The following is a 57,671-nucleotide window of genomic DNA, read 5'->3' as shown; positions in this document are numbered from 1 at the left end:
AAGTGAAGGGGAAAAACGTAGCTTTTGCGCCTTGAGAACACATTATTTTCGCATAAGAAAAATACGTTAATATGCTCCCTATCCGAGAAGAATCTCCGACCAAGAGACGTTTTTATCCCCTAAAACATAAAAATGTGGGTTAAGGAGCTCTTCTTTTGCGTTGTATTTCAATTGATTAAGCTGATTATCTAGAACAATTCCACCTGCCGCCTCAACCACGGCCTGTGCTGCCGCCGTATCCCACTCACAAGTTGGCGCTAATCTTGGGTATATATCAGCTTTGCCTTCGGCAACAAGGCACAGTTTTAACGAACTCCCCATACTTTTAGCATCCACTTCACCAAAGCGGCTGCAAAGTCGTTCGATCAATTGTTCGACAGCTTCCGCGCCGTGCCTACGACTGGCAACAATCTCGACGGGGTTTTCTGCACTGCCCCGCCCAGCTAACGGCCTCACAGATAGTAACTGCTCACTCCCTTCAGAAATCTGTTTCCATGCACCTTGCCCAGCTAATCCCATATAGGAAACATCCAAAACCGGAGCATAAACAACGCCCAGAACTGCTTTTTGCTCCTGAATTAGAGCGACGTTGATGGTGAACTCACCATTTCGGTTGATAAACTCTTTGGTTCCATCAAGGGGGTCAATGAGCCAATAGCATGACCACTGACTTCGAATAGAAAAGTCTGGATACTCAATTTCTTCTGACAGGATAGGTACGCCAGGAAGAATCCTCTCCAAACCTTCAACCAATACCGCATTAGAAGCCAGGTCGGCCTCAGTGACAGGAGACTGGTCAGCCTTGGTTGCAACATCCAACTCACCATTTGGCCGGTTGTATACGTGCAAAGCGGCCTTTCCGGCCGCCTTGCATAGTTCTGATACCTGAGTTAACAGGTTTCGGTTTAACTCTGGAATCACAGATTAATCCCATCTTCGTTGAACGTTTTCTTCAACCAGTCACGGGCCATGTAAAGCGCGGTAATTGTTCTCGATTCTGTCACATCCTCACGAGCAACCAGCTCATCTACATCCTCGATTTTAAATTTCTCGGTCAAAATTGGCTCAGGCTCATCCCCAACCAGCCACTCAGGATATAACCCCATCGCAATGACAATGGTCATAGTGTGTTGCATATAAGCAGGTGAGTTAGTGATCGTTTTAAGAATGTGCAAGTTACCAGCACCATAGCCGATTTCTTCTTTTAGCTCACGGTTGGCACCTTCAAGAATATCCTCCCCAGCATTCAACTTACCTTTAGGCAGGGTCAACTGGTAATCTTCCACACCAACACCGTATTCACGAATCATAACCACAGTATCTTCATCTATCATTGGTACGATCATTACGGCTGCAGGCTGTACATCTCCGACAAGTCGCTCGTAACGACGTTCTTCACCATTGTTAAAGCGAAGATCTACAGCTTCCACATGGAAATGGTCACTCTTAAAAATGGTTTCTGTCTTTAGAATTTCTGGTTTTACTGGCATGATCAGACCTATATTTTCACTTGGGCTATAAAGCAAGTATTAACAATGATTCACTGGGATTCCATAAATACCGTCTTATTAGATATGGACGGTACATTACTTGACCTACATTTTGACAATTACTTCTGGCTTACCCATTTGCCCAAGCGTTACGCAGAGGCCCATGGGCTCGATGAGGATCATGCCAAAATAGCACTCATGAACCAAATAGAGAAACATGAGGGCACCTTACAATGGTACTGCCTAGACCATTGGAGTGAACTAGTTCGGCTTGACATACCTCAACTAAAAAAAGAAATTGCACATAAAATCCAAACCCGACCTTATGCTGAGCAGTTTTTAATTCAGCTTCGTCGGCTTGGCAAAAAAGTTATTCTTATTACCAATGCTCACCCCAAGGGGCTGAATTTGAAACTCGACATAACCGAGATCGATCGGTGGTTAGATATTGTCGTTTCCTCTCACGAATTTCAAGCACCGAAAGAAGATAGTGTCTTTTGGGATATGCTACACCAAAGAGAAAGCTTTGACCCGGATACAACGCTCTTTATTGACGACACGCCGAGAGTACTGCGTAGCGCGCAAAAATATGGTATCAAGCATTTAGTGTGTATAATTCAACCAGATTCACAACAGCCTCCCAAAGAGCCTACTGGTGAATTTATCGACATTTGTCATTTTGATGAAATCATGCCGCAATAATCAGACCCACTATGTCAAAACAATCCACCCCCGAGCTTACCAAGGTTCGTATCGATAAGTGGCTATGGGCTGCTCGCTTTTTTAAAACCCGAAATATTGCCAAGCAGGCAATCGAAGGCGGGAAAGTACATGTTAATGGACAGCGGGCAAAAGCCAGTAAAGAAATAGAACTTGGAATGACGCTGACAATTCGTCGCGGATGGGACGAACTTGAAGTAACGGTGGAGGGCCTTTCCGAACAGCGACGCGGCGCTCCGGAAGCGCAAAAACTCTACAACGAAACTAACGACAGTATCGAAAAGCGCAAGCTTCATTCCGAACAAAGAAAAACACTGGGTATTCTGGATTTACGAACAGACACAAAACCGAATACCAAGCAAAGAAGACAAATTCACCGATTAAAACGAGAGTTATTTGAATAACACCACTATGAGTAGCAACGACACAATTTTACGTTTTTTATTCGATAAAACCGATATTCGGGGCGAGATAACGCTTCTGGAAAAAAGCTATCAGGAAGCCATTAGCCATCAGGATATCCCAGCACCCCTAAAACAACTGCTGGGCGAGTTTTTAGCCGCTACTGTATTAGTCAGCCAAACACTGAAATTCGATGGCATCCTCACCGTTCAGGCTCGAGGAAAAGGTCCTGTATCGCTCATTATGGCTGATGTTTCAAATCGTGGAGAAGTTCGGTGTATTTTGCAGCAGAATCCAGAACATGAATCCATAAACGATTATAACGACTTATCCTTACCTGATCTGATCGGCAAAGGTGCATTGTCGATTATTATTGAACCGGAGAAAGGCGAACGCTACCAGGGAATAGTCCCTCTCGAACACGACACGCTTGCAGAATGCTTATGCCACTACTTTGTTCAATCTGAGCAACTACCAACCCGGATGTGGCTTTTTTCCGACGGGAAGAAATGTGGCGGGTTGTTCCTTCAATGCCTTCCCGCACAAGTTATTCAAGACCATGAGCAACGTAATGAGCAATGGCAAACCGCTACACAACTTGCAGCGACAATAAAACAAGACGAGTTATTTGAGCTTAATCTGGAAGATTGCCTGTACCGATTATTTAATGAGTTCGAATGTCGAGTGTTCCCGGAAAAGACTTTAAAATTCCGTTGTAAATGCAGTGAAGAAAAGACACTTGATGCTGTTTATTCTTTGGGAGAACAGGACGCCCGCCAACTCATTGCAGAACAAGATGTGATCAATGTTGACTGCCAGTTTTGCGGAAGAAAATATATTGTATCCGAAACAATGATCGATCAGATATTTACCAGAAAATCAATTCACTAGTATATCCAGCCACCAACGAGTTTGGTGGCAGAGATAACATTAAAAACTGCTCGGACTACCCCAATTAATTACAACTAAATAATATGCAAATATGCATTTTCCAGAGCGGCAATGTCCGGTATGACCAACTCTTCCACACCAACTTTCACTTGCATTAAATCGACCGGGCGTTTCCGTATTTCGTCGTTTTCAATAATATCTTCTTTCCCAACACGAGACAGCCGTGGAATCCCTTGAGTTGGAATGGCAACAAACGGTAGCTTCTCGTTGATACCTGTGTTGTTTAGTACCGCAATACGCCCTTTAGGGTTCATAGGTGTGGATGCAGAACCATTGAGAACTTCATAGGATAAAACAGGTACCTTTGTGTTACGCCAGTCGAAATACCCGAGGAACCAATCGGGTGCATCCGGACGTTTTTCAAGAGGTTTATGAGACACCATTTCCGCCACGGTTACAGTAGGCAATAACAGATTGCAGTCCACAAGAGGAAGGATTAAACATGGAATATCTGTATCATGTTCCAATGCCGCAAGCTGGTCAGTCATGGTGTATTCTCTAATTTCTGATCTTCTGTTTTAATGTAGTAATTATGTCCATGCAGCAGTGAAAACTGTGCCGCAAGTTTTTCCGGTGTTCCCAAAAAGCTTACACACCCGGTATCAATAGCATGTTGTGGCATTGAATCAATGGTACAACTCTCCGGACTTTGCGCCCAAACCCGGCCGCCGATATTTTTTAAGAATCGACAACTTAGTGCGCCATCATCTCCCATTCCGGAGAAAATAATTGCACCGCTATTTTTTCCAAACCTTCTCGCAGTGCGCGCGATTACCTGATCAATGCTTGGATGAAACAGCCCCATCCACTTTTGTTTTACTGGATACAAAGTACCAATCTCACTGAACTCAATTTGATGTTCTGGAGATACCAGATAGATTTCCTGTTCCAAAATCGTTCTGGTTTTTTCACAATCCCGCAATTTCCACTGGGAATTTTTTGCAATTGTTCGAGTTAAGGACGCATGCATGGACCGATCAATATGCTGCACGTAGATAAACGCCGTTCCACGAATATCGGGTGGCAACAAACTGAGAAAATTCGATACAGCTTCCGGGCCGCCAGTAGATGCCGCCAGCACCCAGACTTCTTTGGCTTTTTGCTTAGTGTTTTCCTCCGGAGGCTCGTCATCTTCACGAATTTCGGTAGCGCAACGCTCAAGCTTGGCAACAAAGCGGCGAATTCTCTCTTCATTCTCCATCGAAGAGAAGCTTTCCACTTCGTCAAAAATGACTGGGATATCCAAATCGCCGAGAGATTCTACATAGGGATAACTGTCGTCGCTCGAGGGACCAATTCGAACCACCCAGGCGTCAACGGCTGGAATCTCTTCCGGCTCAGCAGAACCCACCTTCAATGCCACACCAACTTCATAGCCTGCATTGAGCACCAATGTTTTCAGGTCCTCAATTTGCACGCTGGTGTCGGCAATAAGCCCTAATTTCATGGAGTAGTAACTAGTCCATGTAGCTTATTTGGTACGTGCTTTTTTGAGAAGATCGTTGATGGACTCCAGCAACACATCTTCTTGATAAGGTTTACCCATATAATTATCCACTCCCAAGCTGAAGGCGTGATCTCTATGTTTATCGCCAGTACGAGAAGTAATCATAATTATAGGTAAATGTTTCCAACGTCGCGTGGTTCTGATGTTTTTTGCCACCTCAAAGCCGTCCATACGCGGCATTTCAATATCCAACAGCATGACATCGGGGATGGTATCCTGAAGAATCTGGATAGCATCGACACCGTCTTTCGCGGTAATCACATTGAAACCATTACGTTCCAGGAAGCGACTGGTTACCTTACGCACAGTCACGGAATCATCCACGACCATGACTGTAGAAACTTTTTCAACTTCACCTTGATGCGACAAATCATCCATTTTTGGCAACTGAGGTGTGGCACGTGCAATTTCTTCCCGAACGATAGCGTGAGTATCCAGGATAACAACAACACTACCATCCCCCATCACGGTTGCACCAGATAGCCCTTGCACCGCTGAAAACTGTTGCCCCAGGCTTTTCACTACAATTTCCCGGCTGCCTTGCAACGAGTCGACTTGTAGAGCCATTGTGTGCTCGGCTGAGCGCACCAACAGAACGGGAAGTGGCAGTGCCTGCCCTTCCAGTTTGGGCCGCGTAGTACTACCCAGAAGACTGCCGAGATAACGAACCTGATAATTTTCCCCAGCATATTCAAAACGGGCATTCGGGTCGTTGTAATAGTGCTCCAACTCAAATGGACTGACTCGCACAATACCTTCGATGGAGTTTAATGGTACCGCGTAGTTATCCGGCCCCAAGGTCACCATCAACGCGCGGTTAACCGACACGGTGAAAGGCAAACGGATAACAAACTCTGTGCCTTTACCCCACTCAGAATTGATTTTTACCGAACCACCCAACTGCTTAATTTCAGAGGTCACCACATCCATGCCCACACCCCGACCGGAAATGTGTGTGACATTTTCAGCAGTACTAAAGCCGGCATGGAGAATAAATTGTAATACCTCGTGATCGCTTAACCGGGCATCTGGAGCCATGAGACCACGCTCAACCGCTTTCTCCCGAACACGCTTGAGGTTAATACCCCGGCCATCATCAGCCAGGCGGATAATCACGTCACCACCTTCGCGGCCCAATGTTAGAACAATACGTCCAGATTCAGACTTACCTGAATCAATACGGTCTTCCGGCATTTCGATACCGTGATCCACCGCATTACGCAGCATATGCTCTAGGGGCGGTACCATGCGTTCCAATACGGAACGATCCAATTCACCTTCAACGTTATCTAATTCAAAGCTAACGTTTTTACCTAATTCAGACGCGACCTGACGAACTATTCGGCGCAAACGCGGCACCAAACGTGAGAATGGCACCATACGCGAGCGCATCAGACCTTCTTGCAAGGTGGTATTAATGCGCGACTGCTGCAACAAAACAGTTTCGGTGTCACGTACTTTATCTTCCAGCGTATTCTTCAAATCCACCAAGTCGGATGCGGACTCTGTCAGCGAACGCGACAACTGCTGCAACTGAGAGTACCGGTCCATTTCGAGTGGGTCGAACTCATCATGTGCCGCCATTTGCTCCTGACGGAATAGAACCTGAGCTTCTGTTTCGATATCGAGACGCCTTAACTGCTCTTGCAAACGCGCCAGAGTTGCATCCATTTCATCGAGCGAGAAGCTAAAATCACTAACCTGCTCTTCCAAACGACCACGACTGATCGATGTCTCACCAGCCAGGTTTACCAACTCTTCCAATAGTTCAGAGGAAACTTTAACAACCTCTTGCGGAGCGGCTTTTTTCGCAATGGCTGTAGCAGCCTGCTGCCCACCGCCGGAAGTTCTTGGCATACTGAAGCCAGTGTCTCCGCCGCCGCTTGGAGGGGGAGCCACTTCTTTGGCTTTCGGAGCAAAGGGCACAACAATGCCTTTGGAATCGGTATCTTCGCTTTTAACCTCTGGTTTTGCTTCTACGACAGCTGGTGCTTCAACCTGAACGCTTTCCGGAGCCTTAGGCTCAATAGGCTCAGGCTTACCATCAGGATTCGCTTCGGCATAAGCTGCACCGCTTTCCTGGAAGTCTCTTACTGCACGTACACCACCGAGAACCTGATCCTGGTAGCTGTGTACCTGAGAAAAGAATGCGTCATCCACAACATCAAGATTGGCCGCAATCAGAAAGCTTTCATATTCGTGGGTTAGTTCACCCAGGTTAGGTAATCCAGCTAAACGCGAACCACCTTTAAGTGTGTGCAGGCAACGTTTAATTTGATCGACAGCACCGTAGTCCGACCAGTTAGATTCCCATTGATGAATGGCTTCATCCAACTCTTCAACCAGCTCGTCGGCTTCCTCAAGGAAGACTTCCAGAATATCCGAGTCAAAATCTTCGCTGTGGGTATCGATGGTATCGAGCAGGCCAGCAAAACTCCCACCGCTGCCACTTTGCTCGACCAGCTCAGCAACCTGTTCTTCTACTTCACCCGCATCATCGGGGACAGGTATATGTGCTTGTTCTGTTTCTGTTTCTGTTTCTGTTTCTGTTTCTGTTTCTGTTTCTGTTTCTGTTTCTGTTTCTGTTTCTGTTTCTGTTTCTGTTTCTGTTTCTGTTTCTGTTTCTGTTTCTGCAACAGTGTCCGTTGTTTCTTCTGAAAGACTTTCTATATCCGCCGCGGAATCAGAAGGAAGCTCTACTTCAATTTCGTCTTCAAGCTCAAAGCTTTCAGCAAAACCTTCTTCCGAATCTTCATCCTCATCGACCAGTTCAATTTCGATTTCTTCTTCGGAATCGTATGCTTCTTCATTAAAGGCCTGAGGTTCATCAACCTCTATTGGCTCTACCACCAACTCTTCACTTAAAACAATATCTTCGTCTTCTGTGAAGCTGACAACAGTTTCATGCTCCTCGTCGGAGACAATACTCTCATCAATATATTCTTCTGCCGGAACGTCTTCCTGCTGAGCAGGTTCTCCGCGAAGTAAGAGCGACTCTAGTGCGGCTACAATATTTTCCGATGGCGGTGCCATAAGTTGGCCGGCAGCCACGGCATCAACCATATCCAACAGGGCTTCATGCGCTTCACGAGCAATTGCGTAATAGTCTTCATCGAAGCTCTGCTGTCGATTTTTCAGTTGAATATGCAACTTATTCAGGTCACTACTGATGCGTTCCATTGCCGGCAAGTTGGCTTGCTTGGCACCTTCTGTGAGTGCAGCCAATTCTTCAATCAGTTCTGGTAACTTATCTTTGCTCTCAGGAGTTGCCTTCCAATCATCAAGCAGCACATCAGCATCAAGCAGCAGTTCCATTTCTTCAGCCATGAAGATGGAGAGTAACCGGGGATCAACCTGTTTTTGTCCGTCCTTGATCGCTTCTTTCTGATGAATCAGGTGGCCTACAGATAGTTCACGTAACTCCGCACAACGCGCCAGGAATTGAGGCAAGCGAGGGATGTCAACCAGCTCTTTACGGTCGATTTGTTGAATACCCGCATTCACGTACTCAACACCGTCTTTTATGAGCTGCAAAATATCTGGCGTTAGTGATACCTGATAGGTCACTAACTCTTTTACAAATAATTCGAGCGGTTCAGCCACACCACCAATCGGTGTGATTTGCGCCATTTTGGCGCTGCCTTTAAGTGTATGCAGCGCGCGCTGTAATTCATTGGTAGGCGGTGAATAAATTGGCGCTTCCTGATCCTGATGCCGAATAAAATCCCTCACCGTTGTCAGGTGAGTTTTGGCTTCGGATGAGAAGATCTCTCTCAATAACTGCGCTTCATCTTCATCGCCATCGTCTTTATCCGCGTCAGTTACTTGTGTTGCAGCTGGTTCTGAAGACTGTACGACCAACTCTGGGAATTGGCCTTCCGACATGGCTTTACCCCAAGCCATGTATTGTTCTGTCAGTTCATGCTCAGGGTTAGGCTTGTTATGGGCAAATGCATCGATCAAAGTTGGCAATAGTTCCAACACCATTTTGATCAACTCAGCGTGCTTCGCGTCTGCCGTCACAGTGTTGTCAATTACACGATTAAGCATGTTTTCGACAGACCAGGCCAGCTCACCTATATCATGAGCATTCACCATGCGACCGCTGCCTTTTAATGTGTGGAAGGCTCGACGCACGACAGTCAGGGAATCCTGATCATCCATATTAGCCTGCCATTTAGGGAAATACTCATCGAGTGTTTCTCTAACTTCCCCGGCCTCTTCGATGAAGATTTCGACGATTTCGTCGTCTATTTCATCCTCTTCCTCGTCTTCATCGACATCGATACTTTCAACTGCAGGCTCAGGCTCCAGTGCAGAAGCAATAGACTCAGGAACGGATTCAGCATAGTCCTGAGATTCTTCTATTTCAGGTTCAGTAACCTCGTTTTCAGAAGCGACTACTTGCTCTTGAATATCATCTTCAGCAAGTGCCTGCTCAAGCTCTGGAGAAGCCTGCGCAACCACTTCTTCAATCGTTTGTTCAACGATAATTTCTTCTTCGACTGCTTGCTCTTCTTGAGTTCGTGTCGCTTCCGTCGTGCCAGCACTCACGCCTGGACCATAGCCCAGAATAGCTAAGCTTTGTTCCGCCACATCAAGCAGCGCATCGGCATCCTCTTCAAAATCATTGGCAAGCTGTTCTAAATAATATTCAACACTGGAAATTGCATCAGCCAAGGCATCTAGTGAAGACCACTCTGGATGTTCTTCCCCTTCAACCAGCTTTTCTCGAATATACCGATCACACTCACCGAGAATTTCTCCCGCTCTGGGTAACGGAATCATATCCAGGCCGCCACGAATATCGTGCAGCAACGAGCCAATATTCGATAGGTGGTCTTTATCCCATTTGGAAGAAATGTATTCAACGATGGCGTCTTTGGCTTTATCTAAACCACTTTGACATTCACGAATAACCGTTACTTTGGCCTGATCAATCTCGATCTCTCTTTCATCAAGATTATCCAAATCTTTGTTTTTACCAACAACACGCGAAATAGCTTCGAGTCGATGCTCTATTTCAACAAAGCGGCCAGCAACTTCCATTAATACATCTTCGTTTACCGACGCCGATGTACTCATCAATTCAAGTACTTCATTTTGTTGCAGTACTTGTTTACGCAGATCTCCGATTCCCAGTATTGCCAAGGTATCGGCTACTCGTTTTACAACAGGAAGGATTTCTTTTAATTCTTCAGCAGAATCATGACTAATTGCTTCTTCCAAAATTCTTTGAATGGAATAAAGCTCATCGCTTAAGGCCACGACCACAGAACGAACGGCCTCTGGATCCGGTGCCGACAAACCGTCTCGATCACGACCATCAGAGCCCGCAGAACCTTTAAGTAATGCAGAATCTAATTTGTAATCTTCTTTAACTTTTGCGATTTTTTCGCTGCCATCTTCCGCACCGGCAACGTAATACAACAAGTTTTTCAGCAGGGTTTCGCGCGGTTCGACATTTAGACTTTGCGGTGCTTTCTCCGCAAGTAGCCGTAACTCTCTGGCCAAATGTCGAAGTAAACCACGGACAGCAACACTTAATTCAATATCGTCGCGCACCAAGCCATCGATCATGGCACTGGCTACCGTCCAGGTGGGATAACTCTTTGTCCCTTGGGTTAATAATTCCAGACGGGAAAAAACTTTATCCAGATAACCGAGGTTTTCTTCAATGCCAATACCGCGTAACACACTGGCCGCAGCGAACTGGTACATCTCCCGCAATTTTTTAAGCACCTGCACCAGCTTTTCAGGATTGCTGGCGGCGGGATGCATCTTACCTTTAACGGTTTTTATTACCGAAAGATCGGGAGAAAATAAATTGGTTTCCGTTAATAAACTTTGTTTACGAACCGCACGCAAGTCATTCAGGAGTGGTAGAACAATTCCCGGATGATCGTCTTTACTGGATTTTACGTGATCCAGATACAAGGGTAACTGGAGCAGCGAACGCATCAGTACTTCATGCGCTTCTGTCGCACTGGATACAGATTGATTCAATATTGCCTGAGCTAGTTGTTCCATTTCCTCGGCAAGAAGTGAGGCTCCGTGGAACTCCACCATTTGCAAGCTGCCGTGCACTTGATGGATATACGTTAGACAAAAACGTAGACGAGTCGAATCCTTTGGGTCTTCCACATAGGACTCAAGCGCCTGACGTGCATCCTTGAGGGTATCGTCTATTTCATTGACGACCCAATCCAAGGCTGCAAAGTTACGTTTTTCTCCCATAAGCCTATTTAACCCCTATCAAGACCAAGCTCATTTGTGTGTATAGGCCTGAACTTCATCAACAGCGACACGAGTAATATCTCTGTGCACCCAATCTACGACTTCACCAAGTCCAATCACAATAATGCCGCCTGGTTTTAGACGCTCGACAAAAGCATTCATGATTTCGTGACGCAACCAGCGACGGAAATAAATCAACAGGTTTTGGCAGAAAATCACATCCAGTTTTATGGTGGGCATTTCGCTGATGTTTAAGACATTGGCATGGTTAAAACACACTCGCTCTTTGAGCGCTCCACCTAACTGATAACGTCCATTTTCCAGCTGGCTAAAGTATCTCTGGCGATAGTGTGGCTCCATCATTTCCACTTTTCGCTGTGGATAAACACCGGTTTTGGCAATCGTTAATGCCGCCCTGCTGATATCCGAGGCAATAATTCCATAGTAGGGCTCTCGACGTGCAAACTCGTAACAGTCGTTTAATGTCATACCCAGAGAATAGGGTTCTTCGCCCGAAGAACAGCCAACACTCCAGACATCAAAAGAACCGTTGACGTCGTTATTATTTATTTTTTCCTGCAGATAATTTCGCACAAAATCAATGGAAGGTTTATGGCGAAAAAAACTGGTTTCTTTTACTACGAGGCGGTCGATTAATACCGACCATTCCATCAAGCCGTTTACCCCATCGATCACGCGATTGTAATACTGAGAATAATCGCTATGCCCAAGCTCGCGCATGCGCATGGAAACCTGGGTTTGTAAAAACACCCGCTGCTGATCACTGAGGCAAATGCCCGCGCGCTCTTCCAGTAACTTACTCCACTGATCAAACTGTTGATCGGTGAGGTCTGGAGCTGCTTGCAAAGACCAAATCATGAGTGAATAACCCGTCGGTTAATTATCGTTTGCTATCGTCATCAAACCCTTCGAGGGATACATCTTCTCCAAGGTCTTCAGGTAACGCATCATCAAGAGACAGATCAACCACCTCATCTTCCAGGGTGGTGTAATCCTCATCTATCCCGTAATCACCGGACTCGTCCACTTCCATATCCATATCAACCACGTCTTCTTCCGCGAGTTGAGCTGCATACTCTTCTTCCTGAATAAGGTCTTCTGTGGAAAATTCAGTCGTATCTGAAGACAGCTCTCTGTCTTCGCTATCCTCATCACCCATTTCATCAGGAAGCTTAAAGTCTTGTACCGAACCACGAAGTTCGGAAGCCATGTCGGACAGGTTACCAATCGCCGTTGCGGTGGCAGTTGTACCCGCAGAGGTTTGCGAGGTAATTTCCTGAATAACGTTCATCGTATTGGAGATGTGACCAGCGGATGAGGCTTGTTGACGTGCTGCGTTCGAAATGTTTTGAATCAATTCCGCAAGGTTAGCCGATACCGTTTCGATTTCTTCCAGAGCAACACCCGCGTCTTGTGCCAAGCGGGCTCCACGTACCACCTCAGAAGTGGTTTGCTCCATCGAGATTACCGCTTCGTTGGTGTCGTTCTGAATGGCTTTTACCAGAGATTCAATCTGCTTGGTTGCTGTTGCGGAACGTTCCGCAAGGCGTTGAACCTCATCCGCTACCACCGCGAAGCCTCGACCAGCGTCACCGGCCATAGATGCCTGGATCGCGGCGTTAAGTGCAAGAATATTTGTTTGGTCAGCAATGTCGTTAATCAGACTTACGATATCACCAATCTCCTGTGACGATTCACCCAGGCGTTTAATACGTTTCGAAGTATCCTGAATCTGTTCACGAATGGTATCCATCCCGTGGATGGTGTTTTGTACCACTTTTGCGCCGTTGTTCGCGATCGATACCGACCGCTCCGCAACACCCGCTGACTCAGCGGCGTTAGCCGATACCTGGTCAATAGTGACCGCCATTTCATTTACCGCAGCGGATGCCCCTGCAATTTCCTGCGCCTGGTGCTCAGATGCCTCAGCCAGGTGAAGTGCTGTCTGCTGTGTTTCTTTTGATGCCGACGCAACCCGTTCAGATGTTTCGTTAATCCGCGAAACCAGAACCCTGAGTTGGTCAACCGTATAGTTAATCGAGTCCGCAATCGCACCCGTAAAGTCTTCCGTTACCGTTGCTGTGGTGGTTAAGTCACCGTCTGCCAGGTCGGCCAGCTCATCAAGAAGTCGAAGAATCGCGTTTTGGTTTCGCTCATTGGTTTCCGCTGTTTCTTTCAAACGAGCATTCGTTGCCTGGTTTAATTGCCAACCAATCAGAATCAAACACAACAGACCGAATGCACCAACCCCAAGTAAAACTGTGTTGTTTACGCTCCGTTCGGATGGCAGAGCACTCACTTTGTCAGACAGGGAGGTTAAAGATTCAAGTAGTAGCGGAGAGTCATCAAGAATTTTGTTGGAAGCCTGGCGAGCTCGGAATAGAGATGGAGACGCCTCAAAGATTTCTCTCACCGAACCACTAACAAATTCAAAGAGTTCGCTGATTTCGTCCAAACTGGCATTGGCTTCAGGATCAGTTACTCGAGAAATACTCATGGCGACATCACCAGTTTTCATACCAGCCAGGACTTTTCCGAACAAGCTGGCATCGAGGTTAAACTGGTCTGCTGCGCGGTCAGCGTCAACACCACCACGAAGCATTTTGTCTACGTTTCGACCAATACGTTCCGCACGCCAGGACTGCATTTGTGCCACAGACACTTGGTCAGCAGGAGCCTCGTTTTCCAACAGAATTTCAACAATATTGTTATGTTCCGCCTGCAGTTCTGGAAGGGATTCATTCAGCGTAGTTGCAACGTCATGAAGAAATACAATCGTATCCTTGTTTTCAATAATGACCTTGGCGTTACTGGACACTTCGTTCCATACACCTTCAAACGCGCTGATTTCTTTCGACAGAATCAAACGGGTTTGATTGTCACTACTCTTCAACTGCTGCCAATAGGACTCCATGCTTGCCACAACTCGGCTGAGTTGAGTAAATGCTTCTTGGTCCCCCCCTGTCGCATCTCGCGTCAGTGCAGTCAGCTGGTACGAGGATGCCCTCAGGTTACCAATAGTCTGCAAATAGCTTTGGTCGCGAGCAGCATCTTTAAGTAGCTGATAAATGATCAGGGCTATCAAGACACCACAGCCGATCAAGGCAAGAATTAAAGATGCTAACACGGGGTTAGCTTTGACCCGAGCAATCAGGCCGACGGAATCACTCTTCATACGACGCTCCCAAGCGAATGTATGTATTGCCAGTTATAATTTTTTGCAATTGCCTATACGGCAAACATTTGGTTTTGAAAACTAAATTAATGAATTGGCTTTCGCCAATAGAACCCCAAAACAAGGCTCCAATTTCACTTACTTTATTTCACTCGCGCCCAATTCAGCAAATCTAATTCGTTAAACCGCTGCGGCGTTAGTAAAACGATCATCTTCAGCAAGGGTTTCCATGCGGAAAACCAACCATTGCTCCCCCTGCGCATTGGAGTATGAACCACGCACATAAGGGGCGATTGATTCAGGCAGCCCCTCAACAGACTCCCGAAAGCTATCTATATAAAAATGCTGCATACCGTAAGCCTGATCCACCACCAGGCCGCTGTATAACGTATCCGTTTCCAGCACCAGTACACGTCGTTGTTTTTTTTGTGATATTAACTTGCCACCCAAAAACTGCGGCAGATCGAACAACGCTAACAAACGTCCACGAACATTGGACAACCCTATAACCCAAGGCTGGACTCCAGGAAGACGTGTCGATTGAGGTAACTCCATAAGTTCTGCCACGATCCCCATGGGCGTGACAAACTTAAACCCCATAAAAGAAAAGCCTACACCACTCCATCTTGGCGCAGACTTCTGCTGTGCAGGAAGGCCTTTGGCCGATTGTTTACTTAGCGCTGCGAGACTCGCGAGTGCCTGATATGCCGCATCTTTTGACATCAATCCAACCGATTAACTACCTACGCCGACTTTTTTCATGGTGTCGAACAGTTCTTTTTCATCGATAGGTTTGGTCAAATAAGCTTTAGCCCCTTGACGCATCCCCCATACCCGATCCGTTTCTTGATCTTTGGTTGTCACGATGATGACGGGAATATGCGAAGTTTCGGTGGCTTTGGTTAGCTGTCTGGTAGCCTGAAAGCCGTTAAGCCCAGGCATCACAATATCCATTAACACCACATCGGGAAGCTCGGCCTTAGCCGTCGCTACACCTTCTTCACCATTCCCCGCAGTAATGACCGAATGGCCATTTTTTTCCAGCATGCTGGTCAACTTGTGGGTTTCCGTAGGTGAATCATCAACAATTAGTACTTTAGCCATGGTTCCCCCAGAAGAGCCTGGATTTTAAGTTGATTCAAAAATTAGCTTGCGTGCGCGACCTTAACATGTGCCTCAATCGCACCGATCAATTCTCCCTTGCTAAACGGTTTAGTCAAATATTGATCAGAACCTACAATTCGTCCTTTGGCCTTATCGAACAAGCCATCTTTACTGGATAGCATGATGACTGGTGTCGACTTGAATTCGCTGTTGTTTTTTATCAATGCACAGGTTTGATAACCATCCAACCTGGGCATCATGATGTCCACAAAAATAATATCAGGGCGCGTATCGGCAATTTTTGCCAACGCATCAAAACCGTCTGTAGCAGTGACCACGGTGCAACCCACTTTTTTCAATAGGGTTTCAGCCGTTCGACGAATAGTTTTACTGTCGTCGATAATCATCACTTTCAGGTGTTCTAAGTTCACGTCCATAAGAAGACCTTAACGTCGTTATCTATGACTCATAATAGCTGCAATAATGTGTTGTTACCGCACTTTAAGCCGATTACAGTAACTTTTAACACAGATTCGCAGTTTAATCTATAACTGCTTGAAAAAACGAGAAATCTCGTGATTTTGCCAAGTCGTTCAAAGGAGACTATTGCTTTCGCTTCTATGAATCCGTACCTTTTAGCATCGTCCAAAATCCAACTTTTTTCCAACAATTAATTTTTTCGGAGATTTTCTCTTGGACAAATCCAGTAACCCGATTGAAATTGGTGTAGTGATGGACCCTATCGAAGGAATCACGCACTACAAAGACACTACGCTTGCGCTTATGCTCGCTGCTCAAAAAAAAGGCTACCGACTTTACTATATGGAATTAAAAAGCCTATATCTTGATCAAGGAATCGCTTTCGCCAAAGGTAATTATATTAAAGTATTCGACGATGCAGAGTGTTGGTTTGAGAAAGAAGAAGAAAAGGTCATTAGATTAAGCACACTAAACGCGATTTTAATGCGTAAAGATCCGCCATTTGATAATCAATTTATCTATGCCACCTACATTCTTGAGCAGGCGGAAAAAGAGGGAAGCCTAATTATTAATCGCCCGCAAAGTTTACGTGACTGTAACGAAAAAGTGTTTGCCACCCACTTTCCTCAATGCTGTCCACCCGTCATTGTGAGCCAAGATCCTGAACGCTTAAAGAGCTTTCATAAAGAACACGGCGATGTCATATTTAAACCGCTCGACGGAATGGGAGGCAGTGGTATTTTTCGCTGTAAAAACGATGACCCCAATGTTAGCGTCATTCTCGAAACACTAACGAACCATGGCCAGGAATACATCATGGCGCAATCTTATATCCCGGACATCAGCAACGGCGATAAACGAATTTTAGTGGTCAATGGCGAACCGGTTCCCTATTGTCTGGCCAGAATTCCAGCAGAAGGAGAAACTCGGGGTAATATTGCCGCGGGTGGCCGAGGTGTTGCACAACCTCTATCCGATAGAGATCGCTGGATTGCCGAACAAGTCGCCCCCACATTGAAGGAGAAAGGGTTATTATTTGTCGGTCTGGATGTTATTGGCGACTACCTTACTGAGATCAATGTCACCAGCCCAACTTGTGCCCGCGAAATCGATAAGGCATATGGTACCGATATCGGCGGTTTATTAATGAACGCTATTGAAACTAAATTGCAATAATTAAAACACGAAACATGAACATTGAAGACGCTGTCAGCAGTAATGATCGATTAAGCTTTACCCTATTTATTGCGGCAGCAATTCACGCATTATTAGTGTTTGGTATCTCCTTCAAGATTGATAAAGGCAATACCATTGCGCCAACATTAAACATTACCTTAGCAACTCACAAATCTCAGGTTGAACCAGAAAAAGCGGATTTTCTGGCACAAATGAACCAAGAGGCAAGTGGTACAGCAGAAGAAGTCAAAGAGTTGTCAACCAAGAAGGTTGCCGAAATTGAAGACATCAGTATCCGCGACACATTTCAGGCTGCACACTTAAAAGAGTCCACACCTCAAACCGCAAGAAATCAATTATTGGCCACCATTCAAGACCAAAGCTTTGAAGTAAGTACCGATGAGCTTTCAGAAGAAGAGAAAGAAGAGGAAACCGACCCCGGTCATCAAGAAGAAGTCCCGTGGGTTAATCCAGAGATAGCAAGCCTGAGAGCCAAGCTCGATAAAATTAAACAAGATATGGCTAAGCAACCCCGAATTCGGAGACTCACTTCGGTTTCGACAAAAAAATCTTACGATGCTGAATACCTGTACAAGTGGTCACAAAAGATTGAAGCCATTGGCAATCAGAACTTCCCCGAAGAAGCCCTCCAAAAACAAATATTTGGCAACCTAAGGCTTTCCGTCACCATATACCCCAATGGTGCAGTAAAGAGCGTTGAAGTATTGCAGTCATCCGGTCACAGTATTCTGGATCGTGCAGCAGAACATATTGTGCGTCTAGCCAGCCCATTTGCGCCTTTCCCCAAAGAAATACGCTCCACCACAGACCAACTGGAAATCATCCGAACCTGGCGTTTTGAAATATCCGGCCTAAGCACCGGCAAGTAGTTTTTATTCAAAAAAAAGCGCAATGTATGCACCTAAATGCAATAAAAATATTTCACGATCAATAAAGTCAAATTTTCAGTAATTTGCCTTATCAAATGCTTGTTTTATCGGAAGCAGCCTTCATACTAAAAGTATGGGAACGCTGCAAAAAGAAGATATGAGTGCCACCGAAAGTTTACGCGATCATTTCCTGATCGCCATGCCATCGCTTGAGGGTTCAATATTCTCTCATTCGGTCACCTATTTGTGTGACCATAGCGAGCACGGCGCGATGGGCATCATTATTAATCAACCTATGGATATCACCATGGGCGATGTTTTCGATCAGCTTCAACTTTCCCGGCACAGCGCACATCGCAGCCAACCTGTTTTAGCCGGTGGCCCGGTCAATCTGGAACGCGGGTTTGTTCTTCACCGACAAAGCGGCCAATGGCAATCCACACTAAAAATTACCGACGAAATCTGTCTTACCGCATCCAAGGATATAGTGACCGCCATTTCCCGAGACGAAGGCCCCAAGAACGCTTTATTTGCTCTTGGTTACGCCGGCTGGGCACCCGGACAGCTTGAGTCAGAAATCGCGGAAAACAGCTGGTTAACCCTTCCCGCCGACAGTAATATTATTTTTGACGTACCCATTGAAGAGCGCTGGGCTGCGACGGCAAAACAGCTCGGTATCGATATGAATTTGATTTCCAGCATTGCTGGTCATGCCTAGTTAACTGGTACTAAATGCCCCCACCAAATATTACCAATGTTCTCGCTTTCGACTTTGGCACCAAGTCTATTGGTGTCGCCGTGGGCCAATCGCTGACAGGCTCAGGCGGCGAATTACCGCCCCTAAAAGCTGTTGACGGCATTCCCGACTGGCAGGAAATATACAGCCTGATACTGGAATGGCAACCAGACCTTGTCGTCGTTGGCTTACCGGTCAATATGGATGGCACAGAAATGGAAATGACCCGACGGGCCAGGAAATTCGGCAACCGGATCCACGGACGTTATGGCGTACCGATGGAGTTCTTCGATGAGCGCCTAACTACCAGGGAAGCAAAAGAAGAAGCCTTTCAACGTGGCCAGACGAGCAGCAACTACGCACGCAACCCGGTGGACTCAATTGCCGCACGTCTTATTTTAGAAAGCTGGTTTAGAAGTCAGCCCCAATAAACTCTTACTGAGCTACATGTCTGAAACCACATACTGAACCACACAAGAACCTGTCCCGTCATTGGTTCGTATCCACATAGGGTGTTTTGTTGTGTGAGCAGCTAAAATCAGCGCATAGGTGGCATTGTAGTTCGAATCAGCGGGATTCAACGCAATATAACCTTTAGATGTGGCATCACAAGTTAACTTGGACTCATCACCGGATGTGCTAATCAGCGTTCCACTACCAGGAGTTACTACAATTCTTGTAATAGTAACCCCAGTACAACCACTTGCGTCACAATCTGCAAATGCATTAATTGAGATAAAGGCGAGTATAAATAAAACTATTTTCATTCCATGTTCCTTGTTAAAAATCTTTTATTGTTCGATTGCCGATACCGATTAGCCTTTATACAGACAGGGCAGTATCAGCCGAAGAGGCCACGCATTCCCAGCCCAGCACTATAGTAACAAAGACATGAACTCTTATATTTCATTTAGCTCAAAAAAAACTAATAACCACCCCGCAGGAGGTGGTTTCAGATGAAGGGTGAAAGGCTAGAATAGACGTGTCCGATTACTTTCTTCGTCCTGAATACTTAATTCATCCGCCGCATTAGAGAGGTATTCCGCATCGGTTTCAGAACCGAGTTTAATCATCAAGCGCAGATCGTTTGGCGAGTCAGCATGAGCTAGTGCATCCTCGTAGGTAATTTCACCAGCGTCATATAATTCATACAATGCCTGATCGAAAGTCTGCATACCCTGCTCAGTGGATTTTTTCATCAACTCTTTCAGCTCGTGTACAGCGCCTTTTCGAATAATATCTGCCGCCAACGGCGTATTTAAAAACACCTCCAGACACGCTCGTCGCCCTTCTCCATCTGGAGTCGGAATAAGCTGCTGCGCCACAATAGCCTTCAGGTTCAGAGATAAATCCATCCACAATTGGGAATGTCGATCTGCCGGGAAGAAGTGGATAATACGATCTAATGCCTGGTTTGCATTGTTAGCATGCAACGTACATAAACATAGGTGACCAGTTTCAGCAAAAGCAATCGCATGGTCCATTGTTTCTCTGGTTCGCACCTCACCAATCAAAATTACGTCTGGAGCCTGCCGCAAAGTATTCTTCAGAGCCACCTCAAACGATTCGGTATCAATACCAACTTCCCGCTGGGTAATCACACAACCGTCGTGCTGATGAACAAATTCGATAGGGTCTTCAATGGAAATAATATGGCCTTTGGAGTTTTTGTTTCGGTGCCCAATCATCGACGCCAGGGAGGTTGATTTACCAGTACCCGTCGCCCCGACAAATATCACCAGACCACGCTTTACCATTGCCAACTCTTTAATAATCTCAGGCAATCCCAAGTCATCCACTTTCGGAATAGTGGTTTCGATACGCCTCAAAACCATTCCCGCCAGGTTTCGCTGATAAAACGCACTCGCCCGGAAACGCCCCACACCTCGCGCACTAATCGCAAAGTTCAACTCTTTGGTTTCCATAAATTCTTTGCGCTGCTTATCGTTCATCACACTCAAACAAATTTCACGTGATTTCTCCGGCGACAAAGGCGTAGTCGTGACAGGAACAATTTTTCCGTGCAATTTAATTGAAGGGGCGACACCCGCGGTAATAAATAAGTCGGACGCCTTTTTTTCCACCATTAAATTTAGTAAACGATCTAAATCCATCACAACTACCTACATTTTAGTTACGTACTTTATTGGCAGATAAAATACGTAAATGAATTTATTCAAAGTATTGATATATTCCGCATTAGCAAGAATACATCGAAGCCTATGCTTCCACTTATTTTTTGCGCAACACACTAAAACAAAACTAAAAGTTTTCGGGCATTTTGGCTTTTTCTTTGGCCACATCCCGATTAATAATTCGTCTTTCCACCAGATCGGCCAAGCATTGATCCATTGTCTGCATGCCAACTGAACCACCGGTCTGAATAGCAGAATACATTTGTGCCACTTTATCTTCCCGAATCAGGTTTCGAATTGCCGAGGTTCCGCGCATGATTTCGTGGGCAGCCACCCGGCCACCACCATTTTTCTTCATCAAAGTTTGCGAAACAACCGCCTCTAACGACTCCGACAACATGGAGCGCACCATGGCTTTTTCATTCGCAGGGAATACGTCCACCACACGGTCAATGGTTTTTGCTGCGGAGGTGGTATGCAGGGTACCGAATACCAAGTGACCGGTTTCTGCGGCCGTCAATGCCAATCGAATGGTCTCCAAGTCCCGCATCTCACCCACCAGAATAATATCCGGGTCTTCCCGCAGTGCGGATCGCAGAGCTTCAGCAAAGCCGTGGGTATCACGGTGAACCTCACGCTGGTTAACCAAACACTTTTTACTTTCGTGCACAAATTCGATCGGGTCTTCAATCGTTAGAACGTGGTGATACTTGTTTTCATTGATGTAATCGATCATCGCTGCCAGAGTCGTGGACTTACCCGAACCGGTCGGCCCGGTCACCAAAACCAACCCTCTAGGTACGGAGGACACATCGCGAAACACCTGCCCCATGCCCAGCTCTTCCATGGTCAATACTTTTGAAGGAATGGTACGAAACACCGCACCAGCACCACGGTTTTGGTTAAAGGCGTTCACCCTGAAACGCGCTACGCCGGGAACCTCAAAGGAAAAGTCCGTTTCGAGAAACTCTTCGAAATCCTTGCGCTGCTTGTCATTCATAATCTCATAAATCAAGGAATGCACTTGCTTGTGCTCCATCGGCGGCAGGTTGATCCTACGCACGTCCCCATCGACACGAATCATGGGAGGTAAGCCCGCTGATAAATGCAGGTCCGACGCACCTTGTTTTGCCGAGAATGCCAAGAGTTCAGTAATATCCATAGATTAACCTTTTTTATTTACAATCACGCCTGACCGCACTGAACCACAAGTACTCAGGCACTACATCAAAAATATTACCCACTAAGTATATGCACAACATGAGCAACAAACTAACCCAAGTTAAGAGCCGCATTCAACAGGCGGCGAAGTCGGCCAATAGAAATCCAGATGACATCACACTTTTAGCCGTCAGCAAAAAACAGAGTGTCGAAAAAGTACGCGAATTGATCCTACAAGGCCAACAGGACTTTGGCGAAAACTATTTGCAGGAGGCCATCGAAAAAATTGAGACATTAAATGACCAACAAGTACGATGGCATTTTATTGGCCCCATACAATCCAACAAAACACGATCTATTGCCACTCACTTTGATTGGGTTCACTCGGTGGATCGATTAAAAGTCGCGCAAAGGCTGAACGATCAACGCCCAGAACACTTACCCCCTTTAAAAATCTGTATTCAGGTCAATATAGATGGAGAAGACACTAAATCCGGTGTAAACCCAAGTGAAGTTGCTACTCTATGTCGAGAAATCGCCAAACTGGATAAGATAGAAATGCATGGATTAATGTGCATACCGGCCAAAGAAGGCACTGACGCATTTACTCGTATGCAGGCATTATTCAAAGCCGTTGGCGACGAGATCAGCCTTCACCATTGGGATACCCTGTCTATGGGAATGTCTGCAGATTTAGAAGAAGCCATAGACGCCGGTTCAACCATTGTTCGAGTAGGCACCGCCTTATTTGGTGAACGTAAGGTATAATCGCCGACCATCATTTCGCCCGTGCCACAGGAGGCCATTTTGACCGATTCAAATCATTCATCACCCACTCTTTCTGCTCAAACCCGAATTACCTTTATTGGCGCAGGTAATATGGCACGCAGCATTATTGGTGGCCTGATAAGTAACGGTCATCCCGGAAAAATGATCACAGCAACCAGTCCGTCCCAGGAAGAGCTGGATAAACTGGCCGAAGACTACAGTGTAAATACCAATACAGATAACAAGCAGGCGTTGGCGGATGCAGATGTTGTTGTACTGGCAGTCAAACCCCAGATTATGAAACCGGTTTGCTGCGAACTAGCCGAGGCCCTCCCAGAGCAAGCTCTGGTCATATCCATTGCAGCCGGTATCAGTGCAGCAAGCCTTGAAGCCTGGCTAAATACACCGCCATTAGTACGCTGTATGCCAAATACCCCCGCTCTTGTGCTTGAAGGTGCCAGCGGCCTGTACGCCAACAGCAAAGCCAGCGAAGAACAAAAACAACTCGCACACGCTATTCTGACGGCCGTTGGCGAAGTGACCTGGGTGGATACCGAAGCATTAATTGACAGTGTGACAGCCGTGTCTGGCAGTGGCCCGGCATATTTCTTCCTGATGATGGAAGCCATGATCGAAGCCGGCATTAAACAAGGTCTGGAAAGAGAAACCGCTGCAACACTTGCCATACAAACGGCCTTGGGCGCGGCAAAACTGGCCAAGCACAGTGATGTCGATGTCGCCGAACTGCGTCGCCGAGTCACCTCTCCCAAAGGCACAACCGAGCAGGCAATCAATAGCTTTGAAGCGAACGGTTTTCGCGATATGGTTGACCAGGCGATGCAGGCCTGCCGCACTCGAGCCGAAGAACTTGCTGAAGAATTAGGTGCTTAAACAACGCTATGACCACGATATCCGCTATTCTCATTTATCTTTTGCAGACACTCACAACGCTATTTCTATTATTTGTTATTTTGCGTTTTATGCTGCAAATCGCCAGAGCTGACTTTTACAACCCATTTTCACAGGCCGTCGTTAAAGTGACCAATCCGTTACTTATTCCAATGCGCAGGATTATTCCCGGCATATTTGGAATCGATATAGCGTCCATCATTTTGGCGCTGGTCATACAAGTGCTCTTTGGCACACTGTATTACTTCATTACTCAGAACGGCATTATGAACCCCGGCATTCTTCTTATATGGGGAATTATCGCCACACTCAATTACACCAGACTGATATGTATCGTTTGCCTTTTCATTGTGGTTATTTCCAGCTTCGTCGCCCCTTTTAGCCACCACCCTATACTCACGTTAGTGCGTCAGCTGATGCAACCACTCATCCAGCCCTTCCAACGAATAATCCCTCCCATGGGTGGCCTGGACTTCTCGGTCTTGTTCGTTTTTATCGCATTAGGCGTGGTTCAGATTATTCTTGTCAGCCTGGCGCAAACAACAGGATTAGACACCAAGGCTGTTGTGGGCTTCTTTTAAGCCATGCCCTCTCACTATCTATGGCAAGGTGATTCACTGATCTTGCATTGCCATCTGCAACCCAAGTCCTCACACGATGAGTTTTGTGGACTGCATGGTGACAGAATTAAGATCCGTATTACCGCGCCACCGATAGACGGAAAAGCCAATAGTCATTTACTAAAGTTTTTAAGTAAATCATTTGGTGTGGCGAAATCCCGGATTACTATTGTGTCCGGCGAGTTATCTCGCCAAAAAACTGTGAGCATTAGCAATCCAACAAAAGTTCCCGAAGGGGCGCTAGTTGAAACCAAATAATCATGATTCACCAATAGGAGCCGCGACCTGACAATGACGAAACCCAATGCAACAAACAGCTCGCCACCAGCCTATGAATCAGCGAGTTCCGTTGGCATAGTTACGCCAGAAGTCGTGCACTTCGATGAGCCTATTACACTTGCCAATGGCCGAATACTGAATGAATACCAGCTGGTGGTCGAAACCTACGGCAAGCTCAATGAAAAAGCTTCTAACGCAATTCTCATTTGTCATGCTCTATCCGGAAATCATCATGCAGCGGGTTATCACTCTCCCGAAGACAAAAGGCCCGGTTGGTGGGATGCTTATATTGGCCCAGGCAAACCCATAGACACCAACAAATTTTTTGTTGTTGCCGTCAACAATATTGGCGGATGCAGCGGCTCGACCGGTCCAACATCGATTAACCCAGAAACGGGCAAAGCCTGGGGGGCCGACTTTCCCAATCTGCGCGTTCGCGACTGGGTACACACACAGGCACGCCTGGCTGACAAACTGGGCATTCAAACCTGGGCAGCGGTTGTCGGTGGGAGCCTTGGCGGCATGCAAGCCATGCGTTGGTCACTGGAATACCCCGATCGAGTAAAACACTGCGTTGTCATCGCAGCAGCAATGAAGTTAACCGCACAAAATATCGCGTTTAACCAAACAGCCCGGCAGGCCATTTTATCGGATCCTAACTTTTTCGACGGCAACTACCTGGAAAAGGACACCATCCCTGCACACGGTTTATCCATTGCTCGAATGATCGGCCACATCACCTATTTATCCGACGATGGCATGGGCAAAAAATTTGGTCGTGAACTTCGATCAGGTACATTTGAACAAGGTGTGGAAGAACCGGTTGAATTCCAAATTGAATCTTACCTCCGCTATCAAGGCAGTAATTTTTCCAAATCCTTTGACGCAAATACCTATGTGTTGATGACCCGCGCACTGGATTATTTCGACCTCGCCAGAGAGTACGATGACGACCCGGCAAAAGCATTCAGCCATGCACAATGTAAGTTTCTGGTAGTGTCATTTACCTCCGACTGGCGTTTTGCGCCTGAACGCAGTCGGGAAATTGTTAACGCCCTAATCAAAGCCGATAAAGATGTTGTATATGCAGAAATCGAATCTTCTTATGGTCACGATGCATTTTTAATCCCCAATCAAATTCGATACTGGGACTTGTTTTCCAACTACATGCAAAAAATTTCGGTGGATTAAAAATGTCAGACAGTAATTTACGATTAGACCATCAAATCATTAGCCAATGGGTCAAGCCCAACTCTCGCGTACTCGACCTAGGATGCGGTGACGGAGAGCTATTGAAAGCACTGCATCAAAATAAACAAGCACATGGTTACGGAGTAGAAATCAATTCGGAAAACATCCTTCGCTGCATTGAGAATGATGTGAATGTAATCGAGCAAGACATCGACGAAGGTTTAAGTAATTTCGACGACCAAAGCTTCGACACCGTAATTATGTCGCAGGCTATTCAAACTATGATGCACCCCGACCGGGTTTTAATCGATATGCTCAGGGTGGGTCAGCAATGCATAGTCACCTTTCCCAACTTCGGACATTGGAAAGCCCGTTGGCATTTAGCCTTTCACGGGCAAATGCCCATTTCCGATCTACTGCCCTACGAATGGTACAACACGCCGAACATTCACTTTTGTACCTTCAAGGATTTCGAACACTTATGCACGGCACTTGATATTCAAGTACTGAATCGGGAAGTGGTTGCCACCAAATCCTTCGGCAGTTTCATGCAACATATTCACCCCAATTTATTTGGAGAAACCGCTTTATACCGGGTATGCAAAAAATGATGATCAAAAAAATAATAACGTTACTGATAGCATTAGGCTTACTGCATCACAGTGCATCCGCTCAAACTCCTGATCCTGGCTTCCAGCAGCACGGTCAATACACCGTTCATTACAGTATTTTTAGCAGTACATTTATTCTCCCTGACATTGCCAAAAGCTATAACTTGAAGCGCAGTAAAAATGAAGTACTGCTCAATATCATGGTTGCCAAAGGTGATCAGGCTGGCGGCGTGCCTGTGGCAATCGAAGGCACGGTAAAAAACATGCTGCAACAACAAAAGCCTTTAAAATTTATTACCATCGATGAAAAGGACACTGTGTACTATTTGGCTCCAATTCGAGTGAGCAATAAAGAAATTATGCACTTCACAATTTCGACCAAGCCAGAAGGGGCACAGACTCCGCTTATTACTCAATTCACCAAAACAGTGTATGCGGACAAATAATTTAGAGAGAGCAACATGCAAAAAATCATCTTGGCAAGCGGCAACCCAGGGAAATTAAAAGAATTTCAAATTTTACTGGCAGACTGTAATCTGGATGTTCGCCCGCAATCAGAATATGAAGTATCCGATGCTGACGAAATCGGTTTAACTTTTGTTGAAAACGCCATAATCAAAGCACGTCACGCATGCGAGGCAACTGGCCTTCCGGCAATAGCCGATGACTCTGGCATCGAGGTAGATGCATTAAAAGGTGCTCCCGGTATTTACTCTGCCCGATTTTCCGGCGAAGGCGCTACCGATGAAAAAAACAACCAGCGTTTGCTGTCACTGCTGGTCAACACACCAGAAGAAGAACGCAGTGCGCGCTATCAATGTGTGCTGGTCTATATGGAACACGCCAAAGATCCAACACCCATTATTTGTCAAGGCACCTGGGAAGGACGAATATTGGATACACCAGTAGGCGAAAACGGCTTTGGCTACGACCCACTTTTTTACGTACCGGAATATAAATGCAGTTCAGCAGAGCTGGACAAAAACCTGAAAAATAAAATCAGCCATAGAGCCAAAGCGATGCAAAAGCTCCTCGCTGTTTTACAAAACAAACAGACTCATGTCTAATCCAATATTGGCGGATTCGGCATTACCGCCTTTAGCTCTGTATATCCATATTCCCTGGTGTGTTAGAAAGTGCCCATATTGCGATTTTAACAGCCATAAAAAACCGGAACAGCTACCAGTAGAGGAGTACTGTTCCGCACTGATCAGGGATCTAAAAACAGAATCTGCTTTTGCTTTCAACCGAAAAATCAGTTCTATATTTTTTGGAGGCGGCACACCAAGTTTATTTCCGCCAAAAGCCATTGGCGAAATCATCGATGCAACTCAAAAGCATATCGGTATTGAAACCCATGCGGAAATCACTCTGGAAACCAACCCAGGTACAACAGAGTATTTCGATTTTGCAGAATTAAAAAAGACGGGGGTCAACAGAATATCTTTAGGCGTACAGAGTTTTCAAAACGAGCAACTCAAAGCGCTTGGCAGAATTCATGATCAAAGCCAGATATACACCGCCTATGAAAAAGCGCGGAAAGCAGGCATAGACAATATCAATATTGACCTTATGCACGGCTTGCCAGGCCAAACACCAGAGCTGGCTATTCAAGATATAGAGTGTGCAGTCGCCTTAGCGCCAGAACACCTTTCCTGGTACCAACTCACCATCGAACCCAATACGGAATTTTATTCCCGACCGCCACAGCTGCCAGAGGAAGATTACCTGGTGGATATTCAGGAGGCGGGACATAGCAAATTATCCGATGCCAATTATGTGCAGTATGAGATATCCGCCTACTCGCGCAAGGGTTATCAGTCGCAACACAATATCAATTACTGGCAATTTGGAGATTACATCGGCGTGGGTGCTGGAGCCCACGGCAAGCTCACTTTCCGCCATCCCGATCAGATAATCAGAACGCAGAAAACCCGCTTGCCCAAAGACTATTTAGGTAAAGAAACGAATAACCTATCAATCAAAAGTCAGATTGAAACAAATCAGTTACCCTTAGAATTTATGATGAACGGCCTCAGGTTAGTAAATGGCGTACCAATAAGCTATTGGCAAAGCCGGGCTCATGGTAACCTTAGCGAGCTGGAAACCTTAATTCAGCCTCTTATTAACAAAGGCTTGCTCGAATTTCATACAAATTCAGGCGACGTTGTTAATATTCGAGCAACAGAGCTGGGCAGGCACTATCTGAATACGGTTTTACAGGAATTTATTGCGGATTAAGTCCTTTTTCTTATACCAAATTTAAACAACACAACCACCTTTGTGCTGCTACACTGGTATAAGCCAAAGTATTATCTAAAGAAATAACAAACATAACCTGGCGACAGATGCCGCTTGTATGACCGAAAAGCCAACTAGAAGAAAGTCATCCATTTCCAGAAGACTCACCGTATCGATACTCGGGTTGGGTTTGTTTGCGGTTTTTATGTCGACCGCTCTACGTGGCTACTTTCATCATAGAGGCAATACTCAGCACTTAATCAAACATGTGGCACTGGTGGTTGATATCATCACCCCCACGCTGCAGGAAGATGCCAAGCAGGGAAAAAGCGATCTGGAAGGCACTCTCCGACACCTGATTCAACAACCCAAGATTATTTACGCTCAACTACTGAATTTAAGCACCACCAGCGATCTGAATATCACCGTGGAACGCGAGCACGATAAGTCCAGCTTCATGCCGGTATCCACCCATCAATATTTCAAAATTCCAACCAGCGTTGGCGTGCTCACTTTGCATATATATGCGGAAGAATCCAGCCTCGACACCGGGCTGGCACGCGTTCTGATAGAAGCCCTGTTTCGTGAAGGCGGCCTGGTAACCTGCCTCGTGTTTTTTATGATCTTTACCCTAAAAACACGTCTCTTTAACCATGTATCCCAAATCACCAATTTCGCCCGTAATCTTTCCCTTGAAAATCTTGGTGATAGTCTGGAAATTATTCGTCACCACGACAACGCAAAAAATTACGATGAACTGGATGAACTAGTCGACGCCCTGGAACATATGCGGGGTAAATTCATTGATGACCTTGACCAAAGACGCTCAATGGAACTCGCTTTGATTCGCGAGAAAGAGGAGAAAATGGAATCCGAGCGAATGATCAAGGAAGCTGAGGCGGCAAACCTGGCGAAGAGTAAATTTATCGCCACCATGAGCCATGAAATCCGCACTCCTATGAACGGCGTTGTCGGCATGGTGGAAATGCTCAGAGACACCCCCCTCAACGATAACCAGAAACATTACCTGGATGTAATTCGTCGCTCCAGTGACTCATTGATGTCCATCATTAATGACATTCTTGATTACTCCAAGATCGAAGCCGGACGCATGAATCTGGAGAAAGTAGAATTCAGTCTGGAAGAATTAATTAACGATGCACTTCAATTATTTGGCGGCAGTAATAAAAAACAAAACATACAGCTCATCAGTAGTATCACGCCAACCACACCGATAAAATTAGTCGGCGACCCAACTCGCTTACGTCAGGTGCTGGTTAACCTCATCGGTAACGCCTTTAAGTTTACTTCTGAAGGCTACATTTTTGTTGAAGCGCATTCACTAAGTACCGACTACAGTGAAGAACCCGTTATTCGCTTCTCAATTGAAGACTCGGGCATCGGTATTAAATCTGAAATCAAAGACTCTCTCTTCGATGCTTTCCGTCAAGCAGACAGCACTACCACACGGAAGTACGGTGGCACCGGGCTTGGCCTGGCAATTTGTAAACAGCTAGCCGAACTAATGGGCGGTGAGATAGGCGTAGAAAGTACGGAAAACAAAGGCTCTACATTCTGGTTTACCGCCCATTTGGCGCTACCACCGGAAGTGGATAAACGCGATTCTCCCAGCACCAGCCTGTCACTATCGAACAAAAAGCTTCTGGCCATTCACGATTCCAGCATTTTGGAAAAGGCGCTACGTACGCATTACGTATGCTGGAACCTGAAGTGCCGAACGGTATATTTCGCTGAAGATGGGTTGGATTTATTAAAACAAAGTAACAAAAATGATGATCGGTACGATTTTATTCTCATTAATCGTGAACTTCCCGACATCGACGGCATTGACTTGGCAATCAAGATTCGCAAAATCAGAGGTTACGAAAATACACCGATAATAATGCTGACCGACTCCAGACCCACATCGCTGACCCATGAACAGCTGATGGCGGTAACGACGATCATCCCAAGACCGTTATCTATCATGCAAATCAAGAACACGCTGGTCGCACAAGCATCGGGTATATCGCTCAACACACTCGAACCAACGGAACCTGTGAAGCCGCAAGTGAAAGCAGATTTAAATGTATTGGTAGCAGAAGACAACGCCGTTAACCGAATGGTGATTGAAGGGTTGCTCAACAAGTTTGAGATAGACCCCGATTTTGCCGAAAATGGCCAGCAGGCCTTTGATAAAATTACTCAACCCAATGCCAAGTATGATTTGGTGTTTATGGACTGTGAGATGCCAGAGATGGACGGCTTCGAAGCGACAGAAAAAATACGTGAATGGGAATCCAATCAGGCATCAAAACCCATTCCGATTATCGCATTGACAGCGCATGTTGAAACGGAACATCGACAACGTGTATTTGATTGCGGAATGAATTATTACCTACCAAAACCCATCTCGATCGACCGGCTTTCCGAAGGACTTAGCGCTGTTGGAATTGAGGTCTAATCCGAAGCCTCTTTATACACCTCATCTGTTTCCGATCGTCCCGGAAAGAGCTTCGGCAAAAACGACAAACCAATAAGTAAAGAAAAAGCAAAGAGGATTTCGGGCGTAAACAACTCTGAATAGGTAAAAGATTCAACTTCGCCCAACTCGGCCCCAGCGTTTACATAGACCAACACTCCCGGAATCATACCTAACTGGGTGAGCCAATAGAACCGGCCCAAACGCATATGGGTTAAACCAAAAATACTGTTCACTGCAAAATAAGGCACCATAGGCAAGAGCCTTAAGGTAACGAGATAACGGGCACCGTCTTCCTCCAGCCCCTCGTTCACCTTTTCCAGAGTTTGCCGGAATTTTGCCTCAGCCCAGTCGCGGAAAAGATAACGTGATACACCAAAAGCTATGCAGGCTCCTATGGCCAGGGCAAATGAGGTTAATAACGTCCCCCACCACAAACCGAAAACTGCGCCCGACATAAACGTCAGAGGGCCGGAACCAGGCAAACTTAACGATGCCACCACCAACACCGAAAGAAAGTAAATCAGCGATGCTTCCAAGGGATTAACCGACGCACGCTCCCTCAAACTCTCGACCGATAGCCAATGCCATAAATCAAGATAAATCACGCATACCAGAGCCGATATAAAAGCCGCTAAGCCAAGTACTTTTCCATTAAATCGCATGTCAGACTAAGTGTGTTTTTGATATTGATTAATGCAGTTGCAGCACAAGCGCAGGAAGATGAGCAGGCAAAATACTCGTTTACCCATTGCCAAGCTGTAACACTCGGTAAACTATACTAGTTAAGCATCCGTACTTACATACCCTAGGCAAAGATACCCTTTCTTTATGACAAATTCGGACACCGAAACCCAACAAGATCAGGATATAGAGTTTGATAACCCGGACTTTTATATCAACCGGGAGCTAAGTAACTTCGCATTTAACCAACGTGTTCTGGCCCAGGCTCTGGACGAACGACACCCTATTCTTGAGAGACTCAAGTTTTTGCTCATTTTCAGCTCGAATCTCGACGAATTCTTTGAGATACGCGTTGCGGGGCTAATGCAGAGTATTCAATTTGAACGGGAAACCACCGGCTCAGATGGTATGCACCCTCAGGAAGTTCTGCGTGAAATCAGCGAGCGCTGCCATCAAACCGTCGAACAACAATACGAGATTCTGAATGACATACTCATTCCAGCTCTGGCCGATGAGGACATCCACTTTTTACGCCGCAGCCACTGGAGCAAGGAAATCAACGAATGGGTGGAGGCTTACATTGAAAAAGAAGTGATGCCGATTGTCAGCCCTATTGGCATCGACCCAGCCCATCCGTTCCCCAGGTTGGTTAACAAAAGCCTGAACTTTATTCTTGAGCTGGATGGCAAAGATGCATTCGGCCGCGACTTAAACTACGCCATAGTTCCGGCACCACGAACCCTGCCACGACTCATTAAGCTGCCCGATGGAATGGGCGAAGGCCATAACTTTATTTTCCTTTCTTCCATGATCCACGCCTTCGCAGACAAACTCTTTCCGGGTATGAAAGTAAGAGGATGTTATCAATTCCGAATTACGCGGAACGCCGATCTGGATGTGGACGTGGAAGGGATTGCGGACCTGGCTCGCGCACTGCGGGGTGAACTCCATTCCCGCCGCTTTGGTACCGCTGTGCGGCTGGAAGTGGCTGACAACTGTCCGAAAGAGCTAACGGATTTTCTGTTGAAAGAAGTCGGCCTCACCGAAGACGAACTCTATCGAGTCAACGGCCCGGTAAATCTCAAACGTCTTATGCGGGTTCCATCCATCGTCAACCGACCAGATTTGCTCGATCCGCCCTTTACCCCGCAAATCCCCAAAGGGTTGAGCCGTAAAGACAATATATTTGATGCAATCAGCAGCAAGGAATTCCTGCTGCTCCATCCTTTTGAGTCTTTCACTCCAGTCATCCAACTGCTCAGGCAAGCGGCGAAAGACCCGGGCGTATTGGCAATCAAGCAAACCCTCTATCGCACCGGCACCAACTCCTCCATCGTCGAAGCGTTAATCGACGCAGCCAAAAGCGGTAAGGAGGTTACCGCCGTTGTCGAACTCCGAGCCCGCTTTGATGAAGAAGAAAACCTGGAGCTAGCCAGCAAACTGCAAGAAGCAGGAGCTGTCGTGGTTTATGGCGTTGTCGGTTTCAAAACACACTCAAAAATGATGCTCATAGTTCGACGAGAGGGAGACAAGCTGGTTCGCTATGTTCACCTTGGTACTGGTAACTACCACAGCGGGAATGCCCGACTTTACACCGATTACTCCTACCTCACCGCCGATAAAAAAGTCGGGGAAGACGTCCACCACCTGTTCCAACAGTTAACTGGTATGGGCAAGACCGAGCGCATGAATAAGCTCTTGCATGCGCCTTTTACCCTGAAGCGCCAGATTCTCAAAATGATTGAGGGGGAAATTGCCGCCCACCAAGCGGGCAAAGAAGCACACATCATTTTAAAGTGTAATGGTCTGACCGAACCCAAAGTGATACAAGCACTCTATAAAGCGTCCAGCGCTGGCGTACCAATAGACTTGGTAATACGGGGAATGTGTTGCTTACGTCCAGGCATACCCGGGGTATCTGACACAATTAAAGTCAAATCCATTGTTGGACGTTTCCTTGAACACACACGAGTGTATTATTTCGCCAACTCGGAATCGAAAGTCTATTGTGCCAGTGCAGATTTGATGGAGCGCAACTTAAACCATCGTGTTGAAACCTGCTTCCCCTTGGAAAGCTCAAAACTGGCCCAACGTATAGTTCAGGAGCTGCTATATTACGTAAACGATGGCGCACAAGGCTGGAAACTGAATTCTGACGGCACCTACGAACAACTTCAGGACGTCGACTCTATACCGGCTCAAACCCAGCTTTTAACGACGCTTTCGAGCTAAATGTGATATTCTCGGCCGAATTTTACTATCCATGATCCAAGGGGCTTGTGCCATTCAGGACCTGTCCTTATTATTGCCCCTTAGCTAAACGTCCTTAGGAGAAACAATATGAGTGGAGCCATTGTGCACACTAGCGATGCGAGCTTTGAACAAGATGTACTCAATCAGGAACTACCTGTCCTAGTCGACTTTTGGGCAGCCTGGTGTGGTCCATGCAAGATGATTGCTCCAGTACTTGAAGAACTCGCTCAAGAATACGGCGACAAGTTAAAAATCTGCAAAATGGACGTGGATGCAAACAAAGAAACACCAGCGAAATTTAATATTCGCGGCATCCCAACACTAATCATTTTCAAAGGCGGAAAAGCTGAAGCAACTAAAGTTGGCGCGCTTTCTAAAGCTCAGTTACAGGAATTCGTAGACGCTACGATCTAGCCGCTCTTTGAGAAAGTTTATATAATTACCGGCAGTTCGTTGATGTTATCAGCTCCTATAAACGTCTAGTTGGGAGCTGATAGGCAGAAAAGTACATAATTTACTATTAGAAATGCCAGATTAATAACAACTGACAAGTAAAAACACGTACCAACCGGATTGAGTCAAAAAATTCCAGATTAGATCTTTGCACAGCATCGGGAATGTGGCTATACTCTAGTTACCTTTTGATCGTGCTGTTTCGTTCGTCCTTTCCAGCAATTAATAAACCCGAATTTATTGCTAATTTGATGAATGAATATCTGTTAGAGATTTAACCCCCTTTCGATTTCATCCAGTTGCACGTCTAATCAGAAAAACCTAATGCTCTAATTTTCCTCAGACGGGTATCTTGTATAAACATTACTGCAGTCGAAAGTTTTACATCCCGGGCAACCTCTCGTAGTTAACATATGAATAACGAAATCCAAGCACCAGAAGACACTGAAACAAAAGAAAAGCCAGAACAACTCAGTTTTGACACTGATTTTAAGCCGCGTAGCAAATTAAAACGCCCCAGGATCACGAAGCGAGAGGCTCCGTCATCCACTGAAAACGAAAAACCAACACCAGACGCCCCTCATATGAATCTTACCGATCTCAAAACCAAACCAATCGAAGAGCTAATCAATATTGCCAAAGAAATGGGCATGGAAAACCTGGCCCGTTCGCGTAAACAAGATGTTATTTTTAACATTCTGAAACGCCACGCTCGAAGCGGTGAAGATATTTACGGTGATGGTGTTCTGGAAATATTGCAGGATGGTTTTGGTTTTCTTCGATCTGCAGACTCTTCTTATTTAGCCGGCCCTGACGACATCTACGTCTCGCCTAGCCAGATTAGACGATTTAACTTGCGAACTGGCGACAGTATTTCCGGGAAAATTCGACCGCCAAAAGAAGGCGAACGTTATTTCGCCATGCTTAAGGTATCGGAAATTAATTTCGACAAACCTGAAAACTCCCGCAATAAAATTCTGTTCGAAAACCTCACTCCCCTTTTCCCTAATAAACGACTTATGCTGGAAACCGGTAACGGTTCTTCTGAAGACTTAACTGGTCGTATTATTGATTTAACTTCGCCGATCGGAAAAGGTCAGCGGGGACTAATTGTTGCACCGCCAAAGGCCGGTAAAACAATTATGATGCAAAATATTGCGCAAGCAATTACACGAAATAACCCGGAATGTCACCTTATCGTTCTACTTATCGATGAACGACCAGAAGAAGTTACCGAGATGCAGCGTTCCGTAAGAGGCGAAGTGGTTGCATCAACATTCGATGAACCCCCTTCACGTCACGTACAGGTAGCCGAGATGGTTATCGAGCGGGCCAAACGTTTAGTCGAACATAAAAAAGATGTTGTTATCCTGCTCGACTCCATTACCCGTCTTGCTCGTGCCTACAACACCGTTATCCCATCCTCCGGTAAAGTATTAACCGGTGGTGTTGATGCTCACGCACTGGAAAGACCCAAGCGTTTCTTTGGTGCAGCGCGTAACATCGAAGAAGGTGGTAGCCTCTCTATCGTTGCAACCGCACTGATTGATACCGGTTCGAAGATGGACGAGGTGATTTACGAAGAATTTAAAGGTACAGGTAATATGGAATTACACCTGGATCGTAAAGTCGCAGAAAAACGTGTATACCCTGCAATTAATATTCGCCGCTCTGGTACTCGTCGCGAAGACTTACTCATGAAAGAAGAGGAGCTGCAACGAGTGTGGATTCTGCGTAAATTGCTTCACGATATGGAAGACATTGCTGCAACTGAGTTTTTGGTTGACCGACTGAAGAACTTCAAAACCAACGATCAATTCTTCCTCTCCATGCGATCCAAATAAATTCCCTAAAAGGCGAAGTAATACTTCGCCTTTTTTTTATCTTGAATAAAATACTATACTGCCGCTTCATATTTCAGATTAACTGAACCTTACTATTATGGCCTTTTCAGATCTTCGCGATTTTATTCGTCTATTAGAAAAACGTGGTGAACTAAAGCGTATTTCCCATCCTGTTAGCTGTAACCTGGAAATTACCGAGATATGCGACCGAACATTAAAAGCCGGCGGCCCCGCCTTATTATTCGAAAATGTCATTGGCCATGATATCCCTCTGCTCGGTAACCTTTTTGGTACCCCGGAACGGGTTGCCCTGGGTATGGGGCAGGAATCCGTAGCGGCACTTCGCGAAGTTGGCGAACTTCTGGCCTTTTTAAAAGAACCCGAACCACCCAAGGGCATGAAAGATGCCTGGGATAAGCTCCCCATATTCAAACAGGTTTTGAATATGTCTCCCAAGGAAGTCAGTAAAGCACCCTGCCAACAAATTGAAATCTCCGGCGCTGACATTGACCTGAATAAACTTCCGATTCAAACCTGCTGGCCCGGTGATGCCGCCCCATTGGTAACCTGGCCTTTAGTGATTACACGTGGCCCCAATAAAGAACGACAAAACTTGGGTATATACCGCATGCAATTAATCGGTAAAAACAAACTGATTATGCGTTGGTTAAGCCATCGCGGTGGCGCATTAGATTTTAAAGAATGGCAACAGGCACACCCCGGTGAACCGTTCCCCGTTTCTGTTGCATTGGGCGCAGACCCAGCCACGATTTTGGGCGCAGTTACACCTGTACCAGACACCTTAAGTGAATACGCATTTGCAGGTTTATTGCGCGGACAGAAAACGGAAGTAGTCAAAAGCAAAACCAATAGCTTACAGGTTCCCGCATCCGCAGAATTTGTTTTAGAAGGCTATTTATACCCAGATGAAATGGCGGATGAAGGTCCCTTTGGCGACCACACAGGGTATTACAATGAAGTGGAAAAATTCCCTGTCTTCACAGTCGAAAAAATCACTCACAGAAAAGATCCGATATACCACAGCACCTATACGGGGCGTCCACCCGATGAACCAGCAGTTCTGGGACTGGCCTTAAATGAAGTCTTTGTACCCCTATTAAAAAAACAATTTCCCGAAATTGTTGATTTTTATTTGCCACCGGAAGGCTGTTCCTACCGCATGGCCGTCATCACCATGAAAAAACAATATCCCGGCCATGCCAAACGCGTCATGATGGGAGCCTGGTCTTTCTTACGTCAATTTATGTACACCAAATTTGTTATTGTTACTGACGATGACGTTAACGCCCGCGATTGGAATGATGTTATCTGGGCAATTACCACACGTGTCGACCCAACCCGCGATACAACGTTGATCGATAATACACCCATTGATTATTTAGACTTTGCTTCTCCAGTATCAGGTTTAGGCTCCAAAATGGGTATCGACGCGACCAACAAATGGCCGGGCGAAACGACACGAGAATGGGGACAACCGATAGAAATGGATAAGGCGGTAAAAGAAAAAGTCGATGCCATTTGGCAAGATCTGCATATAGATTAAGTCGATATGCGACACTTCGATATAAATCGATTTGGGATGCTCTCGCAAAACCAAATCGATTTGTACTCCAACGTATATAGCTCGATTGGAAACTCAATCCTTGAGGTACTACTCCCAAGTCATCCTCTGACATAAAGCATCCCTATAAATACTATCCCTGAAATACAACCTCCATAGTATTTACCCCATCCAATGAGAACGATCCCTCAATTCTTTTAGTGATCTTATTTTTCAACTGACTATTTGAGTTCATGATTTAGATTTCTACTAACAAAAATAAGAGATTCGCGAGTACCGACTTGCAAGTGATCCGTATGTCCTCCATCAAATATCTGATACTCAATATTCATCCCTTTACGTTCAAATATATTCATAACATGAACAAACTCATTACTCACCCCTTCACGACTACCAATTTCAGATTTAAACGCCATGTGTTTATATTTCTTCGTATCTGTTAAGGCACTCGCCATAGCGGTTAAATTGAAATCATCCATTTCCTTAAAATCGGATTTTGTCGGTGTAGGTAAAATAAAACTCGGTGGATTTGTCTTACTCGGAATAAAAATATGCGCCAGAGACATAAAGATATTTGCGGTCTCAGTTAACTCTCCAGGATTTCCCGTGTACTTATCAATCTGCGGCTTAAGGTTTTTATATAAACCCCACCCAAGAGCAGAAGACCCCGGAGCGACTAACGGAGGAGCAGGGCTTAGAAAAACAACGGCACTATATAGATGTGAGTGCTCTAATGACATTTTTATCGCACCAAAGCCGCCCATAGAGTGGCCAATGATTCCGCGACTTTCTTTACCGCGTTTAACTCTATAACGCTGCTCAATCTTGTTAAGCAGGTCTTTAGTAATAAAGTCTTCCCAATTACCGGTTATCGGGTTATTGGTATACCAAGTTCCCTGATGTCGTGAATTTGTATCCGGCACAACCACTATCATTTCGTTAACAAGGCCTTCAGACACTAAAGCATTCATCGTTTTGTCAATCTGAGGGCTCCCAGGTTCGGCAGCAAACCAGGCTTCAGCACTTCCCCCGAAACCGTGTAAAACGTAAACTACTGGATAATGTTTATGCTGATTCTTAATATAGGATGGAGGCAGGTAGACAATAACCTGCCTCTCATTATTTTCACCGACTAAGTTATTTTCTAATGAATCCGCTTTAACGACGATACGATCAATGTAGCCTTTAGCAACAGAATTATGTCCAGTACCTCCTTGTGCAGACTCGCAGACAATCACAACACAGAACAGGCCAAAGAGACTGCAAGAATTAACCCATATATTTTTTACTGTTTTATACATTCAGTTCTCTACCCAACCAGTTAACTCAACCATTCGAATACGGTTAGCTTGGGGTATCATGACCGATCCATCGACCGTAATTCGGATAAAAACCGAAATTAGTACGTTAAATAGGATATATACCCATACAAAGTGATTGGAATCACCCAAAAATATCCACTGAATGAATTGTTAAAGGTTATCAAGTGAACGAATCCATGTTTGGAGCAAAAGATATTATCGTATTATGCTCCGCTTGCCTCTGTATGATTTTTGCTCTCCACAGCTTGTCGAACCGAAAAATGCATTCTTCATCAGGATGGTATATCACTATTTTTATGGTGGTGGGCGCAATTAATCTCTGTACTGCCGTCATTTACCCCTGGGAGGAAACTCATCAAGGAAAATGGATATACATATTAAATGGCTATAACGTGATGATCTGGGTAGAAGGTATATGCCTCTATGAGAGCGTCAGACGTGTGCTTTTTCATCCTGTCACGGCTTTACGATCACACTTGCTCTACCACCTCATAACACCAGCCATACTTTTTTTTCTGTTTATACTCGCTCAGTTCAATTTCATGGAGGAACTCACTCCTCAGACGCTCACCAACATTTCACTCGTCTTCACTCAATGCGTGAGATTTACCTACGGACTTGTGTGTTTAAAATATCTACAGAAATATCGTCAGCTCTCTTTGGAGCATTTCAGCTCAACGGTTATACCAGGTTTTTCCTGGCTACAATTTTTAGTTTTTGGTTTCGTGGTTACACGACTGGGATGGTTAGTCACACCTGTCGCTTACACCTATCTTTATATATCCGAGCAATCACCCGAAATTTGGCTAACGCTTCGAACACCTATCAATATGCTGTTTGATGCCATTTGGCTGGCTTGTTTGGGAGGGCTGGTTTATTTTTCTCTTCGCCACCTATCTCAATTCTTACAACTCCAACCGCCTAAGCAGGAGATCACAGTAAAATCGATCACTTACACGGAGGAACAGGTGTCTAGATTAATCAACCTTATGGAGCAACAGAAAGTATTTCTTGAGCCAAACATCACCATTGATGCATTCGCTAGCCGAGCGTCATTACCAACGAAAACGGCATCAAAAATCATTAACGAACACTTCTCCAAAAACTTCAATGATTTTGTTAATGGATACCGAATTCAACACGCATCAAAATTACTCAGCTCACCTGAGGGAAATGAATTGTCTGTATTGGAAATATGTGAGGCATCCGGGTTTAATAGTAAATCCGTTTTCAATAAATATTTTAAGCTAGTTAAAGGAATGACACCTCGCGAGTTCAGAGTATCTCAATAAGTTAATTTAACAATTAGGAAGCTACCAGTCTCACCAATCAAAGATATGCCGGCATCGCGGCTTTTTGCTATTAACTTTCCTTTTTACGAAAAATGTAAATAAGCTCGTCCAAATGCACCACATACCACAGCGTTACAATAATCATACTATTAACAAGTAAAAATGATTTTCCTTGATGGAACGTCCACTCCAAAGCGGGAGTAAGAAGCAGGGTAATCGAAAAAATCACAAACACATGGTACATAGGGTAAAAAAACAAATAACATAACGCTTTAGATAATTGTTTTCTGTTCATATCCTCCATCCTTATTTTATGTGAACAAGCAGCTATCACAAGATAAAGATAAACAGCTAACGGCAGGGTTACTTAATCTATTTACAAATAACCCCACCTCAAAGAAGAATCTAAGTGGACCCTCTTTCCATTTCCTCAAATTCCTTATCCAGATTGTAACGGCTGGAAGTGACATATCGTTCCAGAGTTTCCACTCGAGCCGATACTGAGTCCATTCTACTTCTCGCAGTCCGTAAGCGTTCCGCTGCTGGTTTCGAGTTCCGAAAGACACTACGCTCCCGATACTGATGTCGATCTTCGTCATACTCAAAATCAGGCTGCCATTTCAAAGGGCGCTTGGCTATTGCGATCCAGGCGATAATATATGCCCAGAACACAATAGGACCACCCATAATCAGAAACGCGACAAAAACGACACGCACTACCCAATGATCAACACCCAGATGATCCGCCAAACCCGCACAGACACCCGCAATTTTTCCATCTCGACTATTCCGAAACAGATTTTTTTTATAGCCACACTGTTTTCGCTCTTGCCAAGACTTATAACGATGATAACTACTATGTTTTTCGTGTCGCATTATTTCCCGCCCTCCGTGCCGGTTTGCGCTCGCCAACTTGGGGAACGCTCGTCAAGTATTTTTTCCAGCGTTGCAACCCTGTCTGACATTTTGTCCAACTTGGCAAGCAACTCTTCCAACTGCATAAGCTCATGCTCGCTAATACTGGATTCCGCTCGCCGGCGACTTCGGTAATGCAAAACAACCCATGCAGGTGCCACAAAAATCATAAACAGAATTGAAGGCACAAAAAGAAATTCTGGTATGGTCATAATCTGCTCCCAAATCCTTATGTATTTTTAGTATCTGATAAATCTGCTTTAAGTCGATTTAATTCGCTATTAATCTTCTCGTCATTTTCCAACTCAGCAAATTGCTGCTTCAAGGTTTGATCCGCAGTTCTGCCAACATCCATTGCATCCGCTTCGCTTTCCATTAAATCCATACGACGCTCGTATTGCTCAAATTTTGCAAACGCATCTTCAACTTTGCAACGCTCATGCTGACGCTTGGTTTTTAAACGTGCCTGAACCGTTTGCTCACGCATCTTGATTGCTTTCTCTTTCGCTTTGGCATCATTGAGCTTCGCTTGCAGCTGACCTATTTCTGTATCCAATTTGTCCAGATGGGCATCAAGGCCGTCCAACTCCTGAGAAACCAAATCTACTTCGTCTATTATCGACTGTTTCTCCAGTAATGCCGCTCTAGCCAGATCCTCTCTTCCCTTGGTTATAGCAAGTTTGGCCTTTTCTTCCCACTTTTGCGCCTCATCTTTCATATTAACAAGACGTCTTTGCGTGGTTTTCTGGTCAGCGATGACTCGGGCACAGGAGCTGCGCACCTCAATCAAGGTTTCTTCCATCTCCTGAATCATCAATCGAATCATTTTTTGCGGATCTTCCGCTCTATCCAACATAGCGTTGATATTTGCCTGAACAATGTCGCTAAATCTTGAAAAAATACCCATGGTCTTTGGATCCTCTATTGCTGATGCTCACGCATCAATGTCCTTTGGTTACGGTTTAGATTGCTAATACCCAATACTTATCAGAAACCGTGCCAAATATTTAATCCATTGATTTTTATGGGTTTTTCATAAAATCATTGATTTTCATACACCATCAATGGTTTTATACACCAAATATTTCACCAAATGCGGCCAAATACACCATGCCTATTTACTCCAAAACCCAAGTTTTTGGCCAAAGCACCCCTTATCTCGACTGCCTGTCCCACGCATCGCAACTGGCCGAATTGGATCGCCCGGTCCTCATTCTCGGTGAGCGCGGCAGCGGTAAAGAACTAATCGCCGAGCGCATGCACTTTCTCTCACCACGATGGGAAGAACCGTTTCTCAAGTTAAATTGCGCCGCTTTGACCGAATCATTGGTCGAGTCCAGTCTTTTCGGACACGAAGCCGGTGCCTTTACCGGCGCTCAGAAGAGTCACGAAGGTTATTTCGAACGCGTGCAATCAGGCACCCTGTTTCTGGACGAAATCGCAACTCTTTCTCTGCGTGTACAGGAAAAGCTCCTAAGAGTTTTAGAGTATGGAGAGTTTGAACGCATTGGTGGTAACAAGGTATTGCATACCAACGGCAGAATCGTCGCCGCCACTCACGCAGATATCCAATCCATGGCGAACAACAACGAATTCAGACATGACCTGCTGGATAGGCTTGCCTTCGACGTAGTTCATGTCCCCCCATTGAGAAACAGAGATACTGACGTCCTGCTATTAGCCGAACACTTTGCTTTAAGCTTTGTTTCACAATTGTCTTGGGAGTATTTCCCCGGGTTTAGCGAACGAGCAAAAAGCACACTTATTAATTACAGTTGGCCGGGCAATGTGCGCGAACTAAAAAATGCTATTGAACGCTCATTGTTTCGCTGGGGAACACCAACACAAGAAGTAGAGGAAATCATCATTGATCCTTTTGCTTCTCCCTGGGATACCGATCAGCATAAAAATACACCAAACACTCCCAAGACCAGCTCAGAAGATAAAGAAGAAACAAATAGCCTCAAGGATTTTAAAACACTAAGGCTTCGTTGGGAGTTGGAACAACTTGAGAAAGCGATGAAAAAGTGTCGCAATCATCAGGGAAAGGCGGCCGCAGCACTGTCTTTAAGCTACGACCAGTTTCGCGCGATCTGGAGAAAACGAAATCAGATAAACAACACACCCGCCAATACAGACGACTAATTGGACAAGACCAGCAATCCTTTTTTATACAAGGCAGTACTCTGCTCATGCTCACCCAACTGAGCTAATAACGTGGCGTATTCTGCATATGCAGAAGCCTGCTCTTTTAACGACAATGAAGCTTTGAAGTATTCCTTGGCTTTACCCCATAGTTCATTTCGGTTAGAAATTCGCGCTGCGGCCAATAGCAAGTCGGGGTTACCGGGACGCTCTCTTACCCATTTCTCCACTTTGATAAGCTGAGCTTTTTTATCCGCCAGTTGAAGATTGCCGTAGACTTTGATCAATTCATCATTCCAGTTCTTATGCAGGAAATGATGTATGACTTCAGCCGCCAGCTCATGCCCTTCCACTTCCGCCAACTGACTGGCATAAATAGTCACTAAGTCGCTGTCGCTTTGTAAGTACTTAGGCACCTTTTGCCAGGCTTTCTTCAATGCATCCTGTGTTTTTAATACGCTCATATGCTGCTGCTTAAAACGTATTACCAATGCAGTGATATATTCGGAGAAAAGCTGTTTTTCGAATTGCCGTTGCTCCGTGTCGGAAATTTGCGGGTGAGCACGTAAGCCCGGCAAAAGATCAATAAGAGCTGGCCACTCTTTTAATTCCCAATACACCTGCTTTAACAAACCTAAAATAACGGGGTGCTTGGGCAACAGTTGTTGAGCACGCTTAAGTATGGCTAAGGCCTGCTCCGGTTTATGATCCAATAAATGAATGCGGGCCTGACTCAGCGCAATGGCCAGCTCATTTTCTGGCGCAACTTCTTCCGCCTCTCGCAGCAGCAAGCGCGTCTGTTCAGTATCACCTAACTCGTAGGCACTTCGCGCTGCCGCAAGATAATGAATAATCGGGTTATCGACTTTCCTGGCAGCCTTTAACAAATCTCTTCGTGCAGCCTGCCAGTTACCTTCAATAAAATGAATAAGTCCGGAGTGCGTTCGTTTGTGCGCAGCATTACTGCGGCTAAGCGCAACCCAGGAAATACTGTCATCAACTAGGATAAATAGTTTCCGCCCCCATTTGAGCAAATAATAAAAACACACGGAAGCAATCAACACTAAAAACAGCAATAACACCAAACTCATATCAATGGTTTTACTGCCATAACTGATAATAACGTAGCCTTGATCATGCTTAATCAACTCTATAGCAAGCGCACCCAAAACCAACCATAAGCAGGCGTAGAGCAAAAATCGTTTCACTATTGCTCCCCTTTTAATTGATGCAGTTGCTCAATGTAGCCGTGCAGCATTTCTAACGACGGCGTAATATCCGGCAGCGCTTGAACAATATCTTTGTTTTTTAAACGGGCTAATTCAGCACGAAACTGCTTCACTTTTTGTGATTGAGGATAATGCTTCGCCAACCACTGATCGGCTTTTTGCAGTGAACGGTCATAGATAGTCGGCTGTTCACGGAGCAATGCCAGCTGAGCCCGCTCCAGCATTAAAATAAGATTTTGCCGAAGGTATACATTCGATTCGGGAGCAAGAATCGGTGCGGGTTTAACATCATGCTCAGTCACACGAATATATTTATCCATACTGGCAAAGAAATTTTTCACACTTGCCAGCAGTCGCTGCTTCCATGTTTTTTCTTCACTATCAGCGTTAGAAACTGTATTTGTCTCCACCTCAACCGGCTCATCAATACTTGCCATAAGGTCTTGTCGAGTTGGATGCATAGAAAGTGAATCCACCTCATCTGCAAGAGCACCTAAATCAAGAAAAATACCTTCCACATCGATCTTTACTGTAAGTCGAAGTTTCGCCAGATCTGCAGCAACGGCTTTACGTAAAGGAAATAAATCGGGATCATCCAAATCTTTTAAAATATTGTCCGCTTCAGCGAGTAATGCTTCTGCCCCAACCGGGCTTCTCTCAATTAAGACCCTTTGATTGGCTAATTTCAGCAGATATTCAGCCTCTGCCAACAACCAATCTTCACGCGACGTGGTCGACATGGACAATAATCGTTTGTTCTGTGCTGTAAGGCGTGCCTCTGTATTGGCGAGCCGCTCATTTACTTCAGAATACTTTGATGAATTGGCGCTCAGTAACGCCTGCCTCGCATTTTCTGCTTGAGTGATTGCTTGAGACTGAATGCTTAACTGTTGTTTAAGCTCGGTTATCTGGCTTTCCTGCTGGGTAAGAATTTCTCGACCGATGTAATAGCCGTAACCAATTGCCCCTGCCAGCGTAACCACAACAAACAGTGTTAACCATAACCCTAAACGCTTTTTCTTCACCGGCGCCTTAATTTTTTTTGCCGCAGGTTTAGCTTCTGTTTCTGTTTCTGTTTCTGTTTCTGTTTCTGTTTCTGTTTCTGTTTCTGTTTCTGTTTCTGTTTCTGTTTCTGTTTCTGTTTCTGTTTCTGTTTCTGTTTCTGTTTCTGTTTTTAATGGTGCAACAGCTTTTTTCGCCTGATTATCTTTTTCATCAACAGGTTTGGCGGTTTCGCTTTCCTGAATCTGAGTATCTTCTGGCTGTTTCCCGTTGTCGTTCGGCTCGGTCATGCGTTAATGTCTCTTGGGTTTGCTGAAACGTGCTGGAGAATTGATTGATACATGGCATCTTCTCCGGCGTTTGCAGCCGTAATGACTTGCTTGAAATAGGTTTGTGCTATCTGCTTAACTCGCTCACTGGGTACGATAATAGTTAAGTCTAATACATTAATGTTTTCGATATTCTTAACTAACGTAACGAAGTTCTGTAATGCCTCGCCACTAAAAATCGGCACGATATGCCGAGTCTGCTTGTCGACAAATACGTTTGATATACAGGCCTGGGCAGCACAGGGCAATTTACGCTCATAGAGTTCGCATAGGGTTACCGCCGCACCTCGGTCAGATAACGTTTCAGTCAGTACCGGCCTGCCACCCTGCCCCCGAAACAACATAACTTTCTGCCCAGCCACATGATGCAACTCCGGGCAGGCCAATAAATCTTCGCTGGTCATGGTTCTGTCTGCATAGACAATCCTGCCATTGCTGGATTGTATTTTCTCTGCAATACAGTCCGCGGTCTTTTTTCCAACCGCATAAAAACATAAACCCAGCGGCAATTGCGGCCAGTATTCGTCAATCCAGCTGAATGCTATTTCCACGGCGTTTTGGCTGACAAAAATAAGGTGCGCATACTCATCCAACGACATAACGCAGTTTTTTATTGCCTGGACCTGTGGCCCACCAGTAAAGGGGGATATTTCCAGTAAAGGAACATCCACAATGTCGCAACCTAGTGCCGACAATTTATTCTTCCAAAGCCGGTTTTGCCCTGCCGGGCGGGTAGCCCAGAGACAGCTCTGATTATTCACCATATACCTTTTGCAGTATTTTATCTGCCCCGGCAGCTAAGAGTTTTTCTGCCAGCGCTGTACCTGTTGCTTCAGCCTGTTCAGGGGCACACATAGTCTCTTCGAAGAAGATCTCTTGCCCGTCCGGGTCGGCAACCAACGCTCGCAACCAAATTTCATCCTGCTCATTCAATGACGCATAAGCGCCGATCGGCACCTGGCACCCCCCTTCAAGGCGAGTAACAACCGCCCTTTCTGCATTCACACAAACAGCACTTTGTTCGTGATGCAGGCACTGAATCAATTCCAGCGTTTCTTTATCGTCAATGCGGGCTTCGATGCCCAGCGCGCCCTGGCCACCCGCAGGTAACATATGCTCAGGCGCAATGAAGCTTTGTATACGATCACGCATTCCCAAGCGCTTAAGGCCGGATGCGGCCAAAATAATTGCGTCATATTCTCCCGCGTCCAGCTTAGCCAGGCGCGTATTCACATTACCGCGTAAGAAGGTGACTTCCAGGTCAGGCCTGGTAACCAATAACTGACTTTGACGGCGCAGACTGGATGTACCAATCACCGCGCCTGAAGGAACCTCCTCAAGGGAGGCATATTTGTTAGATACCCAGGCATCCCTCGGGTCTTCCCGCTCACAAATTACAGCAAGCCCCAGACCTTCAGGAAAATCCATTGGCACGTCTTTCATAGAATGGACAGCGATATCGGCGTCGCCATTTAACAGCGCATGCTCCAGTTCTTTGACGAATAAACCCTTACCACCCACCTTCGCCAAAGGCACATCTAGGATTTTATCCCCCCGACTGACCATCGGCACCAGCTCAACCGTCAGGTCAGGGTAGGTGTCTTCTAATACAGATTTGATGTGATTGGCCTGCCACATGGCAAGCTCACTTTGCCGGGTAGCAATTCGGAGTGTTTTCATAGTGTGTCCCAAGCGCTTTTATTTTCGAAGCATTTTAGCAAAATGCATCCGCCTCTTGGGAAAACACTATGATTTATAAACGTGACAAGAGCTCTCTTACGCCGGAAACATGGCGTCGACTGACAACCGGACGATACTCGGACTGCTTGAGACGTATCTCAAACTGGCCAGCAGAGCTACGTTCCATAGCCTCAATATGCGCGATGGAGACCAGGGAATTTCTATGAATACGAACAAACTTATCCGCAAATTCTGCTTCAAGGTCTTTTAGTGTGTCATCTACCAGAGTTTCACCTTCGTGGTGTATGACCGTGACATACTTATGATCCGCCACGAAACAAAGTACATTTTCGATCGGCACCAACTCAATGCCTCGACGGGTTTTGGCGGAGATATGCTGGCGCTGCTTTAGCTCATCTGCGCTTTCTTCAACGTCACTTTCTGTTGAAGCCTTTTTCTGAGCTCGGGTAATTTTCCTTGCCTTTTCTATTGCAGCAATAAGCTGTTCTTCTTTGACCGGTTTCAGCAGGTAACCACTTGCCAAGGTTTCAAACGCTTCCAGCGCATACTCGTCGTATGCGGTACAAAAAATAACGGCGGGAGGGTCTGGCATAAGCGAGATTTCGCGGGCAGCTTCCAGTCCATCTTTTTCAGGCATGCGAACATCCATGAAAACAATGTCAGGGTCACACGCATTCACTTGCTCTATAGCGTGATTACCATTATCAGCCTCACCAACCAATTCGCAATCTTCAATGGTCTCAACCATTTTGGCTAAACGACGACGCGCTAAGGGTTCATCATCAACTATCAATACGTGCATGGTAGTCCTCTTTCTAAAGTCATTTTTAGTCTAGCTCTCCTTCGCCAGGACAACTAAGGGATAGCGCACGTTTATCACAAATAATTCTTCAGAACTTTCAAACGTCACCGAGGCTTTATTTCCATAGTGAGCCTGCAGACGATGCATAATATTTTCCAAACCAATACCATTTCCCTTGTGTTCAACATCCACCACTGGGATCGTTTTTTCCGCAACAGGATTACTGATACGAATATCCACCCACTGTGATGAAAGTTCGATATCGATATGCACTGTACCTCCCCGAGACAGAGGCTGGATACCATGGTAAATGGCGTTTTCCACCAACGGCTGCAATAAAAGGCTTGGCGATGAGGTTGTTGCAGCCACGTTTTTTTCGTCTTTGATCCGCCAAACAACCTCCAGCCGCTTATCGAGACGCAACTTTTCCATTCCTATAAACTGTTCAGTCAGCCGAATTTCCGCTTCAATAGAAACCAACCCCGGCTCGCTCAAACTCACACGAAACAGATCGGCTAAATCCTCAACCATTCGTTCCGCAGTCTTGCTATCAAAAGAGATCAAACTGGCAATCGTATTCAAACTGTTAAACAGGAAGTGCGGGCGTATACGAGACTGTAAGGATTGCAAACGCGCCCGAAGTTCCGCCTGTTGTTGATTCAAAAGCTGTTGTTGAAGATAAAAATAGCGCAGCACAATGCCGGAAAAGATTGCGGCAATAATCAGATTATCCAACAGATAATAAAGATCCAGCTTCATTTCTCGATGAACAACCCAATATCCCGCCTGTGAAAACACCAGAGTTAACCCCAGCACAATGCTGTAACTGGCCATACCGGACACATAGGCATTGTTGCGTTTAAACCAGGGCCGCAACAAACTGAGGAAAGCCGCGCTGGTCAACACAACCCACTGCACCAGAAACGACACCATACCAAGATACGTCCAGTCGAACTCCATCACCCCGGAACGGGTCACCACCAACCCGACCGCTAGAAGCTCACCGAGCATAACTAAAAAGAAAACAGCCGAGACACTGTATAAATTGGGTAGAAAATCGCTGCGTTTTGTTTGTGTTGCTAAAGTGTTGATGGGCATAGCTCCTAGGTTCGGTATAATGCTCAACCTTTCTTTATTGTAGTAATCACCAGTTAAGTCAGCAGAGACAAACCATGAGCCAAGATACACATTCCGTAAAACCTTGGGGCGGTCGTTTTAGCGAAGCCACTGATGCCTTTGTGGAGCGTTTTACCGCATCCGTTGAATTTGACCAAAGGTTATATCATCACGATATCAACGGCTCTATTGCCCACGCAACTATGTTAGCCGCAGTTGGCGTGCTGACCGACGACGAAAAAAGCACCATTATCGATGGCCTCAATGCTATTCGCGAAGATATTGCAGCAGGCAAATTCAATTGGTCGGTCAGCCTCGAAGATGTGCACATGAATGTCGAAGCAGAGTTGACCAATCGTATCGGCATTACTGGTAAGAAGCTTCATACCGGACGCTCCCGTAATGACCAAGTCGCAACAGACATCCGGCTCTACTTGCGCGACGAAATCGATGCAATTGGCCAAGAACTCACCCGCTTACAACAAGGGCTGGTTACGCTGGCTGACAACAATGCCGATACCATTATGCCGGGGTTCACTCACTTACAAACGGCCCAACCGGTTACGTTCGGCCACCATTTACTGGCATGGAACGAAATGCTGGAACGCGACTATCAACGTCTTATGGATTGCCGTAAGCGCGTAAACCAATCCCCCCTTGGAGCGGCAGCCCTGGCGGGAACGACTTACCCTATTGATCGCGAGCTAACCGCCAAATTACTCGGTTTCGAAGCCCCTACCCGCAATTCGCTGGATTCTGTCAGTGACCGCGACTTCGCCATAGAATTCTGCAGCTTTGCCGCTCTGGTAATGACACACTTATCCCGTGCCAGTGAAGAATTAGTTCTGTGGACTTCCGCTCAATTTAATTTTATCGATCTCCCAGACCGATTCTGTACCGGCTCGTCCATCATGCCACAAAAGAAAAACCCGGATGTACCAGAGTTAGTTCGAGGTAAAACTGGTCGGGTAAATGGCCACTTGATTAGCCTGCTTACTCTGATGAAGTCCCAACCTCTGGCATACAACAAGGACAATCAGGAAGATAAAGAGCCACTCTTCGATGCTATCGATACCGTAAAGGACTGCCTCCGCGCGTTCGCCGATATGATTCCGGCCATCAGCCCGGTTAAGGAATCCATGTATGAGTCAGCCAAACGCGGCTTCTCAACCGCAACCGATTTGGCTGACTACCTGGTTCGCAAAGGTATTCCTTTCCGTGACTCACACGAAGTCGTGGGTAAGTCTGTGGCTTATGGCATAGAACAAAAGAAAGACCTTTCTGAAATGTCATTAGAAGAGCTGAAACAGTTTTCTGATGTGATCGAAGAGGATGTGTTCGAAGTATTAACCCTGGAAGGTTCAGTAGCAGCGCGAGATCATATCGGCGGCACGGCACCCAATCAGGTAAAAGCTGCGGCAGCCAAAGCCAAAGCCCTGATTGAAGCCAGATAATGGGCGAATCACTGGCCGACGTTCAACAGGCGCTTTCTTTCGTCACCGAAATTGAGCGCTTGAAAGACGTGCTGCGCAAAACCAAACCTGTTGGGTTAAATCGATTCGAAAATTCCGCTGAACACAGCTGGCATGTCACCTTAACTGCCTTGATGCTGCAATCCTTTGCCAACGAAAAAGTGGATATTTTTCGGGTAATAAAAATGCTGCTTATCCACGACCTTGGCGAAATCGATGCGGGCGACAAAATTATTTACGCCTCTGAAACACCCGAACAGAAAAACAAGGAAGCCGAAGGCGTTAAGCGCATACTCAACCTGCTTCCAGGTCATATAGGTGAAGACTTTTTTGACCTGTGGCTGGAATTTGAAAAAGGCGATACTGCGGAAGCAAAATACGCGCGAGCAATTGATCGTATCCCGCCGCTATTACACAACTTCCATGGTGATGGGCATAGCTGGCGCAATCATAAAATCAGCAAAGAGCAGGTGCTCGATATCAATCAGCGCATTGCCCTGGGCAGCGAAAAGCTTTGGCAATACATATCGGCAGAAATAGAAGAGAAAGCGTCTCAAGGCTACTTTAACCATCAGACAGAAAAGCAAGGTGAATCATGAAATACCAGGGTAGCTGCCACTGTCGAGCAATCACATTCGAAATCGAAGCCCCCGACATAATAGAAGCTATTCACTGCAACTGCTCCATATGCAACAAATCCGGCTTTTTACATTATATCCTGCCCTTAAACCAGTTTACGTTGCTAACGGGTCAGGATCATATAACGACATATCAGTTTAATACCGGGATAGCTAAGCACACCTTTTGTAAAATATGTGGCGTAAAACCCTTTTATACCCCGAGATCAAATCCTGATGGGATAGATATTAACGTCAATTGCCTGGATGACAGACCAAAAGAAATGGCGGTAGCAGATTTTGATGGAGAAAACTGGGAAGAGGGAGCGGACTCGCTGGCCCATTTGAGCCAGCAGAAAAACTAAAGGTCGTCGATATCGTAATCCACAATAACCGGTAGGTGACTGGAAAAGTGCCGGGTTTTATACATGGCAGCATACTCAACACGCTTTTTTAAGGCCTGGGAAATCACTTGGTAATCAATCCGCATCCCATCGCCTTTACCCACTTCACCACTTGGCCACCAACTGAACTCACCGCCTTCTGGCACAACCGCTCGAAAGGCATCTGCGTATTCAAGCTGCGAAAAAAGTTGATTCATCCACTGTTGTTCATGGCCAAGAAAGCCTGAAAGAGCATCATGGTTTTGATAATTTTCTACGTCCTTTTTGGTATGAGCCATAGCCCAGTTGCCGCAAAAAATATAATTTCGACGCTTGCGTGTAACCTTATGCAACAACGCCTGAAAATCATCAAAAAATTTGATTTTAACTTCCTGAGATTCCGTTTCTGAAAAAGCGCTTGGAGCGAGGAGAGAGCCAATGGAATAGCGCTCAAAGTCCACTTGAAGATAACGCCCTTCCATATCCACACCACTGGCAAAGCCCAGGCCATAGATGAGGGCCTTTGGCTGATGGCGGGTATAGATAGCAACACCGTTATAGTGCCTTACTCCAGAATCAAAAAAATAGGAGAAGTAACCTTCAGGGTGAAAGATATCATTGTCAAGTTCTGGCTCTAGTGCACGAAGGTCTTGTAAACAGATGATGTCTGCATCCTGCTCTGCGATCCAGTCATAAAGGCCCCTTTGGGCCGCCTGATGAATTCCATCAACGCTCAAACTAATAACTCTCATACATGCCCCTTAATAAGCGACAGCGTATGATACATATTCTTATTACAATTTGTTAGCATAGAAGCCGATTATATTTCAATTTGCTAGTTATCATTATTGAGAAGCCGCAAATAAGACTTGGGAATAACTCAATCCGTATTTCTTATAATAGACATATTTTTGGCGTTTTGTTTCGAGCAGGGATTTTGCACCATATTCATCGGTGAAACCACCTGTCTGATGAATACACTAGGGGGCATGTATTCTGTTAGTATACCCGCCCCCTGATTCAACAAGCTTAATGGAACTATGGAATCTTACCAAAAAGATTTTATCGAGCTGGCTCTGGCAAAACAGGCACTAGGGTTCGGCGAATTTACTCTCAAATCAGGACGCATTAGTCCTTACTTTTTCAACGCAGGTCGATTTGATACCGGCGCAGCCCTCGCCCAACTGGGTAGAGCCTATGCAGAGGCTCTGGTACGCTCAAAAATAGAGTTCGACGTCCTACTAGGCCCCGCCTACAAAGGCATCCCTCTCGCAGCAACAACGGCTGTCGCTTTATCAGACAATCATTTACGCGACATACCATACTGTTATAATCGCAAAGAAGCCAAAGATCATGGCGAAGGCGGTGTGCTCGTTGGTGCTCCTCTGCAGGGCAAAGTGGCCATCATTGATGATGTCATTACTGCGGGAACAGCAATCAGAGAAGTGTTGTCTATTATAGAAGATGCGGGTGCAACTCCCTCTGTTATCGTTGTCGGCCTAAACCGACAGGAACGAGGCAAGGGAGATAAATCCGCAATTCAGGAGCTTCAGGAAGAAACCGGCGTACCCGTCATTAGTATTATCGACCTGGAAAATATCCTGAGTTATTTGGAAAACACCGGTGACTCAACCACACTTAAAAAGGTATCGGATTATCGAGCCCTGTACGGGGTTTAAGAAGATGGCATGAGCAAGTTCAGAAAACCAATCAACAATAGAGCATTAAGAGCAGCGATAATCTGCATCCCGCTGCTGTTCAGCTCGGTTACTCATGCCGAAGCCTACCTATACCGCTACTTGAATGACAAAGGTGTTAAGGAAATTGGTCATGCCATCCCACCTGAATACGCACAAAATGGCTACGAGGTACTGAACCGTCAGGGACAGGTAATCAAAGTCGTCGAGCCCGCACCAACAAATGAAGAGATTGCAATAAAAGAGGAGCAACGGCTCGCTCAAGAACAGTATGCGATTCTAAAACGCAGATACAGCAGTACCGCGGATATTGAATCGGCCAAACGGAGAAAGCTGGCCAATCTGGAAACCAATATCGCCATACTGCGCGGCAATATTAACAGTGTCCAGTCAACCATAGACGGGCTCATGACCAAAGCTGCGAATATTGAGCGCCAGGGAAGACAAATTCCAGCCAATATCCTACAGGAGCTGACGGACGCTAAAGCCGAACTTACCGTTGCTCAGGAAATGTTGGATATACGACTTAACGAGTATAAGGAAATATCAGAAAAATTTGATAAAGACGTTGCCGCCTTCATCAAAGGGGCAGAGCTCGAACCTCAACAGTAGGCCTTATACCGCCTCAACCACAAACCCACTTACCAAATAAGGCCACTGCTCACGCCAAGACTCCGTAGGCTGCTTCTTGAATTCACTACGAACAAATTGCGCGATTCGCCCTTCAGCAACAGACATTAATAAGTTTACTGTTGCAGCGATACTCAAACCGAAGTGCATTCCATGACGCAGTTCAGCATCACGAAGAATTTGCTTTAACTGAGTTTCAAGACGATCAAACAATTGCACAACACGCAAACGTAATCGATCGGTCTCTCCCGCTAACGCATCGCCTGTCAAAATTCGGGTAATACCAGGGTTACGCTCGGCAAAAGCCAAAAGTAAATGAAGAATCTTTTCACATCGAGTCAGCGGATCCTGCTCCTCATCAACAATCAAAGAAACCCGGGAAAAAATGGTTTCTTCAATAAACTCAATAAGCCCCTCAAACATTTTGGATTTACTGGGAAAATGTCGATAAAGTGCAGCTTCTGAAACGCCAACTTCTTTCGCCAGAGCCGCTGTTGTGATTCTAGCGCCAGGGCTGGCCTCAAGCATGCTTGCGAGTGATTCCAGAATTTGTTGCCTTCTTGTCTTTTTGTTTTGGGCACTCATAAATACCAGCTCTCTATGTAGAGTGCTTAACTCGCACTCATTCCTCTTAATGCAACTCTCAGTGTTTATTTTTATCTGGCAGTAAGCTTTCGCCCTAGAGAAAACTTACCGCCGAATCCAGCACACAAGGAAGACGCTTATCGTATATGGATACGCAACAGGCTTCAACAAATAGAAACGAGTTTAATATTCCTATCCGTTATTAGTGATTAAGGTTCCCACCCCAGTGTCCGTAAAAATTTCCAAAAGTACGGCATGCTCCACTCGACCATCTATAATATGCGAACTACCAACACCCGATTTGACCGCATCCAGTGCGCAGGTTATTTTCGGTAACATGCCACCATATATCGTTCCGTCGGCAATTAGTTCATCTACACGATTGGTTGTTAAACCGGTTAAAACATTGCCTTCTTTATCCAACAACCCAGAAACATTGGTCAACAGCATTAGCTTTTCTGCTTGTAATACTTCTGCTATTTTTCCAGCCACCAGATCAGCATTAATATTATAAGAAGCTCCATCTTCACCAACACCGATAGGCGCAATGACGGGGATAAAATGACTGTTCACCAAGACATCAATCACAGAACGATCAATATAGCGCACCTCACCAACGTGGCCGATATCAATAATTTCCGACGCATTCAAATCTGGCGTTTTCCTCGTAACTTCCAGTTTTTTTGCGCGAATTAAATTGCCGTCTTTACCCGTAATTCCAATTGCCTGACCACCATTTTGATTAATTAAACTAACAATTTGTTTATTAACCGTTGCCCCCAACACCATCTCCACCACATCCATGGTTTCGCTGTCGGTGACACGCATACCATCCACAAAATTGGATTTAATGTTTAAACGATTCAACAGCTCTCCAATTTGCGGCCCGCCGCCATGAACCACAATAGGGTTCATGCCAACTAATTTCATCAACACGACATCGCGGGCAAAAGAATTTTGCAATTTCTCATCGGTCATCGCATTGCCACCAAATTTGACAACAATTGTTTTACCGATAAAGCGTTGAATATATGGCAGGGCCTCAGTTAATACTTCGGCGACCTGATGTGCTTGAGAAGAAGATAATTGATCTGAATTTTGCATTTAATTTACTGATTCCAATCCACATTAATTGTATTGTCCACTTTGCGAAGTTCGCGAACAAACAAGGATTTTAATTTATGAAGAAACTCTTCGTCTTCGGCTTCAAATCTTAAGGTAAGGCCAGGCGTAGTATTTGAAGCCCTAACCAAGCCCCACCCTTTCGGATAATCAACTCGAATGCCGTCGATTGTTGTTATTTTGCCATCTAAAAAATCGGCCGTATCGACCAGCTTTTGCATTAAATCAAACTTTTGTTCATCAGGGTATTCCACCCTGATCTCTGGGGTGCTGATAGATGACTCAAATTCTTCAAACATCTGATCGAGAGACTCACCCTGCAAACTCAAAATCTCTATTAGGCGTGCAGCGGCATACATTCCATCGTCAAAACCATACCAACGATCTTTAATAAAAATATGCCCGGAAAATTCACCACCCAGTAACGCACCCGACTCAATCATTTTTTCTTTCATCGGAGAGTGACCGGTTTTCCACATAACCGGACGCCCCCCGGCCAGGCTGATACACTGATTAAGATGGCGAGTACATTTCACATCAAAAACAACATCCGCGCCTGGATTTCTCGCCACGATATCTTTAGCAAAAAGCATCAACAAACGATCCGGCCAGATTATTTTTCCTCCCGGTGTCACCACTGCAAGTCGATCGCCATCACCATCAAAAGCCACACCGATATCGGCACCAAGTTCTTTTACCTTTTCAACCAGCGGCAGCAAATTCTCTTCAACAGAAGGGTCTGGGGCGTGATTCGGGAATGAACCGTCGAAGTCACAAAACATAGGCGTAACCTGACAGCCCAACTCCTCAAATAATCGGGGGGCAACAACACCTGTAACACCGTTACCGGCATCCACCACAATAGACACATCCCCCGCCAAAGCAACATCAGAGAAAATGGTATCGATATAACTGGGAACAATATCGTGACGGAATTCCTGCCCGACACCTTGATGAAAGCGCCCTTGAATAATTCGAGTTCGAACACCCTTGATTTCTTCCTCTGTTCGACTTCGACCATTCATTACGATTTTAAAGCCGTTGTATTCTGCCGGGTTATGACTTGCCGTAACCATTACACCGCTTTGACTCTGATCCAATGTCTCCGTCGCAAAATACAATAATGGAGTAGGAACCGTTCCGATGTTCAGTACATTACAGCCTGTACTCAGTACCCCACGAATAAACCATTCAGTAATTTCCGGACTGT

The 57,671-nt window shown here is 45.6% G+C and carries 57 protein-coding genes (1 of these 57 only partly in view); 28 read left to right on the top strand and 29 right to left on the bottom strand.

Annotated elements, in window-relative coordinates; genetic code table 11:
- Window positions 1–78: 78 nt before the first annotated feature.
- Both cysQ and nudE read right to left on the bottom strand, forming a co-directional pair.
- Window positions 79–921 carry a 3'(2'),5'-bisphosphate nucleotidase CysQ gene (gene cysQ, locus P5V12_RS20710; protein ID WP_316954986.1) on the bottom strand — a complete coding sequence of 281 codons (843 nt, stop codon included), beginning with the start codon at window positions 919–921 and terminating at the stop codon, window positions 79–81.
- A complete protein-coding gene (nudE, locus tag P5V12_RS20705) occupies window positions 918–1,490 on the bottom strand; it encodes an ADP compounds hydrolase NudE (RefSeq protein WP_316954985.1) in 573 nt (190 codons plus the stop codon). Before nudE ends, cysQ begins: the two co-directional genes overlap by 4 nt.
- 45 nt (window positions 1,491–1,535) lie before the next feature.
- On the opposite strand from nudE, the gene yrfG reads away from it, so the two are divergent.
- The 3 genes from yrfG to hslO are packed head-to-tail and all read left to right on the top strand — an operon-like array spanning window position 1,536 to window position 3,503.
- Complete coding sequence (gene yrfG / locus P5V12_RS20700) at window positions 1,536–2,192, top strand: GMP/IMP nucleotidase (protein ID WP_316954984.1); 657 nt, start codon at window positions 1,536–1,538, stop codon at window positions 2,190–2,192.
- Window positions 2,193–2,203: 11 nt separating this feature from the next.
- Window positions 2,204–2,614: an RNA-binding S4 domain-containing protein gene (locus tag P5V12_RS20695; RefSeq protein WP_316954983.1), complete on the top strand. Its 411-nt coding sequence runs from the start codon at window positions 2,204–2,206 to the stop codon at window positions 2,612–2,614.
- Between the two features lie 7 nt (window positions 2,615–2,621).
- Entirely contained in the window at window positions 2,622–3,503 is an 882-nt protein-coding gene (gene hslO / locus P5V12_RS20690; protein WP_316954982.1) for an Hsp33 family molecular chaperone HslO, read from the top strand.
- Between the two features lie 74 nt (window positions 3,504–3,577).
- Here hslO and P5V12_RS20685 read toward each other — a convergent pair whose 3' ends face one another.
- The 8 genes from P5V12_RS20685 to pilG form a co-directional block, all read right to left on the bottom strand.
- Window positions 3,578–4,051 (bottom strand): chemotaxis protein CheW, encoded by a 474-nt coding sequence (locus tag P5V12_RS20685; RefSeq protein WP_316954981.1) that lies wholly within the window; start codon window positions 4,049–4,051, stop codon window positions 3,578–3,580.
- Window positions 4,048–5,010, bottom strand: coding sequence for a chemotaxis protein CheB (locus P5V12_RS20680; protein ID WP_316954980.1), 963 nt, complete (start codon window positions 5,008–5,010; stop codon window positions 4,048–4,050). The genes P5V12_RS20685 and P5V12_RS20680 overlap by 4 nt, the downstream gene beginning before the upstream one ends.
- A 24-nt stretch (window positions 5,011–5,034) precedes the next feature.
- Window positions 5,035–11,307: an Hpt domain-containing protein gene (locus P5V12_RS20675; protein ID WP_316954979.1), complete on the bottom strand. Its 6,273-nt coding sequence runs from the start codon at window positions 11,305–11,307 to the stop codon at window positions 5,035–5,037.
- Window positions 11,308–11,337: 30 nt separating this feature from the next.
- Complete coding sequence (locus P5V12_RS20670) at window positions 11,338–12,186, bottom strand: CheR family methyltransferase (RefSeq protein WP_316954978.1); 849 nt, start codon at window positions 12,184–12,186, stop codon at window positions 11,338–11,340.
- A gap of 22 nt (window positions 12,187–12,208) precedes the next feature.
- A complete protein-coding gene (locus P5V12_RS20665; protein ID WP_316954977.1) occupies window positions 12,209–14,503 on the bottom strand; it encodes a methyl-accepting chemotaxis protein in 2,295 nt (764 codons plus the stop codon).
- A 180-nt stretch (window positions 14,504–14,683) separates the two neighbouring features.
- On the bottom strand, window positions 14,684–15,226 hold the full coding sequence (locus P5V12_RS20660; RefSeq protein WP_316954976.1) for a chemotaxis protein CheW: 543 nt from the start codon (window positions 15,224–15,226) through the stop codon (window positions 14,684–14,686).
- Between the two features lie 12 nt (window positions 15,227–15,238).
- The gene (pilH, locus tag P5V12_RS20655) at window positions 15,239–15,607 is read right to left on the bottom strand and encodes a twitching motility response regulator PilH (RefSeq protein ID WP_316954975.1); all 369 of its coding nucleotides are present in this window, start codon (window positions 15,605–15,607) and stop codon (window positions 15,239–15,241) included.
- A 41-nt stretch (window positions 15,608–15,648) separates the two neighbouring features.
- Window positions 15,649–16,044, bottom strand: a complete 396-nt coding sequence (gene pilG / locus P5V12_RS20650) for a twitching motility response regulator PilG (RefSeq protein WP_316954974.1) — start codon at window positions 16,042–16,044, stop codon at window positions 15,649–15,651.
- Window positions 16,045–16,339: 295 nt separating this feature from the next.
- Between pilG and gshB the strand changes: the two genes are divergently transcribed.
- From gshB to ruvX, 4 genes are all read left to right on the top strand, one after another.
- The gene (gene gshB / locus P5V12_RS20645; protein ID WP_316957461.1) at window positions 16,340–17,263 is read left to right on the top strand and encodes a glutathione synthase; all 924 of its coding nucleotides are present in this window, start codon (window positions 16,340–16,342) and stop codon (window positions 17,261–17,263) included.
- A 14-nt stretch (window positions 17,264–17,277) separates the two neighbouring features.
- On the top strand, window positions 17,278–18,153 hold the full coding sequence (locus P5V12_RS20640) for an energy transducer TonB (RefSeq protein WP_316954973.1): 876 nt from the start codon (window positions 17,278–17,280) through the stop codon (window positions 18,151–18,153).
- Between the two features lie 157 nt (window positions 18,154–18,310).
- Complete coding sequence (locus tag P5V12_RS20635) at window positions 18,311–18,871, top strand: YqgE/AlgH family protein (protein WP_316954972.1); 561 nt, start codon at window positions 18,311–18,313, stop codon at window positions 18,869–18,871.
- A gap of 14 nt (window positions 18,872–18,885) precedes the next feature.
- On the top strand, window positions 18,886–19,320 hold the full coding sequence (gene ruvX, locus P5V12_RS20630; protein WP_316954971.1) for a Holliday junction resolvase RuvX: 435 nt from the start codon (window positions 18,886–18,888) through the stop codon (window positions 19,318–19,320).
- A gap of 12 nt (window positions 19,321–19,332) precedes the next feature.
- Here ruvX and P5V12_RS20625 read toward each other — a convergent pair whose 3' ends face one another.
- The 3 genes from P5V12_RS20625 to P5V12_RS20615 all read right to left on the bottom strand — a co-directional run bounded on the left by P5V12_RS20625 (window position 19,333) and on the right by P5V12_RS20615 (window position 22,186).
- Window positions 19,333–19,656 carry a hypothetical protein gene (locus P5V12_RS20625; protein WP_316954970.1) on the bottom strand — a complete coding sequence of 108 codons (324 nt, stop codon included), beginning with the start codon at window positions 19,654–19,656 and terminating at the stop codon, window positions 19,333–19,335.
- Window positions 19,657–19,860: 204 nt separating this feature from the next.
- A complete protein-coding gene (locus P5V12_RS20620) occupies window positions 19,861–21,003 on the bottom strand; it encodes a PilT/PilU family type 4a pilus ATPase (RefSeq protein WP_316954969.1) in 1,143 nt (380 codons plus the stop codon).
- Window positions 21,004–21,151: 148 nt separating this feature from the next.
- Complete coding sequence (locus tag P5V12_RS20615; RefSeq protein ID WP_316954968.1) at window positions 21,152–22,186, bottom strand: type IV pilus twitching motility protein PilT; 1,035 nt, start codon at window positions 22,184–22,186, stop codon at window positions 21,152–21,154.
- A gap of 89 nt (window positions 22,187–22,275) precedes the next feature.
- On the opposite strand from P5V12_RS20615, the gene P5V12_RS20610 reads away from it, so the two are divergent.
- From P5V12_RS20610 to P5V12_RS20565, 10 genes are all read left to right on the top strand, one after another.
- Window positions 22,276–22,953 carry a YggS family pyridoxal phosphate-dependent enzyme gene (locus P5V12_RS20610; RefSeq protein ID WP_316954967.1) on the top strand — a complete coding sequence of 226 codons (678 nt, stop codon included), beginning with the start codon at window positions 22,276–22,278 and terminating at the stop codon, window positions 22,951–22,953.
- Window positions 22,954–23,064: 111 nt separating this feature from the next.
- Window positions 23,065–23,844 carry a pyrroline-5-carboxylate reductase gene (gene proC / locus P5V12_RS20605; RefSeq protein ID WP_316957460.1) on the top strand — a complete coding sequence of 260 codons (780 nt, stop codon included), beginning with the start codon at window positions 23,065–23,067 and terminating at the stop codon, window positions 23,842–23,844.
- 8 nt (window positions 23,845–23,852) lie between these two features.
- Window positions 23,853–24,443, top strand: a complete 591-nt coding sequence (locus tag P5V12_RS20600; RefSeq protein WP_316954966.1) for a YggT family protein — start codon at window positions 23,853–23,855, stop codon at window positions 24,441–24,443.
- Window positions 24,444–24,446: 3 nt separating this feature from the next.
- Window positions 24,447–24,740, top strand: coding sequence for a DUF167 family protein (locus P5V12_RS20595; RefSeq protein ID WP_316954965.1), 294 nt, complete (start codon window positions 24,447–24,449; stop codon window positions 24,738–24,740).
- A 33-nt stretch (window positions 24,741–24,773) separates the two neighbouring features.
- On the top strand, window positions 24,774–25,952 hold the full coding sequence (locus tag P5V12_RS20590) for a homoserine O-succinyltransferase MetX (RefSeq protein WP_316954964.1): 1,179 nt from the start codon (window positions 24,774–24,776) through the stop codon (window positions 25,950–25,952).
- A gap of 2 nt (window positions 25,953–25,954) precedes the next feature.
- Complete coding sequence (gene metW, locus P5V12_RS20585) at window positions 25,955–26,563, top strand: methionine biosynthesis protein MetW (protein ID WP_316954963.1); 609 nt, start codon at window positions 25,955–25,957, stop codon at window positions 26,561–26,563.
- Window positions 26,560–27,009, top strand: a complete 450-nt coding sequence (locus tag P5V12_RS20580) for a DUF4426 domain-containing protein (RefSeq protein ID WP_316954962.1) — start codon at window positions 26,560–26,562, stop codon at window positions 27,007–27,009. Before metW ends, P5V12_RS20580 begins: the two co-directional genes overlap by 4 nt.
- Window positions 27,010–27,024: 15 nt before the next feature.
- Complete coding sequence (gene rdgB, locus P5V12_RS20575; RefSeq protein WP_316954961.1) at window positions 27,025–27,630, top strand: RdgB/HAM1 family non-canonical purine NTP pyrophosphatase; 606 nt, start codon at window positions 27,025–27,027, stop codon at window positions 27,628–27,630.
- Window positions 27,623–28,804, top strand: a complete 1,182-nt coding sequence (gene hemW, locus P5V12_RS20570; protein ID WP_316954960.1) for a radical SAM family heme chaperone HemW — start codon at window positions 27,623–27,625, stop codon at window positions 28,802–28,804. Before rdgB ends, hemW begins: the two co-directional genes overlap by 8 nt.
- Window positions 28,805–28,922: 118 nt before the next feature.
- The gene (locus P5V12_RS20565; RefSeq protein ID WP_316954959.1) at window positions 28,923–31,268 is read left to right on the top strand and encodes a response regulator; all 2,346 of its coding nucleotides are present in this window, start codon (window positions 28,923–28,925) and stop codon (window positions 31,266–31,268) included.
- Here P5V12_RS20565 and P5V12_RS20560 read toward each other — a convergent pair.
- The gene (locus tag P5V12_RS20560; RefSeq protein WP_316954958.1) at window positions 31,265–31,951 is read right to left on the bottom strand and encodes a TVP38/TMEM64 family protein; all 687 of its coding nucleotides are present in this window, start codon (window positions 31,949–31,951) and stop codon (window positions 31,265–31,267) included. The genes P5V12_RS20565 and P5V12_RS20560 overlap by 4 nt on opposite strands.
- A gap of 166 nt (window positions 31,952–32,117) precedes the next feature.
- On the opposite strand from P5V12_RS20560, the gene ppk1 reads away from it, so the two are divergent.
- The 4 genes from ppk1 (at window position 32,118) to ubiD (ending at window position 38,084) form a co-directional block, all read left to right on the top strand.
- Window positions 32,118–34,202 (top strand): polyphosphate kinase 1, encoded by a 2,085-nt coding sequence (ppk1, locus tag P5V12_RS20555; protein WP_316954957.1) that lies wholly within the window; start codon window positions 32,118–32,120, stop codon window positions 34,200–34,202.
- Between the two features lie 108 nt (window positions 34,203–34,310).
- Window positions 34,311–34,637, top strand: coding sequence for a thioredoxin TrxA (trxA, locus tag P5V12_RS20550; protein WP_316954956.1), 327 nt, complete (start codon window positions 34,311–34,313; stop codon window positions 34,635–34,637).
- Between the two features lie 623 nt (window positions 34,638–35,260).
- Window positions 35,261–36,520 carry a transcription termination factor Rho gene (rho, locus tag P5V12_RS20545; RefSeq protein ID WP_316957459.1) on the top strand — a complete coding sequence of 420 codons (1,260 nt, stop codon included), beginning with the start codon at window positions 35,261–35,263 and terminating at the stop codon, window positions 36,518–36,520.
- Between the two features lie 97 nt (window positions 36,521–36,617).
- Window positions 36,618–38,084 (top strand): 4-hydroxy-3-polyprenylbenzoate decarboxylase, encoded by a 1,467-nt coding sequence (ubiD, locus tag P5V12_RS20540; RefSeq protein ID WP_316954955.1) that lies wholly within the window; start codon window positions 36,618–36,620, stop codon window positions 38,082–38,084.
- A gap of 239 nt (window positions 38,085–38,323) precedes the next feature.
- On the opposite strand, the gene P5V12_RS20535 is transcribed toward ubiD, so the two are convergent.
- Window positions 38,324–39,403: an alpha/beta hydrolase gene (locus tag P5V12_RS20535; RefSeq protein WP_316954954.1), complete on the bottom strand. Its 1,080-nt coding sequence runs from the start codon at window positions 39,401–39,403 to the stop codon at window positions 38,324–38,326.
- Window positions 39,404–39,684: 281 nt separating this feature from the next.
- On the opposite strand from P5V12_RS20535, the gene P5V12_RS20530 reads away from it, so the two are divergent.
- Window positions 39,685–40,716 carry a helix-turn-helix domain-containing protein gene (locus P5V12_RS20530; protein ID WP_316954953.1) on the top strand — a complete coding sequence of 344 codons (1,032 nt, stop codon included), beginning with the start codon at window positions 39,685–39,687 and terminating at the stop codon, window positions 40,714–40,716.
- Between the two features lie 70 nt (window positions 40,717–40,786).
- Here the strand turns inward: P5V12_RS20530 and P5V12_RS20525 are convergent, their stop codons facing one another.
- The 4 genes from P5V12_RS20525 to pspA all read right to left on the bottom strand — a co-directional run bounded on the left by P5V12_RS20525 (window position 40,787) and on the right by pspA (window position 42,538).
- Window positions 40,787–41,011 (bottom strand): hypothetical protein, encoded by a 225-nt coding sequence (locus P5V12_RS20525; RefSeq protein ID WP_316954952.1) that lies wholly within the window; start codon window positions 41,009–41,011, stop codon window positions 40,787–40,789.
- Window positions 41,012–41,121: 110 nt separating this feature from the next.
- Window positions 41,122–41,592, bottom strand: coding sequence for an envelope stress response membrane protein PspC (gene pspC, locus P5V12_RS20520; RefSeq protein ID WP_316954951.1), 471 nt, complete (start codon window positions 41,590–41,592; stop codon window positions 41,122–41,124).
- A complete protein-coding gene (gene pspB, locus P5V12_RS20515) occupies window positions 41,592–41,843 on the bottom strand; it encodes an envelope stress response membrane protein PspB (RefSeq protein WP_316954950.1) in 252 nt (83 codons plus the stop codon). The genes pspC and pspB overlap by 1 nt, the downstream gene beginning before the upstream one ends.
- Before the next feature lie 17 nt (window positions 41,844–41,860).
- Window positions 41,861–42,538 (bottom strand): phage shock protein PspA, encoded by a 678-nt coding sequence (gene pspA, locus P5V12_RS20510; protein ID WP_316954949.1) that lies wholly within the window; start codon window positions 42,536–42,538, stop codon window positions 41,861–41,863.
- Window positions 42,539–42,741: 203 nt separating this feature from the next.
- Here pspA and pspF point away from each other — a divergent pair, with 203 nt between their 5' ends.
- Entirely contained in the window at window positions 42,742–43,776 is a 1,035-nt protein-coding gene (gene pspF / locus P5V12_RS20505; RefSeq protein ID WP_316954948.1) for a phage shock protein operon transcriptional activator, read from the top strand.
- On the opposite strand, the gene P5V12_RS20500 is transcribed toward pspF, so the two are convergent.
- The 6 genes from P5V12_RS20500 to P5V12_RS20475 all read right to left on the bottom strand — a co-directional run bounded on the left by P5V12_RS20500 (window position 43,773) and on the right by P5V12_RS20475 (window position 49,937).
- Window positions 43,773–44,984: a heme biosynthesis HemY N-terminal domain-containing protein gene (locus tag P5V12_RS20500; RefSeq protein ID WP_316954947.1), complete on the bottom strand. Its 1,212-nt coding sequence runs from the start codon at window positions 44,982–44,984 to the stop codon at window positions 43,773–43,775. The genes pspF and P5V12_RS20500 overlap by 4 nt on opposite strands.
- Window positions 44,984–46,297 carry a uroporphyrinogen-III C-methyltransferase gene (locus P5V12_RS20495; RefSeq protein ID WP_316954946.1) on the bottom strand — a complete coding sequence of 438 codons (1,314 nt, stop codon included), beginning with the start codon at window positions 46,295–46,297 and terminating at the stop codon, window positions 44,984–44,986. The genes P5V12_RS20500 and P5V12_RS20495 overlap by 1 nt, the downstream gene beginning before the upstream one ends.
- Window positions 46,294–47,031: a uroporphyrinogen-III synthase gene (locus P5V12_RS20490; protein WP_316954945.1), complete on the bottom strand. Its 738-nt coding sequence runs from the start codon at window positions 47,029–47,031 to the stop codon at window positions 46,294–46,296. The genes P5V12_RS20495 and P5V12_RS20490 overlap by 4 nt, the downstream gene beginning before the upstream one ends.
- A gap of 58 nt (window positions 47,032–47,089) precedes the next feature.
- Window positions 47,090–48,016: a hydroxymethylbilane synthase gene (gene hemC / locus P5V12_RS20485; RefSeq protein WP_316954944.1), complete on the bottom strand. Its 927-nt coding sequence runs from the start codon at window positions 48,014–48,016 to the stop codon at window positions 47,090–47,092.
- Window positions 48,017–48,089: 73 nt separating this feature from the next.
- Complete coding sequence (locus tag P5V12_RS20480) at window positions 48,090–48,839, bottom strand: LytTR family DNA-binding domain-containing protein (RefSeq protein ID WP_316954943.1); 750 nt, start codon at window positions 48,837–48,839, stop codon at window positions 48,090–48,092.
- A gap of 30 nt (window positions 48,840–48,869) precedes the next feature.
- On the bottom strand, window positions 48,870–49,937 hold the full coding sequence (locus tag P5V12_RS20475; protein WP_316954942.1) for a sensor histidine kinase: 1,068 nt from the start codon (window positions 49,935–49,937) through the stop codon (window positions 48,870–48,872).
- Window positions 49,938–50,011: 74 nt separating this feature from the next.
- Here P5V12_RS20475 and argH point away from each other — a divergent pair, with 74 nt between their 5' ends.
- From argH to P5V12_RS20460, 3 genes are read left to right on the top strand one after another with little or no spacing between them, the layout of a single operon-like run.
- The gene (gene argH / locus P5V12_RS20470) at window positions 50,012–51,409 is read left to right on the top strand and encodes an argininosuccinate lyase (RefSeq protein WP_316954941.1); all 1,398 of its coding nucleotides are present in this window, start codon (window positions 50,012–50,014) and stop codon (window positions 51,407–51,409) included.
- Window positions 51,409–52,026 carry an HD domain-containing protein gene (locus P5V12_RS20465; protein WP_316954940.1) on the top strand — a complete coding sequence of 206 codons (618 nt, stop codon included), beginning with the start codon at window positions 51,409–51,411 and terminating at the stop codon, window positions 52,024–52,026. The genes argH and P5V12_RS20465 overlap by 1 nt, the downstream gene beginning before the upstream one ends.
- Window positions 52,023–52,409, top strand: coding sequence for a GFA family protein (locus P5V12_RS20460; RefSeq protein ID WP_316954939.1), 387 nt, complete (start codon window positions 52,023–52,025; stop codon window positions 52,407–52,409). The genes P5V12_RS20465 and P5V12_RS20460 overlap by 4 nt, the downstream gene beginning before the upstream one ends.
- Here the strand turns inward: P5V12_RS20460 and P5V12_RS20455 are convergent.
- The gene (locus tag P5V12_RS20455; RefSeq protein WP_316954938.1) at window positions 52,406–53,179 is read right to left on the bottom strand and encodes an exodeoxyribonuclease III; all 774 of its coding nucleotides are present in this window, start codon (window positions 53,177–53,179) and stop codon (window positions 52,406–52,408) included. The two genes, P5V12_RS20460 and P5V12_RS20455, sit on opposite strands and share 4 nt — an antisense overlap.
- A gap of 288 nt (window positions 53,180–53,467) precedes the next feature.
- Between P5V12_RS20455 and pyrE the strand changes: the two genes are divergently transcribed.
- Complete coding sequence (gene pyrE / locus P5V12_RS20450) at window positions 53,468–54,106, top strand: orotate phosphoribosyltransferase (RefSeq protein ID WP_316954937.1); 639 nt, start codon at window positions 53,468–53,470, stop codon at window positions 54,104–54,106.
- Window positions 54,107–54,115: 9 nt separating this feature from the next.
- A complete protein-coding gene (locus P5V12_RS20445) occupies window positions 54,116–54,736 on the top strand; it encodes a hypothetical protein (protein ID WP_316954936.1) in 621 nt (206 codons plus the stop codon).
- Window positions 54,737–54,739: 3 nt separating this feature from the next.
- Here P5V12_RS20445 and slmA read toward each other — a convergent pair whose 3' ends face one another.
- From slmA to P5V12_RS20430, 3 genes are all read right to left on the bottom strand, one after another.
- On the bottom strand, window positions 54,740–55,339 hold the full coding sequence (gene slmA / locus P5V12_RS20440; protein ID WP_316954935.1) for a nucleoid occlusion factor SlmA: 600 nt from the start codon (window positions 55,337–55,339) through the stop codon (window positions 54,740–54,742).
- Between the two features lie 192 nt (window positions 55,340–55,531).
- On the bottom strand, window positions 55,532–56,443 hold the full coding sequence (gene argB / locus P5V12_RS20435) for an acetylglutamate kinase (protein ID WP_316954934.1): 912 nt from the start codon (window positions 56,441–56,443) through the stop codon (window positions 55,532–55,534).
- A 5-nt stretch (window positions 56,444–56,448) separates the two neighbouring features.
- Window positions 56,449–57,671, bottom strand: partial view of a phosphomannomutase/phosphoglucomutase gene (locus P5V12_RS20430; RefSeq protein WP_316954933.1) — the final stretch only. It continues 1,288 nt past the right edge of the window; only the last 1,223 of its 2,511 coding nucleotides appear in the window; its start codon lies off the right edge, out of view; the stop codon is at window positions 56,449–56,451.

The sequence above is a fragment of the Teredinibacter sp. KSP-S5-2 genome (genome assembly GCF_032773895.1).
Classification (GTDB): domain Bacteria; phylum Pseudomonadota; class Gammaproteobacteria; order Pseudomonadales; family Cellvibrionaceae.
The sequence above is the reverse complement of the archived record's forward strand: the minus strand, read 5'-3'. Positions and strand labels throughout refer to the sequence as shown.

Coding starts and splice junctions, on each gene's coding strand:
- nudE (WP_316954985.1), bottom strand. CDS start 1,490: ATGCCAGTAAAACCAGAAATTCTAAAGACAGAAACCATTTTTAAGAGT.
- yrfG (WP_316954984.1), top strand. CDS start 1,536: ATGATTCACTGGGATTCCATAAATACCGTCTTATTAGATATGGACGGT.
- P5V12_RS20695 (WP_316954983.1), top strand. CDS start 2,204: ATGTCAAAACAATCCACCCCCGAGCTTACCAAGGTTCGTATCGATAAG.
- hslO (WP_316954982.1), top strand. CDS start 2,622: ATGAGTAGCAACGACACAATTTTACGTTTTTTATTCGATAAAACCGAT.
- P5V12_RS20685 (WP_316954981.1), bottom strand. CDS start 4,051: ATGACTGACCAGCTTGCGGCATTGGAACATGATACAGATATTCCATGT.
- P5V12_RS20680 (WP_316954980.1), bottom strand. CDS start 5,010: ATGAAATTAGGGCTTATTGCCGACACCAGCGTGCAAATTGAGGACCTG.
- P5V12_RS20675 (WP_316954979.1), bottom strand. CDS start 11,307: ATGGGAGAAAAACGTAACTTTGCAGCCTTGGATTGGGTCGTCAATGAA.
- P5V12_RS20670 (WP_316954978.1), bottom strand. CDS start 12,186: ATGATTTGGTCTTTGCAAGCAGCTCCAGACCTCACCGATCAACAGTTT.
- P5V12_RS20665 (WP_316954977.1), bottom strand. CDS start 14,503: ATGAAGAGTGATTCCGTCGGCCTGATTGCTCGGGTCAAAGCTAACCCC.
- P5V12_RS20660 (WP_316954976.1), bottom strand. CDS start 15,226: ATGTCAAAAGATGCGGCATATCAGGCACTCGCGAGTCTCGCAGCGCTA.
- pilH (WP_316954975.1), bottom strand. CDS start 15,607: ATGGCTAAAGTACTAATTGTTGATGATTCACCTACGGAAACCCACAAG.
- pilG (WP_316954974.1), bottom strand. CDS start 16,044: ATGGACGTGAACTTAGAACACCTGAAAGTGATGATTATCGACGACAGT.
- gshB (WP_316957461.1), top strand. CDS start 16,340: ATGGACCCTATCGAAGGAATCACGCACTACAAAGACACTACGCTTGCG.
- P5V12_RS20640 (WP_316954973.1), top strand. CDS start 17,278: ATGAACATTGAAGACGCTGTCAGCAGTAATGATCGATTAAGCTTTACC.
- P5V12_RS20635 (WP_316954972.1), top strand. CDS start 18,311: ATGAGTGCCACCGAAAGTTTACGCGATCATTTCCTGATCGCCATGCCA.
- ruvX (WP_316954971.1), top strand. CDS start 18,886: ATGCCCCCACCAAATATTACCAATGTTCTCGCTTTCGACTTTGGCACC.
- P5V12_RS20625 (WP_316954970.1), bottom strand. CDS start 19,656: ATGAAAATAGTTTTATTTATACTCGCCTTTATCTCAATTAATGCATTT.
- P5V12_RS20620 (WP_316954969.1), bottom strand. CDS start 21,003: ATGGATTTAGATCGTTTACTAAATTTAATGGTGGAAAAAAAGGCGTCC.
- P5V12_RS20615 (WP_316954968.1), bottom strand. CDS start 22,186: ATGGATATTACTGAACTCTTGGCATTCTCGGCAAAACAAGGTGCGTCG.
- P5V12_RS20610 (WP_316954967.1), top strand. CDS start 22,276: ATGCACAACATGAGCAACAAACTAACCCAAGTTAAGAGCCGCATTCAA.
- proC (WP_316957460.1), top strand. CDS start 23,065: ATGGCACGCAGCATTATTGGTGGCCTGATAAGTAACGGTCATCCCGGA.
- P5V12_RS20600 (WP_316954966.1), top strand. CDS start 23,853: ATGACCACGATATCCGCTATTCTCATTTATCTTTTGCAGACACTCACA.
- P5V12_RS20595 (WP_316954965.1), top strand. CDS start 24,447: ATGCCCTCTCACTATCTATGGCAAGGTGATTCACTGATCTTGCATTGC.
- P5V12_RS20590 (WP_316954964.1), top strand. CDS start 24,774: ATGACGAAACCCAATGCAACAAACAGCTCGCCACCAGCCTATGAATCA.
- metW (WP_316954963.1), top strand. CDS start 25,955: ATGTCAGACAGTAATTTACGATTAGACCATCAAATCATTAGCCAATGG.
- P5V12_RS20580 (WP_316954962.1), top strand. CDS start 26,560: ATGATGATCAAAAAAATAATAACGTTACTGATAGCATTAGGCTTACTG.
- rdgB (WP_316954961.1), top strand. CDS start 27,025: ATGCAAAAAATCATCTTGGCAAGCGGCAACCCAGGGAAATTAAAAGAA.
- hemW (WP_316954960.1), top strand. CDS start 27,623: ATGTCTAATCCAATATTGGCGGATTCGGCATTACCGCCTTTAGCTCTG.
- P5V12_RS20565 (WP_316954959.1), top strand. CDS start 28,923: ATGACCGAAAAGCCAACTAGAAGAAAGTCATCCATTTCCAGAAGACTC.
- P5V12_RS20560 (WP_316954958.1), bottom strand. CDS start 31,951: ATGCGATTTAATGGAAAAGTACTTGGCTTAGCGGCTTTTATATCGGCT.
- ppk1 (WP_316954957.1), top strand. CDS start 32,118: ATGACAAATTCGGACACCGAAACCCAACAAGATCAGGATATAGAGTTT.
- trxA (WP_316954956.1), top strand. CDS start 34,311: ATGAGTGGAGCCATTGTGCACACTAGCGATGCGAGCTTTGAACAAGAT.
- rho (WP_316957459.1), top strand. CDS start 35,261: ATGAATCTTACCGATCTCAAAACCAAACCAATCGAAGAGCTAATCAAT.
- ubiD (WP_316954955.1), top strand. CDS start 36,618: ATGGCCTTTTCAGATCTTCGCGATTTTATTCGTCTATTAGAAAAACGT.
- P5V12_RS20535 (WP_316954954.1), bottom strand. CDS start 39,403: ATGTATAAAACAGTAAAAAATATATGGGTTAATTCTTGCAGTCTCTTT.
- P5V12_RS20530 (WP_316954953.1), top strand. CDS start 39,685: ATGCATTCTTCATCAGGATGGTATATCACTATTTTTATGGTGGTGGGC.
- P5V12_RS20525 (WP_316954952.1), bottom strand. CDS start 41,011: ATGAACAGAAAACAATTATCTAAAGCGTTATGTTATTTGTTTTTTTAC.
- pspC (WP_316954951.1), bottom strand. CDS start 41,592: ATGCGACACGAAAAACATAGTAGTTATCATCGTTATAAGTCTTGGCAA.
- pspB (WP_316954950.1), bottom strand. CDS start 41,843: ATGACCATACCAGAATTTCTTTTTGTGCCTTCAATTCTGTTTATGATT.
- pspA (WP_316954949.1), bottom strand. CDS start 42,538: ATGGGTATTTTTTCAAGATTTAGCGACATTGTTCAGGCAAATATCAAC.
- pspF (WP_316954948.1), top strand. CDS start 42,742: ATGCCTATTTACTCCAAAACCCAAGTTTTTGGCCAAAGCACCCCTTAT.
- P5V12_RS20495 (WP_316954946.1), bottom strand. CDS start 46,297: ATGACCGAGCCGAACGACAACGGGAAACAGCCAGAAGATACTCAGATT.
- hemC (WP_316954944.1), bottom strand. CDS start 48,016: ATGAAAACACTCCGAATTGCTACCCGGCAAAGTGAGCTTGCCATGTGG.
- P5V12_RS20480 (WP_316954943.1), bottom strand. CDS start 48,839: ATGCACGTATTGATAGTTGATGATGAACCCTTAGCGCGTCGTCGTTTA.
- P5V12_RS20475 (WP_316954942.1), bottom strand. CDS start 49,937: ATGCCCATCAACACTTTAGCAACACAAACAAAACGCAGCGATTTTCTA.
- argH (WP_316954941.1), top strand. CDS start 50,012: ATGAGCCAAGATACACATTCCGTAAAACCTTGGGGCGGTCGTTTTAGC.
- P5V12_RS20465 (WP_316954940.1), top strand. CDS start 51,409: ATGGGCGAATCACTGGCCGACGTTCAACAGGCGCTTTCTTTCGTCACC.
- P5V12_RS20460 (WP_316954939.1), top strand. CDS start 52,023: ATGAAATACCAGGGTAGCTGCCACTGTCGAGCAATCACATTCGAAATC.
- P5V12_RS20455 (WP_316954938.1), bottom strand. CDS start 53,179: ATGAGAGTTATTAGTTTGAGCGTTGATGGAATTCATCAGGCGGCCCAA.
- pyrE (WP_316954937.1), top strand. CDS start 53,468: ATGGAATCTTACCAAAAAGATTTTATCGAGCTGGCTCTGGCAAAACAG.
- P5V12_RS20445 (WP_316954936.1), top strand. CDS start 54,116: ATGAGCAAGTTCAGAAAACCAATCAACAATAGAGCATTAAGAGCAGCG.
- slmA (WP_316954935.1), bottom strand. CDS start 55,339: ATGAGTGCCCAAAACAAAAAGACAAGAAGGCAACAAATTCTGGAATCA.
- argB (WP_316954934.1), bottom strand. CDS start 56,443: ATGCAAAATTCAGATCAATTATCTTCTTCTCAAGCACATCAGGTCGCC.